This window comes from Paenibacillus favisporus (assembly GCF_040545415.1).
GTDB lineage: Bacteria > Bacillota > Bacilli > Paenibacillales > Paenibacillaceae > Paenibacillus_AQ > Paenibacillus_AQ favisporus.
In genome coordinates this window covers 167739-225409 of the sequence record NZ_JBEPLV010000008.1, presented here as the reverse complement: position 1 = coordinate 225409, position 57671 = coordinate 167739, and the positions used below count along the sequence as shown (strand labels likewise).

The 57671-nt window shown below is 55.4% G+C and carries 52 protein-coding genes, 6 tRNA genes and 2 riboswitches (2 of these 60 cut by a window edge); of the genes, 15 read left to right on the top strand and 43 right to left on the bottom strand.

What is annotated here, in order from left to right:
- Positions 1 to 316, top strand: partial view of a sensor histidine kinase gene (locus ABID47_RS29705; protein WP_354502356.1) — the end only. The gene continues 617 nt to the left of window position 1, outside the view; 316 of the gene's 933 nt are visible here — the last part of the coding sequence; its start codon lies beyond the left edge, outside the window; its stop codon occupies positions 314 to 316.
- A gap of 148 nt (positions 317 to 464) precedes the next feature.
- Here the strand turns inward: ABID47_RS29705 and ABID47_RS29700 are convergent, their stop codons facing one another.
- From ABID47_RS29700 to ABID47_RS29655, 10 genes are all read right to left on the bottom strand, one after another.
- Positions 465 to 3404 (bottom strand): VWA domain-containing protein, encoded by a 2940-nt coding sequence (locus ABID47_RS29700; protein WP_354502354.1) that lies wholly within the window; start codon positions 3402 to 3404, stop codon positions 465 to 467.
- Entirely contained in the window at positions 3388 to 5394 is a 2007-nt protein-coding gene (locus ABID47_RS29695; protein ID WP_354502352.1) for a VWA domain-containing protein, read from the bottom strand. Before ABID47_RS29695 ends, ABID47_RS29700 begins: the two co-directional genes overlap by 17 nt.
- Positions 5395 to 5427: 33 nt before the next feature.
- Positions 5428 to 6363 (bottom strand): DUF58 domain-containing protein, encoded by a 936-nt coding sequence (locus ABID47_RS29690; protein WP_354502351.1) that lies wholly within the window; start codon positions 6361 to 6363, stop codon positions 5428 to 5430.
- Positions 6360 to 7349: an AAA family ATPase gene (locus tag ABID47_RS29685; RefSeq protein WP_354502349.1), complete on the bottom strand. Its 990-nt coding sequence runs from the start codon at positions 7347 to 7349 to the stop codon at positions 6360 to 6362. The genes ABID47_RS29690 and ABID47_RS29685 overlap by 4 nt, the downstream gene beginning before the upstream one ends.
- Positions 7350 to 7372: 23 nt before the next feature.
- The gene (locus ABID47_RS29680; protein WP_354502347.1) at positions 7373 to 9055 is read right to left on the bottom strand and encodes a phage tail tape measure protein; all 1683 of its coding nucleotides are present in this window, start codon (positions 9053 to 9055) and stop codon (positions 7373 to 7375) included.
- Positions 9056 to 9140: 85 nt separating this feature from the next.
- Entirely contained in the window at positions 9141 to 10076 is a 936-nt protein-coding gene (locus ABID47_RS29675) for an ABC transporter permease (protein WP_354502345.1), read from the bottom strand.
- Positions 10073 to 11002, bottom strand: coding sequence for an ABC transporter ATP-binding protein (locus tag ABID47_RS29670; protein ID WP_076173458.1), 930 nt, complete (start codon positions 11000 to 11002; stop codon positions 10073 to 10075). The genes ABID47_RS29675 and ABID47_RS29670 overlap by 4 nt, the downstream gene beginning before the upstream one ends.
- A complete protein-coding gene (locus ABID47_RS29665) occupies positions 10999 to 13371 on the bottom strand; it encodes a DUF7408 domain-containing protein (protein WP_354502343.1) in 2373 nt (790 codons plus the stop codon). The genes ABID47_RS29670 and ABID47_RS29665 overlap by 4 nt, the downstream gene beginning before the upstream one ends.
- 365 nt (positions 13372 to 13736) lie before the next feature.
- Entirely contained in the window at positions 13737 to 14636 is a 900-nt protein-coding gene (gene purU / locus ABID47_RS29660) for a formyltetrahydrofolate deformylase (RefSeq protein ID WP_354502341.1), read from the bottom strand.
- A gap of 69 nt (positions 14637 to 14705) precedes the next feature.
- Complete coding sequence (locus ABID47_RS29655; protein WP_076173461.1) at positions 14706 to 15827, bottom strand: deoxyribonuclease IV; 1122 nt, start codon at positions 15825 to 15827, stop codon at positions 14706 to 14708.
- Positions 15828 to 15950: 123 nt separating this feature from the next.
- Here ABID47_RS29655 and ABID47_RS29650 point away from each other — a divergent pair, with 123 nt between their 5' ends.
- Both ABID47_RS29650 and ABID47_RS29645 read left to right on the top strand, forming a co-directional pair.
- On the top strand, positions 15951 to 16421 hold the full coding sequence (locus tag ABID47_RS29650; protein ID WP_354502339.1) for a DUF2621 family protein: 471 nt from the start codon (positions 15951 to 15953) through the stop codon (positions 16419 to 16421).
- Positions 16422 to 16619: 198 nt separating this feature from the next.
- The gene (locus tag ABID47_RS29645; RefSeq protein ID WP_354502337.1) at positions 16620 to 17525 is read left to right on the top strand and encodes a TIGR01777 family oxidoreductase; all 906 of its coding nucleotides are present in this window, start codon (positions 16620 to 16622) and stop codon (positions 17523 to 17525) included.
- Positions 17526 to 17542: 17 nt separating this feature from the next.
- On the opposite strand, the gene ABID47_RS29640 is transcribed toward ABID47_RS29645, so the two are convergent.
- From ABID47_RS29640 to ABID47_RS29575, 14 genes are all read right to left on the bottom strand, one after another.
- Positions 17543 to 19642, bottom strand: a complete 2100-nt coding sequence (locus ABID47_RS29640) for a DUF6382 domain-containing protein (RefSeq protein ID WP_354502335.1) — start codon at positions 19640 to 19642, stop codon at positions 17543 to 17545.
- Between the two features lie 46 nt (positions 19643 to 19688).
- Positions 19689 to 20195 carry an A24 family peptidase gene (locus ABID47_RS29635; protein WP_258875279.1) on the bottom strand — a complete coding sequence of 169 codons (507 nt, stop codon included), beginning with the start codon at positions 20193 to 20195 and terminating at the stop codon, positions 19689 to 19691.
- Positions 20196 to 20368: 173 nt separating this feature from the next.
- Complete coding sequence (locus tag ABID47_RS29630) at positions 20369 to 21400, bottom strand: pilus assembly protein (RefSeq protein WP_354502333.1); 1032 nt, start codon at positions 21398 to 21400, stop codon at positions 20369 to 20371.
- Entirely contained in the window at positions 21369 to 23540 is a 2172-nt protein-coding gene (locus ABID47_RS29625) for a hypothetical protein (RefSeq protein WP_354502332.1), read from the bottom strand. The genes ABID47_RS29630 and ABID47_RS29625 overlap by 32 nt, the downstream gene beginning before the upstream one ends.
- Positions 23541 to 23625: 85 nt before the next feature.
- The gene (locus tag ABID47_RS29620; RefSeq protein WP_354502330.1) at positions 23626 to 24312 is read right to left on the bottom strand and encodes a TadE family protein; all 687 of its coding nucleotides are present in this window, start codon (positions 24310 to 24312) and stop codon (positions 23626 to 23628) included.
- Positions 24293 to 24481 (bottom strand): Flp1 family type IVb pilin, encoded by a 189-nt coding sequence (locus ABID47_RS29615; protein ID WP_116231932.1) that lies wholly within the window; start codon positions 24479 to 24481, stop codon positions 24293 to 24295. The genes ABID47_RS29620 and ABID47_RS29615 overlap by 20 nt, the downstream gene beginning before the upstream one ends.
- 11 nt (positions 24482 to 24492) lie before the next feature.
- Positions 24493 to 25365: a type II secretion system F family protein gene (locus tag ABID47_RS29610; protein WP_354502328.1), complete on the bottom strand. Its 873-nt coding sequence runs from the start codon at positions 25363 to 25365 to the stop codon at positions 24493 to 24495.
- 13 nt (positions 25366 to 25378) lie between these two features.
- The gene (locus ABID47_RS29605; protein ID WP_354502753.1) at positions 25379 to 26158 is read right to left on the bottom strand and encodes a type II secretion system F family protein; all 780 of its coding nucleotides are present in this window, start codon (positions 26156 to 26158) and stop codon (positions 25379 to 25381) included.
- Between the two features lie 208 nt (positions 26159 to 26366).
- Positions 26367 to 27593: a CpaF family protein gene (locus ABID47_RS29600; protein WP_354502326.1), complete on the bottom strand. Its 1227-nt coding sequence runs from the start codon at positions 27591 to 27593 to the stop codon at positions 26367 to 26369.
- Positions 27586 to 28749 carry a P-loop NTPase family protein gene (locus tag ABID47_RS29595; RefSeq protein ID WP_354502324.1) on the bottom strand — a complete coding sequence of 388 codons (1164 nt, stop codon included), beginning with the start codon at positions 28747 to 28749 and terminating at the stop codon, positions 27586 to 27588. The genes ABID47_RS29600 and ABID47_RS29595 overlap by 8 nt, the downstream gene beginning before the upstream one ends.
- Before the next feature lie 177 nt (positions 28750 to 28926).
- The gene (locus ABID47_RS29590) at positions 28927 to 29349 is read right to left on the bottom strand and encodes a thiol-disulfide oxidoreductase DCC family protein (protein ID WP_244364193.1); all 423 of its coding nucleotides are present in this window, start codon (positions 29347 to 29349) and stop codon (positions 28927 to 28929) included.
- A gap of 125 nt (positions 29350 to 29474) precedes the next feature.
- Positions 29475 to 29753, bottom strand: coding sequence for a hypothetical protein (locus ABID47_RS29585; RefSeq protein ID WP_089549992.1), 279 nt, complete (start codon positions 29751 to 29753; stop codon positions 29475 to 29477).
- A gap of 180 nt (positions 29754 to 29933) precedes the next feature.
- Complete coding sequence (locus tag ABID47_RS29580; protein WP_354502322.1) at positions 29934 to 30179, bottom strand: zinc ribbon domain-containing protein; 246 nt, start codon at positions 30177 to 30179, stop codon at positions 29934 to 29936.
- Between the two features lie 261 nt (positions 30180 to 30440).
- Positions 30441 to 30860, bottom strand: coding sequence for an organic hydroperoxide resistance protein (locus tag ABID47_RS29575; RefSeq protein ID WP_089549991.1), 420 nt, complete (start codon positions 30858 to 30860; stop codon positions 30441 to 30443).
- Positions 30861 to 31101: 241 nt separating this feature from the next.
- On the opposite strand from ABID47_RS29575, the gene ABID47_RS29570 reads away from it, so the two are divergent.
- Complete coding sequence (locus tag ABID47_RS29570) at positions 31102 to 32451, top strand: Nramp family divalent metal transporter (protein WP_354502319.1); 1350 nt, start codon at positions 31102 to 31104, stop codon at positions 32449 to 32451.
- Between the two features lie 66 nt (positions 32452 to 32517).
- On the opposite strand, the gene kdpC is transcribed toward ABID47_RS29570, so the two are convergent.
- The 5 genes from kdpC to ABID47_RS29545 form a co-directional block, all read right to left on the bottom strand.
- On the bottom strand, positions 32518 to 33135 hold the full coding sequence (kdpC, locus tag ABID47_RS29565; RefSeq protein WP_354502317.1) for a potassium-transporting ATPase subunit KdpC: 618 nt from the start codon (positions 33133 to 33135) through the stop codon (positions 32518 to 32520).
- A gap of 57 nt (positions 33136 to 33192) precedes the next feature.
- Positions 33193 to 35217: a potassium-transporting ATPase subunit KdpB gene (gene kdpB / locus ABID47_RS29560; protein WP_354502315.1), complete on the bottom strand. Its 2025-nt coding sequence runs from the start codon at positions 35215 to 35217 to the stop codon at positions 33193 to 33195.
- A gap of 16 nt (positions 35218 to 35233) precedes the next feature.
- Positions 35234 to 36913, bottom strand: coding sequence for a potassium-transporting ATPase subunit KdpA (gene kdpA / locus ABID47_RS29555; protein WP_354502313.1), 1680 nt, complete (start codon positions 36911 to 36913; stop codon positions 35234 to 35236).
- A gap of 69 nt (positions 36914 to 36982) precedes the next feature.
- Positions 36983 to 37060: a K(+)-transporting ATPase subunit F gene (gene kdpF / locus ABID47_RS29550; RefSeq protein WP_354502751.1), complete on the bottom strand. Its 78-nt coding sequence runs from the start codon at positions 37058 to 37060 to the stop codon at positions 36983 to 36985.
- Positions 37061 to 37201: 141 nt separating this feature from the next.
- Positions 37202 to 37591 (bottom strand): hypothetical protein, encoded by a 390-nt coding sequence (locus ABID47_RS29545; RefSeq protein WP_354502311.1) that lies wholly within the window; start codon positions 37589 to 37591, stop codon positions 37202 to 37204.
- A 137-nt stretch (positions 37592 to 37728) separates the two neighbouring features.
- Positions 37729 to 37901, bottom strand: a riboswitch (cyclic di-AMP (ydaO/yuaA leader).
- Between the two features lie 122 nt (positions 37902 to 38023).
- Positions 38024 to 38234: riboswitch (cyclic di-AMP (ydaO/yuaA leader) on the bottom strand.
- Positions 38235 to 38543: 309 nt separating this feature from the next.
- Between ABID47_RS29545 and ABID47_RS29540 the strand changes: the two genes are divergently transcribed.
- A complete protein-coding gene (locus tag ABID47_RS29540; RefSeq protein ID WP_354502309.1) occupies positions 38544 to 39038 on the top strand; it encodes a glutathione peroxidase in 495 nt (164 codons plus the stop codon).
- A gap of 145 nt (positions 39039 to 39183) precedes the next feature.
- Here the strand turns inward: ABID47_RS29540 and ABID47_RS29535 are convergent.
- Positions 39184 to 39266 (bottom strand) — tRNA-Leu (locus ABID47_RS29535).
- Between the two features lie 251 nt (positions 39267 to 39517).
- Here ABID47_RS29535 and ABID47_RS29530 point away from each other — a divergent pair.
- Positions 39518 to 40177 carry an urease accessory protein UreF gene (locus tag ABID47_RS29530; protein WP_354502307.1) on the top strand — a complete coding sequence of 220 codons (660 nt, stop codon included), beginning with the start codon at positions 39518 to 39520 and terminating at the stop codon, positions 40175 to 40177.
- An 89-nt stretch (positions 40178 to 40266) separates the two neighbouring features.
- Here ABID47_RS29530 and ABID47_RS29525 read toward each other — a convergent pair whose 3' ends face one another.
- The gene (locus ABID47_RS29525; protein WP_076173486.1) at positions 40267 to 40623 is read right to left on the bottom strand and encodes a helix-turn-helix domain-containing protein; all 357 of its coding nucleotides are present in this window, start codon (positions 40621 to 40623) and stop codon (positions 40267 to 40269) included.
- A gap of 248 nt (positions 40624 to 40871) precedes the next feature.
- Between ABID47_RS29525 and ABID47_RS29520 the strand changes: the two genes are divergently transcribed.
- The 5 genes from ABID47_RS29520 to ABID47_RS29500 all read left to right on the top strand — a co-directional run bounded on the left by ABID47_RS29520 (position 40872) and on the right by ABID47_RS29500 (position 46627).
- A complete protein-coding gene (locus ABID47_RS29520) occupies positions 40872 to 41489 on the top strand; it encodes a nitrogen regulation protein NR(II) (protein WP_354502306.1) in 618 nt (205 codons plus the stop codon).
- A 202-nt stretch (positions 41490 to 41691) separates the two neighbouring features.
- Entirely contained in the window at positions 41692 to 42075 is a 384-nt protein-coding gene (locus ABID47_RS29515; protein WP_167372902.1) for a MarR family winged helix-turn-helix transcriptional regulator, read from the top strand.
- Between the two features lie 9 nt (positions 42076 to 42084).
- Positions 42085 to 43302 carry an MFS transporter gene (locus ABID47_RS29510; RefSeq protein WP_152400367.1) on the top strand — a complete coding sequence of 406 codons (1218 nt, stop codon included), beginning with the start codon at positions 42085 to 42087 and terminating at the stop codon, positions 43300 to 43302.
- A gap of 303 nt (positions 43303 to 43605) precedes the next feature.
- Positions 43606 to 44445, top strand: a complete 840-nt coding sequence (locus tag ABID47_RS29505) for an AraC family transcriptional regulator (protein ID WP_354502304.1) — start codon at positions 43606 to 43608, stop codon at positions 44443 to 44445.
- A 229-nt stretch (positions 44446 to 44674) separates the two neighbouring features.
- On the top strand, positions 44675 to 46627 hold the full coding sequence (locus tag ABID47_RS29500) for an amidase family protein (RefSeq protein ID WP_354502302.1): 1953 nt from the start codon (positions 44675 to 44677) through the stop codon (positions 46625 to 46627).
- A 153-nt stretch (positions 46628 to 46780) separates the two neighbouring features.
- Here ABID47_RS29500 and ABID47_RS29495 read toward each other — a convergent pair whose 3' ends face one another.
- The 6 genes from ABID47_RS29495 to ABID47_RS29470 form a co-directional block, all read right to left on the bottom strand.
- The gene (locus tag ABID47_RS29495; protein ID WP_354502300.1) at positions 46781 to 47521 is read right to left on the bottom strand and encodes an SDR family oxidoreductase; all 741 of its coding nucleotides are present in this window, start codon (positions 47519 to 47521) and stop codon (positions 46781 to 46783) included.
- Between the two features lie 26 nt (positions 47522 to 47547).
- Positions 47548 to 48213, bottom strand: a complete 666-nt coding sequence (locus ABID47_RS29490) for an SDR family NAD(P)-dependent oxidoreductase (protein WP_354502298.1) — start codon at positions 48211 to 48213, stop codon at positions 47548 to 47550.
- Positions 48214 to 48216: 3 nt separating this feature from the next.
- The gene (locus tag ABID47_RS29485; protein ID WP_354502296.1) at positions 48217 to 48873 is read right to left on the bottom strand and encodes a ThuA domain-containing protein; all 657 of its coding nucleotides are present in this window, start codon (positions 48871 to 48873) and stop codon (positions 48217 to 48219) included.
- 156 nt (positions 48874 to 49029) lie between these two features.
- Positions 49030 to 49115, bottom strand: a tRNA-Leu gene (locus tag ABID47_RS29480).
- Between the two features lie 31 nt (positions 49116 to 49146).
- Positions 49147 to 49222: transfer RNA gene (locus tag ABID47_RS29475), tRNA-Lys, on the bottom strand.
- Positions 49223 to 49418: 196 nt separating this feature from the next.
- Positions 49419 to 49493: transfer RNA gene (locus tag ABID47_RS29470), tRNA-Glu, on the bottom strand.
- Positions 49494 to 49686: 193 nt separating this feature from the next.
- Between ABID47_RS29470 and tlp the strand changes: the two genes are divergently transcribed.
- Positions 49687 to 49896 carry a small acid-soluble spore protein Tlp gene (gene tlp, locus ABID47_RS29465; protein ID WP_076174820.1) on the top strand — a complete coding sequence of 70 codons (210 nt, stop codon included), beginning with the start codon at positions 49687 to 49689 and terminating at the stop codon, positions 49894 to 49896.
- A 314-nt stretch (positions 49897 to 50210) separates the two neighbouring features.
- Here tlp and ABID47_RS29460 read toward each other — a convergent pair.
- The 3 genes from ABID47_RS29460 to ABID47_RS29450 all read right to left on the bottom strand — a co-directional run bounded on the left by ABID47_RS29460 (position 50211) and on the right by ABID47_RS29450 (position 50893).
- Positions 50211 to 50299 (bottom strand) — tRNA-Ser (locus tag ABID47_RS29460).
- Positions 50300 to 50306: 7 nt separating this feature from the next.
- Positions 50307 to 50382: transfer RNA gene (locus ABID47_RS29455), tRNA-Asn, on the bottom strand.
- A gap of 31 nt (positions 50383 to 50413) precedes the next feature.
- Positions 50414 to 50893: a SprT family protein gene (locus tag ABID47_RS29450; RefSeq protein ID WP_084204161.1), complete on the bottom strand. Its 480-nt coding sequence runs from the start codon at positions 50891 to 50893 to the stop codon at positions 50414 to 50416.
- A gap of 139 nt (positions 50894 to 51032) precedes the next feature.
- On the opposite strand from ABID47_RS29450, the gene ABID47_RS29445 reads away from it, so the two are divergent.
- Together ABID47_RS29445 and cmpA are read left to right on the top strand one after the other, a co-directional pair.
- Positions 51033 to 51386: a hydrolase/acyltransferase gene (locus tag ABID47_RS29445; RefSeq protein WP_076174826.1), complete on the top strand. Its 354-nt coding sequence runs from the start codon at positions 51033 to 51035 to the stop codon at positions 51384 to 51386.
- Positions 51387 to 51595: 209 nt separating this feature from the next.
- Positions 51596 to 51724: a cortex morphogenetic protein CmpA gene (gene cmpA / locus ABID47_RS29440; protein WP_089549977.1), complete on the top strand. Its 129-nt coding sequence runs from the start codon at positions 51596 to 51598 to the stop codon at positions 51722 to 51724.
- A gap of 106 nt (positions 51725 to 51830) precedes the next feature.
- On the opposite strand, the gene ABID47_RS29435 is transcribed toward cmpA, so the two are convergent.
- A complete protein-coding gene (locus ABID47_RS29435) occupies positions 51831 to 52319 on the bottom strand; it encodes a DinB family protein (protein ID WP_354502293.1) in 489 nt (162 codons plus the stop codon).
- Positions 52320 to 52469: 150 nt separating this feature from the next.
- On the opposite strand from ABID47_RS29435, the gene ABID47_RS29430 reads away from it, so the two are divergent.
- A complete protein-coding gene (locus ABID47_RS29430; protein WP_354502291.1) occupies positions 52470 to 53033 on the top strand; it encodes a CGNR zinc finger domain-containing protein in 564 nt (187 codons plus the stop codon).
- 192 nt (positions 53034 to 53225) lie between these two features.
- Here ABID47_RS29430 and ABID47_RS29425 read toward each other — a convergent pair whose 3' ends face one another.
- Entirely contained in the window at positions 53226 to 55424 is a 2199-nt protein-coding gene (locus ABID47_RS29425) for a Tex family protein (protein WP_354502749.1), read from the bottom strand.
- A gap of 544 nt (positions 55425 to 55968) precedes the next feature.
- On the bottom strand, positions 55969 to 57671 hold the 3' portion of the coding sequence (locus ABID47_RS29420; RefSeq protein ID WP_212982454.1) for an alpha-galactosidase. The gene runs 487 nt beyond the window's last position; 1703 of the gene's 2190 nt are visible here — the last part of the coding sequence; its start codon lies beyond the right edge, outside the window — the gene reads right to left on this strand; its stop codon occupies positions 55969 to 55971.

The window sequence follows — 57671 nt, the reverse complement described above, 5'->3', positions numbered from 1 at the left end:
GCTCAATACGATCAAACACACGCGCGGCGAAGTCGGCATCGGACTGAAGCGGCAAAATAACGAGGCGGTGCTGGTCATCCGCAATGATGCCCCGCATCTCGCCGGCACCGATCCCTCCCTGCTGTTTGACCGGTTCTACACAGCCGACCAAACGCGCTCCGGTAAAGGGACCGGCCTCGGACTGTCCATCGCCCGCAGCCTGATGGAGAAGATGGGCGGCCGGCTGTCCGCCGAGCTGAGTGGGGACGTGCTGACGATGACATGCCGCTGGGAGCTCACCACAAGCGGGAATTCGCAGGGAGCGTCGGTCACCTGAGAGAAGACGTTATAATTGAAAATTCACAGATTGTAATTGAAAATCCATATGAAAAAGAACCCCTTGGAATGGCATTTACTGGCGGGCCTCAGCCCTCCTGCCTCCCAGGGGTTCTTTGGTTTGAGTAAAATTGGCGTGGATCCGCGCTCTAGCGCGGGTTCCGCTTGCGCGCGGCCAGCAGGCGGTCCATCGCTGCGGACCGCTCTTCCTCCGGCTGCGGCGGGCTTTGCGCCGCAGCTTCCTTGCCCGGCCCGGCCTCCAGCGGCCGGGCTGCAGGCTTCCCGCGCGGCGGCGAAGGCGAAGCCGCCGGGCGGGAAGCCCCCGAAGCCGGACGCTCCGCTCCGGCTTCCTGCGGGCTGCGCCCGCTGGCGCCGGCCGCGCCGCGCTCCGCGCGCGCCTGCGGCGCCGGTGCCGGCGGCCCGGCGTTGCGGCCGCCGTAGAAGGCGGCGGTGCGCTGCTTGCGCGCCGCCAGCCGGCCCAGGCCGGCGTCCGGGGCCTCCGCCCCGCCGGCCGGTGCTTGCCGCCGCCGCAGGATGGCGGCGGCCCGCGCAGCGATGGCGCCCCATGGGAGCGCCAGGCGGCGGACGGCAATGTCCGCCACCCACAGCACCAGGGCCGCCGCCAGCAGCGCATAGCTCCAATCATGGAGCTGGCGGCTCGGCTTGGCTTTGGCGGCAAATACCTGCTCCGGATGATCCATCGACAGCATCCGGCCGCCGGTCAGCTCAGCCAATCGCTGAAGCCCCTGATCCGCATTCCCGTCCGCAATCCGGTATTCCGGAGAGTAAGGGACGACCAGCCCGGTGCCGGGCGCAGCCGGCTTGCCGCTGCCATCGAGCAGCGTCATCAGATACGAACCGGACTGGTCCACCGGCAGCTCTCCGGTATAGCTTCCCGGCGCCTCCTGAACGAGATCCACCTTATGCTCCTGCAGATCATCCCCGGTAATGACCGCCTGCAGTTGATCCGTGCCCGCCGTATCCGATTTGACTTCAAAACGGACCCGGTTCCCCTCGATCTGCGTGCTTACCTCATACGGGGAAGCTGTAAACTGCGGGAAGGTCCACTTTACCATCTGGGTCACGACATTGGAGAAGGCGGGCCAAGCTACCCAGTCCTTCGACCATTTGCCCATCAGGTCGCTCGTCCAGGCGACGGTTCGGCCGGATCCGTACTGCCACCTCGCCAGCAGCGGGTCGGGCTCCGGACTGGTCAGCACCGTCTGCGCCCCCTGCTTCGGCGTGGTGGCGACATAGCCGTAAACTTGCGGCACGCCATTTTCAAACAAAGACGTCCAGTCCCCGCCGTTTTGCAGTGCCGGCACAAACGGCTTGTCCACGATGTAGGACTTGGACATCATCGCGGCTTCGCGGCTGAAAATGGACGGTATCGACGAAGCGTCATCCACAAAGTAGTATCGGCCCTTGGCCTCATCCGCCAGCGACTGCAGCAGATTGACGTCCGCGTCCATTCCGACCGCAACCGTGGACATCGTGATTTTGCCGCCCTTCATTTGCTCGATCAAATCGCTGTATCCGCCGTTTCCGGCCGACTGTCCGTCGGTCATCAGAATGATATGCTTCCGCTGCGCCTTGACCTTCAGCATTTCCTCTACGGCGGTGGCCGCAGCCGGGTAAATATCGGTCCCGCCATCGCTTTGGATGGACTGGATCTGCGAGATAACTTCCTCCTTGCCGTTCGCCAGAGGCTGAGGCGTCACCACCCACCATGGCTGGGAATCAAAGGCGAGCACGCCGACCGTATCCTTGGATCTCAACATCTCCACCGTACGGATCGCCGCTTCCTTGGCGAGCTCCATTTTGTCGCCGCTCATGCTGCCCGAACGGTCAATGACCAGGATCAGACCGAGGGACGGGATCTCCCGCTTGCCCTCCAGCTCCATGGAGACGGGGAGCAGCTTTTCGATCGGCGTCTTGAAATAGCCGCCCATGCCGTAGCTGTCCTCGCCACCGGCCATCATAAACCCGACCCCGTAGGTGCGGACCGCCTGTTCGATCATGGCCATCCGCCGCTCGCCCACCTGGTCACCGGAAACGTTGTTAAAAATAATGGAGTCATACGCTGCATATTTCGCCGGCTCCAGCGGCAGAACACTCGGATCGATCCGCTCGTACTGAACCAGGCCCGATGAGAGGGCCGACGCAAGATTGGCCGCGTTTCCCTTCTCGCCTTCCACGATCAGCACCTTGGGCGGACCCTCCACCCGGGTAAAGGCATATCCCGCATTGTTGGCCGACTGGCGGTCGCCGTCCATGAAAATTTCGGCACGGTAGCGGTGAAGTCCCGTTTTTTTGGCCAACCCCTTCACGGCGTACCGGTTGTCTCCCGGGGTCACGTCCACCGACTCGCGGCCGATCTCGGCGTTGTCTTCATACAGCCGGAGCTCACCCTTGCCTTTATAGGTGCTCCGCACCAGTACTTCAATATAATAGGACTCTGCTTGGTAGAGCTTCTCCGGGACTCTGACTTCCTCCACGGAGACGTCCTGCTGTTCGGACGAAGGCATCTCCAGCACGTCAACCGGGATGCCCTGGTTCTTCAACAGCCGTCCGGCCGACAGCATGCTGCCGACATTCTCCTCCCCGTCGGTGATCAGAACGATCCGGGAATCCGAGCGGCTGTCCAGCATGCTCCCGGAGAGCGTCATGCCGGCTTCCAGATTCGTGTATTCCCGCTTCAGTTCCGCATTTAGCCGAAGGGAGCCCGGGAGCCCACGGGTCTCTTTTTGCTCAACAGCCGCGCCCAGACCTGTGGATACCACCGCGACGGTGTCCTTCGCTTCCTTGCCTTTGGCCGATTGTCCAATAAACGCTTCGGCGCTTTCCGTGTCCGTCATGCTCATCGAGCGGTCAACGACATATACGACCTTCTTTTGGTGCAATACAGTATAAGATTGCAATCCGGACAGCATCAGCACGAGCAGCAGCAGGATCACGGAACGGATGGCAATCGCCCAGGTTTTGCGGCGGCCGGCCAGGCGAAAGTCCGATTTGTACGCATACACCATCAGAAGCGCCAGTGGAAGGAGCAATAGCAGCAGCCAAGGGTAATTAAATTGAACGCCCACGCTGGTACACCCCCCATTCAGTCACGATCATCAGCAGTACGACGGCGGCGGCCAGCCACATCAGCGAGTAGCGGCTTTGACCGATTTTCCCATCCGTTCCCGGATTCCCTGCCTGTTCTCCGGCACCTGCCTCAGCCCTGCCTGTATCGTCTTGGCCCGATTTCAAAACAACCGGCTTAGAGGAGGCAAAGGTCCCCTCAAAAGGATCGGCAGCCGCCTCCACCAGATAGCTGGTGGTGTTCCCCTGACTGTTTCGCTCTTCAAAAGCATACAATCCGGGTACTTGCGGCGCCGTCTGCAGGGAGGATATCGCCCGCTCCCGTTTTTGCACCTCCGGAACCGGCGCTCCCGCACCAGGCACCCCGGTATGCTGCACCTTCCATTCCGCTTGCTCCGCATCCGCTGCGATCGGCACCTCCATGCCCGATCCGGCTGTTACCCTGCCGAGGCCCATACCTTCGCCTTCGTTCAGCCAAGAAACCGCGTTATGGACGAGGATCGGAAATTCCGCCGACAGCGGCAGATCCGTGTCCTGCAGCCGGAACAGAAACGACAGCCGCGGATGTCCCGCTTCCTTGCCTGCATATATTGCCGGCGTACCGCCGATCGTCACCAGCGGCTCGGCCCAGGCCGGCAGCGGTTCCTTGTGCAGCTCGCCAACGTAGAGGCCCTTCAGCGTGATGTACCGGTTCACCGGATGATCGGATACTTTAGGCTCCTGACCGTTCACCTTGACTTCCGGACCGCTGCCGCCGATCGACCACAGCGGGGTCTCTTCAAGCAGCTGCTTCCAGGAACCTTCCTTCGTAAAAGCAGGCGCCTGCCCGTCCACAACGATCAAATCCGGCGGATCCTTGGGAACCTGTGGAACAGACGCAGCGTTCCCTGAATCCGCCGTTTTCACGGAATTGCTGGATGCCGTCTCTTCCGTTGTCATCCGGGTCACCTGCGCTCCGGTCAGCTGCAGCGCCTTTTCCAGAAACAGATTGCCCGGCGTCAGCAGCAGAATGCTCGGCTCCCGGCTGCTTTTCCCAAAAGCGTAAGCTGCGTTGTCGGCGGCATATCCGTCATCGCCATCCAGCTCAATCCGGTACACGTCAGCCGGCGGCAGAGACTGCAGAACCAGCGTGGCGCTATGCCGGGTAAGATCGGCCGATTCGGTACGCAGCAGCTTGTTGTCCCCATAAATGCGTACATCGACCGGCGCATCCCATGTCCCGCTCGAGCCGAGCACGGCCACCGCATCATTACCTTCCTTGCCCTGCTGAATGCCAAACTGCTGGATGCCGGCATTTTTCACCGGACCGTTTCCAACCAGAACTGTGTGTGCAGGAACATCAAACGTGACCTGGTCGCTGGCGCCCTTCCATTCGCCGTCCGTAAAAAGAACAACCTCCGCGTTCTGCTCCTCCCGCGTAAGCGCAGAGGCCAGCGACAGCGTCTCATTATACGCCGCCTGACCGTAGTAAGGCGTGAGACCGTCGATCGCATCCTGAATGCGCTTCGCATCCTTTTCCCGGGAAATGATCACGTCGGGCTCGGATTTCATGCTGAGCAGGGTAACCTCGCTGCCGCGGGCATGCTTCTTCACGTACTGCTTCATCTCGGATTTCATTCGTTCGATCCGCGTCTCCTGCGGGTCCTGGGAAGACTGTTCTGCATTGCCGACTGGCGGCGCCGCTATTGCACCCATGCTCCCCGATGTATCGGCAACGAAGACGATATGCCCCCCGCTATTTCCGGATACCCACAGATAAGGCTGCAGCAGGGCAAAAACGAGCAGCGCGGCGGCAAGCAGCTGCAGCCACAGCAGCAGGCGATTTTGCAGCTTCTGCCACGGGCGGTTGGCTTCGATATTTTTCAGCACCCGGTCCCACAGCAGGTGGCTGGGCACGGTGGTGTCTATAAACTTGCGTTTGAGCAAATACATCAGCAGAATCGCCGGTATGCTGAGCGCAAACCACAGCCCTGCCCATGAACCGATTCCCACAATGCTTCCCCCTTTCTCTGTACACCAAGCTCGTCAGGCGATGACGAGACCTGCCTCCGCCATTACGCCAAACACCGCCTTTTGCAGGCTCATATCTGTCGAAACCCGGATGAAGGTCATGCCGCGATCCGCAGCCAGCTTCATCAGGTATTCCTGATACCGTTCAAGCTCGTCCTGGTAGGCCCGTAACACTTTGCCGGTGAAGGCGATATCCTTCCCGGTGCCCAGCTCGCTGTCGATCAGTCTTAGGTCGCCGCTGTAGGCCGGGTCGATTTCCTCTGGGGCCAGCACCTGAACGAGCACGACCTCCTGCCCCGCCCCTCTTAGGCGGCTCAGCATCAGCCCGAGATCCTCCTCCCGTTCATCCAGCCAAAAGTCTGAGAAGATCCAAGTCATCCCCGGCAGTCTGGGCATCGCTCCTGGTGCGCCGAAGGCGGCCGCCAGGCTTCCTTCTTCTCCGGGGGCAGCGTCCTGAAAAAACCGAAACAGCCGGTGGGCCGCTCCGCGCCCGCGGAGCACGGGCAGGCGGGCGTCGATCTGGCTGCTGAAGCAGCAGGCCTGCAGCCGTTCATAAGAGCACAGCGCAACATATCCGATGCTGGCGGCCAGCTGCTTCGCATACCGCAGCTTGGAGGGAATCGCTTCATTCTCATTCCCCTCCCGTCCCCGGGTCCCGCCTGCAAAATCCATCGATGCCGAGCAGTCCACGTACAGGCTGACCATCAGCTCCTGCTCGTCCATAAACTGCCGGACGAACGGCTTGCCTGTCCGCGCATACACGCCCCAGTCGAACCGGCGGATATCATCCCTGGGAGCGTAAGGCCGGTAATCGGCGAATTCGAGCGAAGAGCCGAGCCGGCTGGAGCGCCGCTTGCCCTGCAGGGTACCGGCCACACGCTTCGCAGAGCCAAGGCTCATCCGCTCCAGCCGGACCATCCAGTCCGGGGGCAGCAGGTATTCCGCGCTCATCCCTGCGCCTCCGCCCGCTCGAGCATCTCGCGGATCAAATGGTCTGTCGTAATGCCCATGGCCTGGCCTTCAAAATTCAAAAATATCCGGTGCCGCAGTGCCGGCACCGCGACGGCATGGATATCACCGGTGGACAGGTGCATCCTGCCTTGGCAGACCGCCCGGACCTTCCCCGCTGAAATGATCGACTGGATACCGCGCGGGCCCGAGCCGAAGCGCACGTACTTCTTGACGCCCTCCGGCGCCGACGCCTCTTCCGGATGGGTCATCATCAGCAGCCTGGCCGCATAATCCAGCACTTCATCGGCGACCAGCACTTCCCTTGCTCCCTGTTGGATTTCCAGCAGCTCAGCGGCACCGGCCTGCTTCCGCACCTCCGGCTGGCGGTTCGTTGTTGTCCGCCGGACAATTTCCTTCAGCTCCTCGCTTCCCGGATATGGCACGAGAATTTTGAGCAGGAACCGGTCCAGCTGGGCTTCCGGCAGCGGATAGGTCCCTTCGTTTTCAAGCGGGTTTTGCGTCGCCAGGACGAAGAACGGTTTCGGCAGAACGTGCGTCTCGCTGCCAACCGTCACCGTTTTCTCCTGCATCGCCTCAAGCAAAGCGCTCTGCGTTTTCGGGGTCGCCCGGTTGATCTCGTCCGCCAGCACGATGCTGCTGAAGAGCGGCCCGCGCTGAAAGGACATCGAAGTCTCCCCCTGACGGCCGAAAGAAATGACCTGCGTGCCCGTAATGTCGCTTGGCATCAAATCCGGCGTAAACTGGATGCGCGAGAACGATAAGTCGAGCGTATCGGCAATCGTGCGGACCAGCATCGTCTTGCCCAGACCGGGAATGCCCTCCAGAAGGGCGTGGCCTCCCGCAAAGATGCACCACAGCATCTGCTCGACGACCTCCTGCTGGCCCACGATCACCTCGGCGATCTGCCCCCGTACCCGGGATATCGTCTCCTTCCAAGCTTCCGGTTGAATTTGCGTATCCAGCATTAACCTTCCTCCTCAATTGTGGATCAGGGATTCGGATTGATTCCCGTAAAATATTCCTCGACCAGACCCTGCATCTGCTGCGGCAGGTCGCTGCGCCCCAGCGACTTTTTGGCCTCGGCCTCATATTCTTTGTACACTTCCTCGTAAGGACGGCTCGCTCCCTCGACTCCCGGAGCGACGCCGCCTTTCTGGACCGTTCCGCCTCCGCCTTGGATCGGACCGGTGTCCGCCTGCACGTTCCCTTTGCCGGCGAATTCGCGCGGCGTCGTGACGAGCTCGCGTCCGCCTTGGCCGAGGCCTGCGCCGGAACCTCCCGGCCCCTGGCCCGAGCCGCCGCGTCCGGATCCGCCTTGACCTGCGCCGGAACCGGATCCGCTTCCGGATCCACTGCCGGATCCCTGGCCGGGACTGTTACCTTGGCTTGCCCCGTCAATCGGCTCCGATGGATCGCCTCCGCCGCTGTCCGAAGGCTCGCCCATCCCGGCCGAATCCGCCAGAGCCAGCTGTTCCGCCGCGCCGCCGGTGGCCCAGGCATCCGATACGGGCATGCCGGCCGCCGTCATCTGCGAAGCCAGGCCGAGCCCCTGCGATGCCAGGCTTGCGGCCAATGCCGAAGCGGCGTCAGATTGGCTGGAAGACGCCTGGCTCGCGGCAATCGCTTTGGCCAGCTCTTCCTCCAGCCCTTTCAGGGCTTCGTCCAGCTTGGAAGGGTCCGTGCCGGCCAGCGCCTGCTCCGCTTTGCTCAGCGCTTCCTGAAGGGCCTTGGTGTCCTGTTTCTTCCCGGCCTCTTCGGCCATCTTCTTCAGAGCCTCCCGGAGCTGCTCCTTCTCTTCCGGCGACAGCTTCCGGATCTGCTGCTTCAGCTGGTCCAGCGCTTTTTTCATCGCAGCCTGATCCTTCTGCTCCAGGCTCTTCCCGATGGAAGACAGCTGGGGCGTCTGCTGCATCTTCCGGCCCAGCTCCGACAGGGTCCGCACCTTTTCTTCCTGCTGTTTGGCCGTCTGCTCCATCGCCTTCATCGTTTTCTCCAGCTGCTCCAGGGCCCGGTCCGGATCCTTGGTCCCGTCCAGTTCCTTTTGCAGCGTCTTGAGGTGGCCGTCCAGCGGTTTTTTCGCCGTCAGATCCAGCTTCTTCGTTTCGAGCTCTTTCACCAGATCTTCCGTTTTCTTCCGCTGCTCCTGAACCCACTGCTTCTGCTCCGCCGCCTGGGCAAGCTTGTCATCCATCGGGCTTGGCAGCAGTGCCAGAGCAAGACATACGGCAAGCCCCCCGCCGCAGCCGGCCCACCACTTCGTCAGCTTCGGCCTTCTCAGCCTTGTCTTCATCTGTGTCGCAAACAAGCGTCCGTATTCGGCCGCCTGAGTCCGCTGCCAGCGAGCCGCCGCCGAATCGTTCCCGGCAAAAGACAATGCGGTCACCATCATGTCGCTTCGCTCCGCGCTGCCGCTGGCGAGATCCATCGCTTCAGCCGCTTCCTTCACACGGATGCGGTGCAGCAGCCCGGCAGCCAGACCGGCGGCCGCTCCTGCTGCCGCAAGCCCGGCAGCCGCCAGCTGGTAGAAAGGAATCGGCCACAGCCTGGCGGCGAGCAGGAAAAGCAGTGCTGCCGTCAGTCCGCAGGACAACCCATATGCCAAATACCTTAGCAGTCTGAAGACCTGCAGACGGGCACGGGCCCGGTGAATCGCCTGCATGATCGGGTCCATGGTTTCCACCTCCTTTTTCATGGATAAAATACTCGGCCAGTGTCCTTATAATCCCGTTCAGCTTTCTTTAAATCCCGTCCCGTCCTTATTTCACAGGTTCCATCGTTGCTCCGCTATCCGTGCCGTCTGTCTCTGCCTGCTTCCTTCTCCGGCGAACCGGGCGAATCAGGCGAATGCTGAGCCAAAGCGACACGATGATGACCACGCTGTACACCACCACAAACTCCTGCCAGAGCTGAATCGGCGCATCCGCATTGAGCGTCGTTCCCTGAACAAGGAAGGCCTGTTTGGAGAAGCTCGGTTCGAATAAGCTGATCAGCGCCGCCGCGGGATTCAGGCCCAGGATATAACCAACCCAGGAGTAATCCGGTTGCAGCACGGATTGTGCATTTTGTCTCTGAACCAAGCTCAGGGCGAACAGATACAGTAGTCCCGTCAGCAAAAAGATGCACAATCCAACGCCATAGGTCACGATCACGGAGATCATCGTCCGCTTCAGCAGCGTGGAGAAAAGAACCCCCAGCGATCCCAGCATCAGCATAATGAACAGATAGAACAGGAACAGGGAGACCAGCTGATTCAGGGAGATGCCGCCATACATAAATACGATGCTGTATACCGGCAGCGTCGCTACCACGATCAAGGCCATAAAGCTGAGCGAGGATACCAGCTTGCTCAAAATGATCGTCGACGAGCTCTGTTGGGTGGTTAGCAGCATGCTGAGCGTCTGCTTTTCCCGTTCGCTGCTGATGACACCCGCCGTCAGCGCCGGTGCCATGAATGCAATCAGCACCAGCTGGGCAAAGCTCAGCACATAGAACATGATCTGGCCCATGCCCGAGTTGAATCGGGTTTGCCCTCCGCCGTTCCCGAGGTACATGCTGACATAAATAAAGCCCAGGGCGATCAGCCCGAGAACCAAAATATACACCATCAGGGAAATCGCCGACCGGGGGGTCCGCATCCGCAGCCGGAATTCCTTATCCAGCACGGGATTGATCCATTTGCGCGTCCAATTCATGTCGCGGGCCCTCCTTTCGTAATTTCGAGGAATACGTCTTCCAGATTGGTCTGCGCTTCGTGAAACGACAGTACGGGGTAACCCCATGTGACGATTCTCTGAAGCAGGGCCCCCTGATCCTCATCCCCGCCGCCGAAATGGACATGGATGCCGGTGTTGTCGGCAAGAACGCCGCTGACGTAAGGTTCGTCCCGCAGCCGTGCCGCAAGTTCTTCTTCCTTGTCCAGCGAACGGATGTGAAGCACTTTTTTGACGCGAAGACGATTCTGGATATCGGCCACCCGGCCTTGGGCGACCATTTGCCCGTGCTCGATGACGCCGATTTCATCGACCATTTCCGCCAGCTCGGGCAGGATGTGCGAGGAGATGATGATCGTTTTGCCCATCAGCTTCAGTTCCTTCAAAATTTCGCGCATTTCAATGCGCGCCCGCGGGTCGAGCCCGGATGCCGGTTCGTCGAGAATGAGCACCTTAGGGTCATGCACCAGACATCTGGCCAGGCACAGCCGCTGCTTCATCCCCCGGGACAGGCTGTCGACGTAAGTGTCCGCTTTGTCGCTCAGGTTGACGAGCTCCAGCAGCTGGGGAATCAATTTGTCCCGCTCCCCGCGCGGGATGTTGTAGCTGGCTCCGTAAAAATGCAGGTACTCCGTCGTTTTCAGCTGGTCATAGACCCCGAAGAAATCCGGCATGTAGCCTATTCTTTTGCGGACCTCCTTGGGGTTTTCGGTCACTTCAAAGCCGTCTACCCGCGCGGTGCCCGAAGTGGGCAGCATAAGCGTGGCCAGGATCGACATCGTCGTCGATTTGCCGGCCCCGTTCGGACCGACGAACCCAAAAACCGTTCCCTGCGGAATGTACATATTAATATCTTTTAACGCTTGAAAGCTCCCATAAGTTTTCGTTAAATGTTCAATCTCGATCACGGCTTCTCCGCTCCCTTCAAGCTGATCTCCGGAAGTTTCAACTGGACATGCTCCTGGGCTGTCAGCATCAGACGAATCCGGCCGCCCGCCAAGTATTGTTGGACGTTCTTTTCAGCCTTCCACTGCTTGGTGGCATCCCAGGTTACCGGGTCCCAAGTCTGTTTGTCATTGTTGAAAATCTGGTACTGCGTTTTCTTCCCGGGGTTGTTCGCACGGAGAGTCAGCACGGCAGAGGCACCCTGCTTCAGTGCAGGCACCGTGTACTCGAAGGTGATGCTGCCTTGGTCCATTTCGGTGGTTCCGCTTGGATCTTCATACCATCCCGGCGACGATATCTGCGTAACCTTCGGCTGAATAAACCCGAAGGGAATGTTGAGGTTTCCGTTCTGCGCCCAGTTGATGGAAACGGGCTGTGCCCACAGGTTCAGCTGATTGCCTTCCAGCTTCTTGCCCTCCATGGTGTAGCTGACCAGCGGATCTTTGCTCCAGGCCATCACGTAGGAGCCTGACTGATACCATGCCGTGTTCGGAACCGTGGTCATCAGAATTTCGCGTTCCCGCGTAAATTCGTCCGCCTGGCCTCCGGTAAGATTGCCAAAGATTTGGTTGGCCATATTGTACGGATTAACGGCGGTCGGTTTACTGGCAGCCGACAGCGGTTTGGTTTCCCCTTTGCCGAAGTCGCCGAGCTCAAACAGGCTTCCGCCTAGCGCCAGCACCGCATGATTCAGATTATAGGAAGTGTTGTTCGTCACCTGCCCTCCGATGTTCCCCTTGGCATCCAGCTGGATCTTCACATCGAACTGGCCGACCTTCCGGTTCTCCCGGCGATTGGACCATACCTTCGCGAGGGACCACTGCGGCATATCACTCAAGGTCAATCGGGTCGACTGATCACCGACCTCCACAAAGCTGTTCGAACGGTTCGAGCTGCTGAAAGCCCCGTTGGTCCGATCAACCGTCAGATAGGTATGTGCCGGAAAATCAATCGTGAACTCCCCGCTCCGGGGCGTAAAGAATGCCGAAGCGCTGACCTCCGAGGCATTGCCCTTTCCGTCCAGCTCCAGCATGTTGATGGTATGGGCAAGCTGTTTGGTTTTATCGGCCGCTCCGATCATGTAGACAGTGCCGCTGGCGATAACCGCGATGAGCGGAATGATCCACCAGGCCCATTCGCGCTTGTCTGCCTTTTTCAGAATCCAGTACAGCACCGGCGCCACAATCACAGCATAAATGATGAGCAGCCAGGCCATGACTGGAAAAGACGGCATTTTCAGCGAAGGAAAATAATCCAGTACGTTGATGAGATTGTACATCTGGTTCTGCATCATGTTGAATTTGTTGTTCGGCTGATTGGACAGTGCCAGGTGATCACGCAGCAGATACGACCACACCGACGGATGACCGCTCCAGGAAGCCAGCGGTTCCATTGACAAATCGTAGGCTGCATACAGCACAGTGCCCTGCTCGACTTGGCGGGAAGCGATGAGCGGCTTGCCGCCAACCTGATACATAACCTCTCCTCCTTCCACCGGGGAAGCGTCGGAGAGCGTAAGCTCACCGCCCAGCTCCAGCGGCTTGCCGCCCAGCTTGGCGAGCTCCGGAAGGGATGATGCCGTGTAAGTGCCCGTATACTGAACCGGGGCAATCTGTTCGAAAGCGGCTGCCGACTTCGGATATGCCGCACCGCCGGCAAGGACCAGCTCGCCGCCGGAACGCACCCACTGCTCTACGGCTGCGGCCTGCCCTTTGGACAAGGTGTCTGAGGCAAAACGGTTCAGCACGATGACGTCAAGGCTGTCCAGCAGCATCGGATCCTCGGGCAAATCCGTGCCTTTCAGCGGCAGAACGTTCAGGTCATACCCGCTGCTCCGCAGCACGTTTAAAAAATTCATCGTGTCGGGGTCCTCCGACAGAACAGCCACATTGGAGGCCGTCACAGGCATGCCCTTCAGATAAGGCGTACCGGAGCTGAAGCTGACCCGCTTGCCCTTTTGGAAAGAATTTTTATAAAAGCGGATTTCATTTGTATCCTTGGTGAAGTTGTCCCCCGGAACGCCCATGATGACGACCTTGGCCGTATCCTTCGGCAGTTCGACGTGCTGGACGTAAGTGGCGGGAGCCAGTCCGGTGTCGATCTGGATAACCAGATCTCCGGAAATATCCTGGCTGCTGGTGAGGGTGAATTTGACGGGATTCCAGCTGCCCATTTTCATTTTGCCGTTGTAGCCGATTTCGGTTTTCAGCGAAATGGAAGGGGCATCCTCCGCATGCGCGGTGCCGCCCCATCCAGGCAGGAGCAGCAGCACCCATATGGTAAGCAGTACTGGAAGTACGATCCGCCTTATGTAACGTCGAAATGATTGCATGATTGTCTCCTCTCTTCTCTCAGGCTTCTTTGGTCATTCTACTATAGGGATGGGGCGAAATTGGTAAAATATTTTCATAATTTTGGATAAATTGTCCGAACTGGGCTAAATCGACAAAAAAATCCCGCTCCATGAGAGCGGGACGGACATACCTACAGCTTGATGCGCACGGCGATCCCCATAGCTCTATGTCATTCATCCTATTGACGAACGCGATGGGGTCAAACCCTGCATCCTCGTCACATCTCCTGAAAACTAGCGAGCCGCTTCTCGTACGCAAAAAGCCTTTATTCATTTTTTCAATGATTCATAGATACTGGCTGCCTGCGCTATAGTTCGCGCCAAGGGTGCCTGTCTATTATGGGTTACCCGTTAAAAACGACCGTCTTGTTCTCATGCACCAGAATGCGGTCCTCGATATGCCATTTCACCGCACGCGCCAGCACGACACGCTCGATCGTCCGGCCGATCCGCTTCAGCTCGCTGACATCGTCGCGGTGGCTGACCCGCTGAACGTCCTGCTCGATGATCGGTCCTCCATCCAGCTCCTCCGTCACGTAGTGCGCGGTCGCCCCGATGATCTTCACCCCGCGCTGATAGGCTTGGGCATACGGTTTGCCGCCGACGAAGGCCGGCAGGAACGAATGGTGGATGTTGATGATCCGGTTGCGGTAATGCTCAATAAAGAACGGTGAAACGATCTGCATATACCGGGCGAGGATGATCACGTCGATGTCACCGCCCACGACTTCAAGCTGGCGCTGCTCCGCTTCCTTCTTCGTATCCGCCGTCACCGGAATGTGATGGTACGGAATGCCGAACGATTCCACATATTCCTTCATATCCGGATGGTTGCTGACCACCATGGCGATTTCGGCATCCAGGTCGCCGGCCTGCCACTGCCACAGCAGCTCGACCAAACAATGGTCTTCCTTGGATACGAAAATGGCCAGCTTCTTCTTACGGCTGACGTTCTGCATTTTCCAATCCATCCGGAAGGTCGATGCCACCTCGCTGAATTGGCTTTCCAGCTCCGGCTGCCTCTTCTCCAGCTCCGGCAGGTCGAATTCAACGCGCATAAAGAACATGCCGCCTTCCGGATCCATCGTATATTGGTCCGACTGGACGATATTCGCGCCGTGTTGATGCAGAAAATGCGATACCGCCGCCACGATTCCCGGTCCGTCCGGACACGAAATCAGCATTCTTGCGCGGTTGGCGTGCGCACTTCCCGTGTTGTTTTCTTTTTTGACATGCAATTCCATGTGTAAATCCATTCCTCTCTCTCGTGTTCTCTCTCTTGAACCGTATGGCCCCTCTGTGATTCTGTCGGCTTACGCCAAAATTCCTTTACCCGCAAACCAGGCGGTCAGGCGCAGATTAATCTGCTCCTCGCTGAGCTCAGGGAACAGTCCCGCTTCCATAATCATGTCGTACAGGCGCTCCATCGGCTCGCGCGGATCGGCTTTCTTCGCCTTGGCGTCGGTTTTCAGCACATTCCACACGTCCAGCACATATTGGCGTGGATCGACTTCCTGTTTGCCAAAGAAGGAATGCAGCTGTTCAACCTGGCCGAGGAACTCAGAGCCGAAGCGTTCGCCGACATTGCCGCGAAGCAGCGCAATCTCCACCTCGTACATCGGCCGCTGCGTCTTCGCATCCTTGCCGATCCACGGCGTTTCCAGAATGAACGGGAGCCCTTGCAGCTTCTCGTGGTGGACAACGCGGTTGATGGCGTCAAAGCCGATCCAGCCGGATCCGATTGGCGTATGACGGTCTTTGGCGGCGCCGCGCGGATTTTTACTGTCATTGATATGAACGACGCCGATCCGGTTCAGACCGATGATCCGGTCGAACTCTTCCAGCACGCCATCAAGGTCGTCCACGATATCATAACCGGCGTCATGAATGTGGCAGGTGTCCATGCAGATCGTCAGGCGTTCGTTGTGCTTCACCTTGTCGATCATGCGGGCGATTTCGTCGAACGTGCGTCCCATCTCCGTGCCTTTGCCGGCCATCGTCTCCAGCGCGATATGAACCTCCGTCTCGTTGGTTCCGTCGAGCACTTCATTCAAGCCGTCGGCGATGCGCTGAATGCCGTATTCGGCATCCATGTCGGTGTAAGCGCCGGGATGCAGCACGATGTTTTTGACCCCGATAGCATGGGTCCGGCGGATTTCCTCCTGCAAAAAGTTTACGGCGAGCTCAAACGTATTCGACTTATAAGAACCGAGGTTAATAATGTAAGGCGCGTGAACGACGATTTCGTCGATACCGCTCTCTTTCATTTGGGCTTTGCCTTCTTCGATATACATCGATTCAATGGGCTTACGCCGCGTATTCTGCGGTGCGCCCGTATATATCATAAACGAACTCGATCCATAGGTGTCCGCTTCTTTGGTTGCAGTTAACAGGCCCTTGTCCGAAAAGGACACGTGAGAACCAATTTTGAGCATGGTTTATCCCCCTTAAACGAATTATCCCTTATTTTATCGTGGATAATGAAATAAATCTATAAATGCGTTATAATTCTAAAGAATGGAATATAACTGCGATAAACGATTTATAGAGGTGACAATATGCATAGTTCACTGGGCACAAAGTTGCTGACTGCAACGGCGCCGTCCAACACGTTTATGAATTCCATATTTGTGTGGGCCATCATTTTGCTTGTGTGCATGGTGATCGGCGGATATTTTATGATCCGCAAATTTCTGAAGGTGCTGCCGAAGAATGACGGCAAGTCCAAGCTGGACTGGCAGAATTACTGGGTCGAAACCAGCCGGCATCTGTGGACGGACGAATCCAAGGCGTTTCTGGACAAGCTGGTGAAGCCGGTACCGGGTCCCTTCCGGGATATCGCCAAGCATTCGATTGCAGCCGAAATCGGAAAAATTGCGGTGGAGAGCGGAGCCAAGGAAGTGACGCAGGATCACTGCATCCAAGGATATATCAAAGCAACGCCAAAACGGGACAATAAATTCCTGGTGGCCTTTCTGAACAAGAACCACATTGACTATACGCCTTACAAGCATCTGATGGACGAATAATCCGCAGCTGGGACCGGGTTTTCAGGACCTTTCCCGAAGATCCGGGAACGGGAAATAGAATAGCGCTTTATAGAAGGAACACCCCCGTGCAGGAGTGCTCACATTGAAGAAATGGGTTCATTTCGACAGTCTGATCTCTGCCGGGGGTTATTTATATACATATCATAAATTGAAATCAACTTCGGAGGAGAGGATCGGATGAGAGTCGCCATTTGCGGAGGTACCGGCTTTATCGGCAGCGCGCTATCGGAGCATTTGCTCAAGAACGGACACGAGGTGATCGTCGTCACCCGCAAGCTTCCGCCCGATCATAAACGCGACCCTAGGCTGGTGTTGTATACGTGGGATGAGATTGCAAGCCATCCCGAATTGATGGAGGGCATGGATGCACTGGTCAACTTGGCCGGTTCTTCATTAAGCCAGCGGTGGACCACCAAGGCAAAGGACAGCATTATCCGCTCTCGCCTCACTACCGTAGCTGCCGTCGCCAAGCTTGTGGAGGAGCTGCACAGCAAGCCAGGAGTCGTCATTCAGGCCTCAGCTATTGCCGTCTACGGCACCTCATGGACCGACACCTTTGACGAAAACAGTCCGAAACAGGTCATGGATTTTCCTTCGGATGTCGTCAGCCGGTGGGAAGACGCTGCCGACAGCATCCAGGGCGTACGGCTCGTCAAGCTGCGCATCGGCGTCGTGCTTGGAAATCAGGGAGGAGCCTTCCCGATCATGCGCCTCCCCTACAGGCTGGGGGTCGGCGGCAAAATCGGCAGCGGCCGGCAGTGGCTGTCCTGGATTCATCTGGAAGACATCGTCCGGCTGATCGAGTTTTGCATGACGCATCCGGAGGCCGAGGGTCCGGTGAACGCCACGGCACCCGAACCGGTTACTAATGATCAATTCGGACAAGCCGTTGGCCGTGCGTATCACCGGCCACATTGGTTTCCGGTACCCGCCGTGATGATGAAGGCCGTTCTTGGCGAACAATCCTTGATCATCTTGGAAGGCCAGCGCATTCTTCCGGCCAAGGCGCTTGAGCTGGGCTTTAAATTCCGGTATCCCCGCCTTCAGGGGGCTTTGAGCGACCTTGCCAACGAGCAGGGATGAACGTTCTACGAGGGATCTCAGGATACCTTGAACGTATAGACTCCGCTGATGATGGTAAAAGTGTCCCCATCCTTCAGCGGATACTCCTTGTAGGGCACCATAGGCTCTCCATGCAGCTTGGTTCCGTTGCGGGAGCCCAGATCCTTGATCAGGTAGCCGCCGTCCTTGCCTCTGGCCAGCTCGACATGCGCGCGTGAGGTGCCTGTGGAGGCTTCTACATACTGGGCAACCTCTTCCGACCTTCCGATCACGAAGTGCGGCAGCTTCAGCTCAATCCGTTCAGAGGGGCGCCCCTGCTCCCCTTCGCGAATCAAATAATAGCCGGGACTGCCGGAGCGATGGCTTTTCCCTCCGGCAGCACCATCCACAGGCGCAGATAGAAGTACAGTCGCATTACTTCGTCCGGTGCCGGACATAGCCTGTCCTTCCTTCAAACGGAAATCGTGCCCGGCGCTTCCATCCGATCCAGCATGCTCGTTGGCCGCATGTTCAACCCCGGCTGCATGGGTAGCCTCAAGGTGGCTCCACAGACGCTGCCGGATGTCCGAATAATGTTCCCGGTCGGCCGGAGTTTCCCGACCATCCCGTTCTTCCCGATCTTCCCGACCATCCCGTCCTTCCTGTCTGATCCCAACTCCGCTTCCAACTCCGCTCCCCAGTCCTAGCCCCTTATTGTTAGAGCCTACCGCCGAGTAGCTTGGCCAATTTGTCTCGCTTGTCCTCTGCCCTTCTCCCCTCAGTTCAATACCTGTTGATGCTGCAAGTAAATCCTGCGAAAACTTCCACTTCCAATCCGGTTCCGCATCATCTGTTCCGTGATCGTCATCATCGCGATCCTTTCGTCTGCTGCCTTTGCCGAACCAGCCGGTCAGCTGGTCCACCTGAAACCGTGGGATTCTCTTTCGTGAAGCCGAATGACGATCATCATCGATTTCACCCGATCCGAAATCCGGGATTTCTCCTTCCAGCGCTTGCTGCGCAGAACGGCCCAGCTTTAGCTTTCCAGACCAGCTAAGCCAAGCCGCCACACCAAGCAGAATCGTCAATAAGATACTGATTAGCAGCGAGCTTGCCGTGGGTTTTGGCATATAAATCATCCGCCATATGACAGCGGCACATAATAGACATCCCAAAGCAATATAAATCCTTCCACCAGACTTTCCGTTTGCTTCCCGCTCATCGTTTGCGTCTAAGACATCGTCACGGTCCGGATTCCGGTTCCACTGGTCAAACGCTTCCTGAAGCCCGCCCACTCCCGGAAAGGAGTCCCTTTCGAGGCCTGGGCGGTCTGCCTGCTGCAATGGCATAGACCGCAGCCGATCCCCTTCAGCTGCCCGGGCATTCGTTCTTGCCTTATGAAACGGTGCCACGCTGCCCGCTGCAGAGTCTTCTGCTCCTCTTATTCCTTTTCCCGGAACACGACTGTCACCTGGCAACCCTTGCCTGTCAGCCTGCTGAAAATGATTTTGATACCCTTCTGACGGCTGGCCGCCTCCCGAATGGTCAGCATATCCATGTCCACCATCCTCCTCGGCGGTTAACAGTTCGAGCAGGAGCTTTTTAAAGCCGGAGACCGAAAAGTCCTCGCCTCCGGTGAATTGAAGCAGTCTTTGAACACCGTTTCCCTTTAGCTCCTGGACCGTGGCCATCAGCCGCGTGACTAATTCCTTCAATCGGATTCGCAGCGGCTTGTCCTGAAACGGCTCCTCCAGTGGAACATAGGTAAAATAAAGCGTTCCCGAGTGCAGGGACCCGTCAACGAAGATGTAATCCTCGTCCAGCACATACTTATCCGGCTGCAGCATGTAAGACTTACTCTCTTCCAGCGTCCCGGCCACCTGGCACAAAAGCCCGTAATAATCCGGCATGCTGAGCCTCTCTCCCCTTAGCATATGGGACAGCATCTTCTTGCCTGTAATGTCATACTGGAGCGTTACCCGGAGATCCATCTCCTTCAGGCGCAGCGGAAGAAATCTGGCAATCCGGGAGGCCGAAATCATAGATAATTCTATATTGTTTAATTCATCGGGACGGTACCCTTCAGCAGGGCCAATGACCATAAAGGTTCCGTCATGTTGAATAAAGTCACGCGTCAGAGACTCCAAACCGGTGTTCACCTCCGAAAACCATCTGTAGGAACTTATCACTTCGTAAACCCGAGAATCACAAATACATGCACGCGCATATAAAGCCAGGCAGCACGGCAAGCATAAACGGAAAATGAAGCTGCTCTTTCCGATTTCCCCTCAAACTGGTCAGACTCCTTAATACAAAAAATCCGGACAGGCTTCCCGCGGCTTGGCGCAGTCGCTTCATTGCGTCCCTCCTCCACAAGGAAATCAACAGCCCGATGATTCCCGCAAAGATGACCGAATAAACCACACACTGAACCGCAAACAGAGCGCCCATCCAGGCACCGATCCCGGCAAACAGCTTCACATCTCCGGCTCCGACCGCGCCCATCCAGTACATGACGAGCAGCACCAGGAATCCGGCAGCCAGCCCTTTCCCTGCAAACGCGAGACCGGACCAGCCGTCCCAAATCCCGTGGAAGGTTATTCCCGCGATAATAGCGCTGAAATTAAGCTTATTCGGGATCTTCATCGTCCGGATGTCGGTCACAAAAGCAGCGGCAATCAGCACTGCACATCCATATATGGCCGGATTCACGGTACAACCGCCTCCTTTCCCCTTCTTTATGTAGTTGAACTAAACTAACTGTTACCGTAATTACGGTAGAGGTATCGGACACATGAGGTTAAGCAGGCCAAAAAGAGGTTTTTCACGACCCAAACGAGGCTAGTACACCAATTGAGGTAAAACCACACCATTTGAGGTATGAGCTATCCCTTTACGACGGTAAACATAACCTCCAGCCGCTGGCCGTCCGAAGTCGTAATGACGAAGGGCCAGGTTCCGGGTGTCGTGTTAGGTCCGACCCACCATTCCCACTCGATGGTTCCGTCCGCGTCCGCCTGCTTTTCCCCCAAGTATTTGGCGGTGCTTTGACCGCTTTTATAAAACACGGATAAATTCGCCGATCCGTTTGGAGCGATCTTGGCGCGCACCTTGGCCTTTTTGCCGACATACGCGGGATCCGGCTTGGATAAAATGCTGATGGATGTGCGTCCATCAACATCCCCTTCACCCTCTCCTGCGCCTTCTTCATCAGTGGCGCCGATCCACAGGCGTTCCTGTGCTTTGGCCTGAATCACGATTTTCCTATTGATAAAAGGGACCTTTATCGGCAGCTCGTAGCTCACTTCAATGCCAAAGTACGGATCCGTCCTGTTCTTGAGGTCAGGGATTTGAATATTGGAAACATGAATTCGCTCGTAGCTTAGAAAATGGCTTTGCATTTGTGGCTTCAATATCGGTTTGACCACCGGATCGAGCACCGCCTCTGCCGTCTGATTTTTTAAATTCTGGAGCGGAGCTTCGGCCCGCCCCACTGCCTCATCCATCCATTCCTTCAGGGGAGACGGAAGAGCCCCCGTATATTGGGAAGCCCAATCGCTTAGCGACAGCTCGGGAACCGACCAGCTCCCGGAGTCACGCTCCTTGGATCCGTCCCCCGTCCCTGCGGATGCTTCCGGCTGGATGGCCAAAGCCACCGGATATATGTGGGAAGATACCAGCTTGACGGTATCCGAAACGGTGCTCTGCAGCGCCGTAGAAATGAGTGTCATCTGAACGATATAAATCAGAAAAATGACGAAGAACAAAAAGAAGGGCAGCACCAGTGAGGCTTCCAGGACGATGCTGCCCAGCTCCCGCTTCCCCCGCTTCGTAAACGCCTTGGCGAGAGCAGAAGCTCTCCCCCAATTCATGCGGTGCAGCCGATCAATAAGCAAAATCCGCTTTTTTCGTAACATAGTAACGGTTTCCTTCCACGTTATCCGGACTGCCTCCGGCATAACCCGCCATTTGGATCACGCCGGGCAGAAACCACAGCCTCATTCCGATCCGGACTTCTCCTGACGCATACGTGGCGCGTTCTGCAGGATTAATTCCCGTATTCAGACGAATCAGCGCCAGCATTCTGGACATTTTCTTCTCATTGTCGCTGTGGATCAGCAGGAACAATCTCAAGTAGTCGCGGTATGTCATTTGAATCTTAACGTAACTGGACAGCTCTACGGATCCTTCCCTGCAGAGCTTCACCATGTCGGCCATGGCCATCTCTACTCCGTACAGCAGCGCTGCAGCTAGAACGAGCAGCGGATTTCCCAGTTTGCTGTTCTTCACGAGCCCCTCCATGGTCCGAACCGCCAGCCGTGCCGCAAAAATTTCGGCATATGCCGCTGACACATTACCCACCGGGTTATGGAAGCCGTACACGATATACTCCAGCTCTTGATGGCTTACGCTCATCTCATCGGCAACCGCATCCCCAAGCCGGCTTCCCGGGCTTGCCGCCGCATCTTTCAGCAATCCAAGATCGAAACGGGTAAAATACAGCGCTGCATATTCGTTCTGGAACAGTTCGTCCTTGATGCCCGACATCATTTCCGCCATGGATCCATACACCGAGTCCGTCTGCTTCATGGCCGATTTGCCCGCATCATAGGGGTCATGATCAAGATCGGTCCCCTTGTACTCGCTGCCTGCGTCTTCCTTATTAAAGATCAAGCTATCGTCGTAATACTGCTGAAGCTCCTGGTATTCCTCATTATGCTGCTTCACTTTCTGGTCCAGCTTATTAATGCTTTCCAAAATGCCTGCTGCTTCGGACAGCTTGGCCTTGCTCAGCTTCTCTTTTTCTTTCCTTTCCTTGTCGGATCCCCGATGCTCCTGCAGCTGTCCTGCCACCCCGTCGAGCTTATTCCCGCTGCCTGACACGGCGTAATCATGGACATAACGGTCAGCGGCGCTTACTCCCCGGATTACCTCATTTTTCATGCGCCCACTGCTTCCCTGAACTCCGGAAGACTCGGCAAGCAAGGATAAAAGGGTGGATAACTGGTTGTTAAAGGCACTATAATCCTGTTTTTGGGTCTTAATTACATCATTCAATTCCTGAAACAGACTATCGGACAGCAGCAGTTGGTCTATGCCGTCCCGGATGCCATGAATCGCCGCTGGATCGCTTCCGGATGCTTCCGGTGCCGCCCCCGGGATTATGGCGCTCCCGACCTGATCGTAGCCTTCGGTCCCGCCGCGGTTTCCGGCTTCTGCAATCACTTCCTTCATCTTATCGTTGCTGCTTCGGGCCTCCTCCCAGTACTCCAGGGCATTCTGGAGTTCCTTTGCATGGCTCTTGGCCGCCGAGGACTGGATGTCCTGCAGGCGGGAAATGACCTTTCCTGAGCTGCGGTTATACTCCCGTATTTCCGGGCTGTACTGTTCCTCTTCGTCTTCGCCACGGTTTGCATCCTGATTGACCTTGTCTACGTAGTCCTCATATTGTGCGGCGATGTCGGCCGCGGTGACCACTTCCGAAGAACCGAGCGATTGGTCCGGAATCGCCCCACCGGCAGGTCTCATGATCAAATCCGGAGCCTCCTTCAGGCTTTGACCGGCCTTTCTCTGGGCCGCCAGCATCTGATCTAGGGCCTCCTCGCGCTTGTCATACAGCTTCTGCAGCTTGCTCAAGACATCCACCGTATCCGAGGCTTCCTTCATGGATTCGGACAGCGGCTTGAACCTGCTGACCAGTTCCAGAGAAAAGTCGATGGGCGCTTTATACTTCATCTCCTCGCTGACTTCCCTATTAAAAATGTCATACTCCCCCAGCATCCGTTCCATCTTGAGCGACGAGGTGTCCAGCTGAAGCGGGAGCAGATCAAACCGATCGCTGCGGTCTCCCTTGTCCATCGTGCTGTTAAGCACGCCTGCCATAATTTGATCGCCGCTCGTGCTGCCGTGTGCAAAAAGTCCATACCTTTCCTGCAGTTCAGGGTCGTACGACGACATGACCGACCGGACCGCCGCACGGACCAACCGCTCGCTCTGCGCCTTCATCGCCGCGATCCGGGCGTAGTCGATAAATAATGCGACAAACGCAAAAATCATGGCCAAAACCCCTATAAGAAAGATGGATACTGATCCACTTTCCGAGCGTCTCTTACCGAACACCCGCCAATCCTCCTCTCGGGTCCTAAGGCTGGCTTCCGGAAGCTTGAAGCTGCTGCAGCACCCCAGCCGCGTTGCCCCGATCCATCCCTTCACCAGCATCATTCTTCTTAAACTTCGAGCCGTAGTATCTCATCAGATGGATGCTGCGGATAAATTCTACCGGATCCACGACCAATGAACTCCCGGAGGTTCGAAGCTCGCTCCCTCCGTCCAGCATGGCATCGAGCGGCCGAAGGGAGATCATTTGGTTCAAGCTGGCAGTTACTTTCCGCTGCAGCAGAGCATTTTTATAGGTCATATCCCCCTGCATGCCCGCCGGAATCGTCGAGCCGGTTTTGCTCAGCTTGATCGCCGTCAGCGCCCCTTGCGTGGAAGATGTACTTGGAACAGGTACCGTCTGTGAGTTTTCAGCTCCAGCCCAGCCAAACAACGCACCAAGCCATTGATCGTCTGTCATTCGCCAATACAGCGAATCATACTGGTCGACCGGCACCGAGCCGTCAAGCGCTTCTTTATGGCTGTTATCCCAGCTGTAGGCCGTGCGCTCCGCGGCTGCGGACGCCGCTTGATGCAGCATGCTCTGCTGATACATATACAGGGACAGAAACAGCAGAATCATCGTCGTGAACAGAACGACCGGCATGACGAGGGAGGCTTCCAGCGTAAAGCTTCCCTCGCATTCTTTTAACCTAGCTCGTAAATTCTTCACTTTTTTTGTTGACGTTAGCCAGAAGTTTGTTGATAAGCTCCATAATTTGCTTCTTAAACAGAAGCGCGATAATGAGGATCACGACGATAATCAGCAGCATTTCGAGCGTTCCGAGCCCCTCCTCGTCCTTCCATAATTTCTTGCCGCTTCGTCTTATCATTGTCAGCATTTATACCCCTCCTACATGTTCATCATCATAAAAGCCGGTGTGCCCACCAGCACAATCACGATCATAAAAATGACCATCATTGGAAAAACGAGCTTTGACGAAGCTTGCTCTCCTCGTGTCCGGGTAATGGCCTTGCGCTTCTCCCATAATCCCCGGGACAAGTCGTTCAGAGCCATGGCAAAGTCGCTGCCCCCTCGCCGCAAATTGAGCAGCACGGCTGTCGTAAACGCGGATACCTCCTGCACGGCACAGCGTTTGCTAAAATTCTCAAACGACTGCTGAAAGGAATACCCGCCTTCCAGATCATCGATCATCCGGATTAGTTCCTTATAAAGCGGATGATCCTTTTGGGCTTCCTTCTGACGTGCGCATCGCGTGATGGCCTTCTGTACCGTCTCGCCGGCTCCGACGAGCAGGACGATCTTGTTCAGCAGCTCGGCCAGCTCGATCGTAATATCCTGGTCCCGCTTATCAACCTTCGTGTGCAGGTCCTTAATGATCGCGGCCGGCAGAAGGATGGCCAGCAGCCCTCCAATAAAAAGCCCCGTGTTCCCCCCGGCGGCAAGCGTCAGCAGGCAGCCCAGCATCAGCATAAGCCAGCTGTAACACAGCATCTCTCCGGCATACAGGAACGTCATCTCCACGCTGTGCCGCTGCCCGTAAATCTTCTGGATCGAGCGCTGAAGCCTGAAGAAGAAGAGCGGAAAACGCGCAGTCAGCTTGTACTGGTCGATGATGTACAGCATGGGCCGCATCACCGCTCTCAGCCGAATCCCTTCCATCGGCAATGTCATCAACCGCTTATACTTGTCGCCGCAGCGCTGGTTCTGCACCACCCAACCTCCCGCCAGCAGAGCCAACATCACGGCAGCCAATAATTTCATGACTTCACCCCGTTCACACCTTGATATTCATCATCTTCATAATCCATAGCAGGCAACCGGCCAGTCCCACCAATGCACCTGTCGAAATCACGATGCCCATCCCGCTGTACAGCGGCTGCATATAGTCTCCGGCCGTAAAATTCATAAACATCAGCATCAGGATAGGCGCAGCCAACAAGGCTCTGGATTCAAATTTTTTCTGGGCGATCATGACCGAGATCTCCTGTTTGATATCGAGCTTCTCGCCGATCACAGTTGAGGTGTGCCGTACAACCTCGACAAGGTCCCCGCCCGTGCGCTTACACGTCGTGAACACATCCGCAAAATTCGTTATATCCTCCATTGCCGCACGCCGGCTGAAGTCATTCAGCGCATCCTCGACCGGTTCGCCGTATTCCATTCTTGCGCAGATAATACCCAGCTCGGTAATCAGGTCATTCTCCGCATCCGGGTCGAGCATCCGCAGGTCCTGAATAGCCTCCCTAAATCCGTTCTCCACCGACTTGCCCGCAGACAGGGAGGAAGACAACGAATACAGCACCTGCTTAAAGTGAAGATTCATCGCGGTCCTCCGGCGCTCCAGAAGATGAGCCCTCCAAAAACGCGGAACGATCCATCCGCCAGATGCCATGATTATAGCTACGAGCCATTGGTGATAGAACAAATAGCCGATTCCGAAGCATAACAAACCCCCAATAGCAATGCATGCCGTACGCTGGAGCCCGTTCAGCTCATAAGTCTGGTAATCCGGAAGCTTCTTCCCTATACCCTCTGGAGGGGGAGATCCGTCCATGCCTTGCCTTCTGAGCGCCCTGCCTGGCTTCTTGGGTGGAGCGGCCTCCCGCCCGTTACCGTTGCTCCCTGTTCCCTGCTGTTCGTGTAACATCGCTTCACCTCCCTGGTAACAGTACCCAACTGGTTTATTAAGGCCTTTAAATTTGATGCTGAATCAAGCAGCCTGCGCCCCCAATCTCTACATATTTGAATTAAAAATGTCCGTTTCACTTCTTTGCGGCGGCGATTCCCGCAGCCTGAAGCTTTGCGACATGAATCAATCCGTTTCCCGTCGGCTCCAGCTCCCCTTCAACCTTTCCTTCCTTCTCCCCCGTCTCCCGAAAACGGAACAGCGGATTAAGGACCACCTCGCCGTTCTCCAGCCCGGCTACCTCGCTGATTTCAGTGACCTTCCGCGTGCGGTCGCGCATCCTGGACAGATGGACAAAAATATCGATCGCCGAGCTGATCTGCTGGCGGACGACAGGCACAGGCAGATCCGCTCCGCTCAGCACCATCGTCTCCAGCCGGCTGATCATATCGCGCGTGTTGTTCGCATGGCCGGTCGATAAGCTTCCATCATGGCCGGTGTTCATCGCCTGCAGCATATCGAGCGCCTCGCTCCCCCGAACCTCGCCGACCACGATCCGATTGGGACGCATCCGAAGGGAGGAGCGGATCAGATCCCGGATGGCGATTTCCCCTCTCCCCTCCGTGTTGGCGTTACGGGTCTCCAGAGCGACCAGATTGGGGACCGTGACAATCTGAAGCTCTGCCGAATCCTCAATCGTGATCACCCGTTCGTCCGACGGGATGAATTGCGACAGGGCATTGAGGAACGTCGTTTTGCCAGAGCCCGTCCCGCCGCTGATAAAGATGTTGTATTTCCCCACCACCAGCTGCTGCAGAAACTCAGCCGCCTCCGGACTCAGTGCTCTCCGGACGATCAAGTCCTGCATCGTCATCGGCGATTCGGGGAACTTCCGGATCGTCATCGTCGGCCCCTTCAGCGCAACCGGCGGCAGGACGATGTTGACCCGCGAGCCGTCCTTCAGCCTGGCGTCCACGATCGGCGAAGACTCGTTGACGACGCGGTTCACGCCGGCAACGATCGACTGGATAATGTCTTCAAGCCTCGACCTCGATTCGAACTTCAGCGGCAGCCGGGACACCACGCCGTCCTGCTCGATAAAAATATCCTCGTGGCTGTTGATCATAATTTCGGTAATCGCGGGATTGTCCACCAAAGGCTGCAAAATGTCGAGCCCGCGGAACGAATCGAAGATCCGCCGGATCAGGCTGCGCTTCTCCTGCGCGGTCAGCTCGCGAAGCTCAGGTCTCCTGAACACCGTCCGCTCGATATACTGCATCAGCTCCCGGTTGCCAAGCGCAGAAGTCACGTCCAGTCCGGACCGGATTTCTTGACGAAGCTCGCGGAACAGCTCTTCATCCATATCCCCTCACTCCTGAACCACTGACAAATGAGTCCCCCAAGAGGGACTTGCACAGCTTGAGGATATCCCGCTGGTAGATCGGCGAGCTGAGCAGCAGCTCTTCGTTGCTGTTATGCTTCCAGGAAGGGATATACGGCAGAACGCCGTCCACCTCCGGAATGCACGCGGGCAGCGGATTGGCCAGCTGCCCGGTGAACCGATTGACCACGTACCGACTCTTTCCGGCAAGCTCGGCGAACAGTTCCGGCTGGCTCCGCTCCATAAACGCAAACCACTGGCCGTTTTTGTACAGATTGGTGATGTCGTCCAGCATCAGCCAGACCAGGTGGCGGCATCCTTCCAGGACAGCGGCCAGGCGTTCGTTCGGCCCGGAATCTGTGTCGGCGATCACCACGTCGTACCGGCCGCTTGCCGCGATGCTCTGCAGCAGCTTCCGTGTATCGGCCTTACCCAATTGAACCAGCTCTTTCAAATTGGTGACGGGTTTGAACCAATCCGCACGAATTCCCGGATGATGGACGGTGTACGGCTCCGGGGATACCATCGTCTGCACATGCTTCTCCTCCTGGGCCGCTTTCAGCTCATACAGCATCCCGGGCAGCCCCTCGGCACTCTCCGCACCGCCCCCCTGTCTGGGAAAAATTCCGCTGCTGTTCACGGTTTCGAGGTTCAAATAAAATACCGACAGGCCGGCCGCCCCCAGCTGTTTGGCCATATTAACGGCGGCGGTCGTCTTCCCGCTCCCGCCCACGACGGAGACGAAGCCGATCGTCACGGCCTCTCCGTCCGCCACTGGCAGTGTACGCCGCTGACCTTCCCTCCGGCATAAGCCGAGGATGGAAGCCATCAGCTCCGGAAGGGGCTGATATTTGGGGAGCACCGGTCCTTGTATGGAGGCTGCCTCCCCATGTCCGAGCAAAATCCAGTTCGGTATATCGCCGTTCTTCCCGGCAAGCCAGGGTTCCAGGAAGGCGGCCTCCCCTACGACGGCGTCGGGCAGCTCCTCGCCGTCCATATACTTCATAAAAGCGTCCAATTTAGTGAATCCGGATATGTGCAGCTTGTCCCCAAACTCGCTGCTGTGAACATAGTGCAGGATACCCTCCAGATACTGCGCCTCCTTGACCGCGAGCGTAATTCGGTATGGTACCATCACGAATGATCCCTCCTCGTTTCAGACAACAAAAAAAGCACCGTCCAACAACCCGCCTGGCGGGTGTTAAACGGTGCTTCCGTTATTGGTAAGTATTTACTTAATTTAGAATTTATCACATCCGGACCGGAAACACAATACACTTTGACATGAAAAAATCGATCCGGTAGTGGTTCATTTTCACAGAAAACGGTTCCTAATCTCTGGCGTGGGCAGCAGGCAGGCTTCCTCCTTGCCAAACCAGCGGTACCGGTTGCGCGCGACCCAGCGATAGATCACGTTCCGGAGCGGCGCAGGCACAGCGATAAAAGCATACAGAAGCGGCCAAGGCTGCTTTAAACGCCGCACAATCCGCAAAGCTGCAGCAGATTCCGTATAATAGCGTCCGTTTTCAATCAGAACGACGGTATTTAGGGTTCCGACTGGCAAACCGCCCTCCCGGAGCAGCTTCTCTCCGATCTCGGACTGAAGTGAGGCAAAATGGAATATTCCTGCCGGATCCCGCTGGAGAATGAACTTGGTCAGCCCCTGGCATAAATGACAGACGCCGTCAATCAGAACAATGGCATTTGGCTTACCTGCGCTTCCTTGCTGCATGGTCATCGGCGAGCCCTCCCTTACCTCCAGTATCTTCCTTATTGCCTCGTAAATCAAGCCACCTTATTACTCCCCGAAAATAGAAAAAAGCACGGGATTCATAATCCCGCACCTGTATCTCCTGGATGATATTAATGGGCAAGCGCCTTATCAATCCATTGGTTCTCAACGATTTGCTGTTCCAGCTCGCCTGTAAAGCTCTCCATGCACTTGCAAATAAAGTCTTTGCGGCATACAGGACAAGGAGTTTTCTGCAATCGGCTGATGTTAGTCATTTTCCATTCCGGAAAACGGTTATAGAACGCACGGCACTCTGTTCCGTCAGCCAGGTTGATAATGAATTCGTACAATCCGCTTTTTTCATTGCTGCTGGCTTCTCTGACGTTCGTAATGATCGGTCTGTAAGACATATGCATCACCCGTTTATTTAGTTTTCTTGCCTCGGACAAATAGTACGTAACAAGTACTTAGACATATTAAATGAATTTTATATATCATGTCAACAAAGAAGGGTATGTAATTCATGTATTTGGCCCCAATATGTCTCTACAGTACCGATCGCTTTTGCTTCCCTTCAATATAAAGGATGCCTAACTCCCAAAGAAAATATCCAGAATCGTACCAAGCTGATCTTTCTTTTTCCCTTCCAAAATATCGGGATTAAACACCTCGACATTCCCGCAATGCTTGCAGGAAACAAATAAATAATGGATATGCTGGATATCAAACATCTTGCTGAGGCCAGCTCCTGTCATGGAAACCTCACGTATGTCGCAGATCCGCCCCTTGCACTTAACGCAAACAAAACGATCCTCAATGATGTCCTTAATGCTCAAGCTGATCTCCCCTTTCCTTTGGTGCCTAACTATTTTACGCCAGGGCGGTGGAAATCGTTCCAGGGATATGGTTATGCCGAAAATGATACGACAAAAAGCCGGAAGCAGCCGCCACCGCGTGGTGAGCCCCCGGCTTTTGTTACGATGATAAAGTTCAGCGGAGCTAAAGCCATTCCATCATCGCACGGAAAACTTCCGCGAAACGCGGCCAGTTTTCTATGAAGGTACGTCGATAGACGTTCGGATACATCCTGGCGTTATTTAAATCACGTTCAGCTCGACATCGATATTCCCCCGCGTGGCTTTGGAATACGGGCAAAATTCATGCGCCTTTTTCGCAAGCTCTTCCGCTTGTTCACGTTCGATCCCGGGCAGCTTGATATCGAGACGGGCCGCAAGGCGGAAACCGCCGTCGCTCTCGTCTTTGCCGATCATGACGTTGGAAGTGACCTCCACATCATTCAGCTTCACGCCGGCCTGACGGGCCACATTGGCCAGTGCGCTTTCGTAGCAGGCACCGTACCCGGCTGCAAACAGCTGCTCGGGATTGGTTCCATTGCCGCCCGCTCCACCTAATTCTTTGGGCATACTGAGTTCATGCTTCAGGACACCATCGGAGGATGCGACCGAACCCTCCCGGCCGCCATGGACCGTTGCCGTTGCCGTATATAGAGCTTTCATCTTCATCGACTCCTTTTCCTGAAATTTGACCCTACCCTCATTAATTAAAGCGATCCTTTCTATTTGAAACGGGATCCTTCGGGTAATGGCTATTCAGAAGAGGTGTGCATCCCATTCTTGTGTGTCCCAAAAATAATTGTACAACCACATAAAAGTTTCCCTAGACAAACAAATTTGTATGAGTACAATGAATAGTAGAACATTTATTACATTACAATAATTTTAATAAGGTGTGATGCATATGAAAGACACCGAAATTATACATCCTTCCAAGTCCAATACGTGGGAGAAACCGAAGGAACGAACTTCGCTGTCTGACGTAAACCAATCTATGAAAGTCCCGGTGAACGCCTCGACTTTTCGCAAATTTCTGGCCTTTGTCGGCCCCGGATATCTGGTGGCTGTAGGCTATATGGATCCCGGAAACTGGGCGACGGACATCGCCGGGGGATCCCGGTTCGGCTATTCCCTGCTGGCCGTGATCCTGCTGTCGAACCTGATGGCCGTCCTGCTCCAGTCGCTGTGCAGCAAGCTCGGCATCGTTACAGGCCACGACCTGGCGCAGGCGTGCCGCAGCCATTACAGCAAGCCGGTCAGCATCGGTCTGTGGGTGCTGTGTGAACTGGCCATCGCAGCCTGTGATCTGGCCGAAGTCATCGGTTCGGCGATCGCCCTGAAGCTGCTGTTCGGGATTCCGATCCTGTACGGCGTGCTGATCACCGTCCTCGACGTCCTGCTCGTGCTGCTGCTGCAGCACAAGGGCTTTCGGGCGATCGAGACGCTCGTCATCGTGCTGATCGTGACGATCGGACTGTGCTTCGGGATCGATCTGTGGCTCTCCAAGCCGGATGCCGCCAGCATCTTCACCGGGTTCATCCCGACAGCCGATCTGGTGACCGATCATCAGAAGCTCTATATCGCCATCGGCATCCTGGGCGCGACCGTTATGCCGCATAACCTGTACCTTCACTCATCGATCGTGCAGACCCGGCAGTACGAAAACACCGACAAGGGCAAGCGGGAAGCCATCAAATTTTCCGCGTGGGATTCGACGATTGCGCTAACGCTTGCCCTGTTCATCAACGCGGCGATCCTGATCGTCTCGGCGGCGACATTCCACAAGGCGGGGATGACTACGGTCGCCGACATCAGCGATGCGTACCATCTGCTGACGCCGCTGCTCGGAACGACGCTCGGAAGCATTTTGTTCGCCGTCGCCCTGCTGGCATCAGGCCAGAACTCGACGCTGACCGGCACCCTCGCCGGACAGATCGTCATGGAGGGCTTCCTGAACCTGCGGCTGCCGTCCTGGCTGCGCCGGCTGATCACCCGGATGATCGCCATCATCCCGGCGGTCATCGTGACGGCCATCTACGGCGAGAGCGGCACCGAGGATCTGCTCATTCTGAGCCAGGTCATCCTGTCCCTCCAGCTGCCGTTTGCGGTGGTTCCGCTGGTCAAGTTTACTAGCGACAAGAAGCTTATGGGCAAATTCGTCAATCCGGTTTGGGTCAAAATATTGGCCTGGGTCGTGGCGGCATTTATCATTGTCCTGAACGTGTACCTTCTGGTTCAGACCATTTTCAGTTAATAGCAACGGACACAATAAAAGCCCCGTATCTCATGGATTCCATGGATACGGAGCTTTTTTTAAATATCAGGACTTGCCGAGCTCGCTCAGGGCCAGGTTCAGCTTCAGCACATTGACCCGCTTCTCGCCGAATACGCCGAGGTCCCGGCCCTCTGTGTTCCGCTCAACGAGGCGGTCCAGCTCATCGGCCGAAACGCCGCGGAGCTTGCTGATCCGCGGTACCTGGGCTTTCGCTGATTCGGGTGTAATATGGGGATCCAGCCCGGAGCCCGAGTTGGTGATCAGGTCCATCGGAAGCTCGCTGACTGGCACGTCAGGGTTGTTCTTTTGCCAATCTGCGATCGAGGCTTGAACCCGCTTCAGCAGCTCGGGATTGGACGGGGCATAGTTGTTCGATCCCGAACCCTCTGCCTTGTAATCAATACTGGAAACCCGCCCCTGGAAGAAGGAAGGGTCCGTAAAGGACTGGCCAATCAGCTCGGAACCCACGACCTTTCCCGTGCTGTCCTTTAGCATGCTGCCGCTCGCCTGGTTTGGAAAGATCAGCTGGGCCAGGCCGGTGCTCACCAGCGGATACGCAATCCCGCATAGGACGATCAGCACCAGACTCGTGCGCAGTGCGACACCCCACAAGGAACCGCTCCACTTTTCTTCGCCGACCGCCGTCGTCACTGTCGTTTTCATATCGTATCATCCCTTTTTCATAATCTATCGCTTATCCATTTCTTTAGTTCATTCTGTCTAAATCCACAAATGAACCACCAGATCAATCAGCTTGATGCCGATAAAAGGCGCAATTACACCGCCAAGGCCAAAGATCAGCAGGTTGCGGCTGAGCAGGTGCGACGAGCTTACAGGCTTGTAGGCCACCCCTTTCATCGCCAGCGGGATGAGCAGCGGGATAATGACTGCATTGAAAATCAAAGCGCTCAAGATCGCCGAGAGCGGCGAGCCGAGCTTCATGACGTTCAGCACGTTCATTTCCGGGATGGCGGCCATGAACATGGCGGGAATGATGGCAAAATACTTGGCCACGTCATTCGCGATGCTGAACGTGGTGAGCGCGCCGCGGGTCATCAGCAGCTGCTTGCCGATGGCCACGACCTCGATGATCTTCGTCGGATCGGAATCGAGGTCGACCATGTTGGCCGCTTCCTTCGCGGCCGCCGTGCCGCTGTTCATCGCGAGCCCGACGTCAGCCTGAGCCAGCGCCGGCGCGTCGTTCGTGCCGTCGCCGGTCATGGCGACCAGCTTGCCCTCGGCCTGCTCGCGGCGGATGACCGCGATTTTGTCCTCCGGCTTGCTCTCGGCGATAAAATCGTCGACGCCCGCCTCCCGGGCGATCGTAGCCGCGGTCAGCGGGTTGTCGCCGGTACACATGATCGTCTTGATCCCCATTTGCCGGAGCTGGTCAAAGCGTTCCTTCATGCCGGGTTTGACCGTATCCTTCAGGTGAATCAACCCGTAAATACGGCTGTCCACAGCGATTGCCAGCGGCGTACCGCCTTCCGACGCGATTTTATCGGATTCCATATCCAGATCCGCCGGAATACTTCCACCTTGGGCCTGCACCCAGCGCTTCACCGCGTCCACCGCCCCTTTACGGACATGCCGCCCATCCACCAGGTCGATGCCGCTCATCCGCGTCTCCGCCTTGAACTCGATAAACTCTCCATCCGCCTCTGGATGTAACTCCATCGACTGCTTCTTCACCAGCTCCAGCACGGAGCGGCCTTCCGGCGTCTCGTCTTTAACCGAGCTGACAGCTGCCCAATAGGCGGTTTCTGTGTAATCCGCGCCCCCCACTGGAATGAACTGGCTCGCCATCCGGTTACCGAAGGTAATCGTGCCCGTTTTATCCAAAATGATTGTGTTGATGTCGCCGGATGCCTCGACGGCTTTCCCCGACATGGCCAGCACGTTGAACTGCGTAACCCGGTCCATGCCCGCGATGCCGATGGCGGACAGCAGCCCGCCGATCGTCGTCGGAATGAGGCATACGAGCAGGGAGATCAGCACCGGGATATCCAGCGAAATGCCGAAATGCTTGGCAATTGGTGCCAACGTGACAACCACTATCAGAAATATCAAAGTCAGTGTTGTAAGCAGCGTGTTAAGCGCAATTTCATTAGGTGTTTTCTGGCGCGCCGCCCCTTCGACCAGGGATATCATCCGGTCCAGGAACGATTCGCCCGGATCGCTTTTAATCATCACCTTGATCTGGTCGCTGACGACGCGGGTTCCCCCGGTGACCGAGCTGAAATCGCCGCCGGCTTCTTTGATCACCGGTGCCGATTCGCCGGTAATCGCTGATTCGTCCACCGATGCAAGGCCTTCCATGACTTCCCCGTCACCCGGGATCATCTCGCCCTGGGAGACGATGACGACATCGCCTTTGCGCAGCTCGGCCGAGCTGACGACCTTGATTTCGCCGCCCACGATTTTGTTCGCCGTCGTGTCTTTTTTGCTCTTCTTGAGCGTATCGGCCTGGGCCTTGCCCCGGCCTTCTGCCAGCGCCTCCGCGAAATTCGCGAACAGGACGGTGAAGAGCAATATCAGAAACACGGTCAGATTAAACCCTATCCGTCCCTCGGTATGAAAATAAGAAGGAAAAAGAACCATCAGCAGCACCACGAAGGTGCCGACCTCCACAACGAACATGACCGGATTTTTCATCATTACGGCCGGGTTCAGTTTCATAAAGCTGTCTTTCAGCGCCTGTTTGGCAATGCCGCCAGACAGCATGCTTTTGCGTTGTCCGCTCATGACTTGCTCCACCTCTTTAGTTAAGTGTTAAAAATTCGGCGACCGGCCCCAAAACGAGAACCGGAAGAAATGTCAGTGCCCCGATCAGCAGCACGGTACCGGTCAAAATGCCGGCGAACAGCTTGTTGTCGGTCCGGAAGGTGCCCTGAGTCTCGGCGACCTTCTGCTTCACCGCCAGCGAACCTGCAACGGCGAGCAGCGCGATAATCGAAATATATCGGCCGAGGAGCATCACCAGACCGGTGCTAACGTTCCAGAATACAGTATTGTCCGCCAATCCCTCGAACCCGGAGCCGTTATTCGCCGCCGAGGAGGTGAACTCATAGAGCGACTGGCTCAAGCTGTGATACGAAGGATTTGAGAAGGCGTCGGTTCCCAGGTGCGTCATAAACGAAATCGCCGTCGGCGCAAGAATAATGAAGGGATGCATCAGAATCGCCACCGCGATCAGCTTCATCTCCCGGGCTTCGATCTTCCGGCCCAGAAATTCCGGCGTCCGGCCGACCATCAGGCCGCAGATAAACACGCCAAGGATCGCATACATGATCATATTGACGAAGCCGACTCCCTTGCCGCCGAACACGACGTTCAACATCATTTCGGCCAAGGGCGCAAGTCCTCCCAGCGGCGTCAGCGTATCATGCATGTTGTTGACCGACCCCGTCGTTGCGGCGGTGGTGACGGTTGTGAACAACGCGGACTGCGCGATACCAAAGCGCACCTCCTTGCCTTCCATGCTGCCGGCCGAGCTGTTGATTCCCAATTGGTTGATCAGCGGGTTGCCGGCTTTTTCCGAGAAATACGTCAGGCACAGGAACGCTACGAACAGCGTCATCATGACGCTGAAAATCATCCAGCCCTGCTTCTTGTTCCGGGCGAACCGTCCGAACGTGTAAGGCAGTGACGCTGAAATCGTCCACATGCTGAGAATTTCGATCACGTTGGTCAGCGGGCTCGGGTTCTCGAACGGATGGGCCGAGTTGACGCCGAAGAAACCTCCCCCGTTCGTTCCGAGGTGTTTGATCGATTCCAGCGAGGCTACAGGACCCAGCGGAATCTGCTGCACGCCGCCTCCCAGCGTTTGCACGGCCCGCATCGGCTCCAGCGTCTGCGGCACCTTGAGTCCGACCAGCACCAGGGTCACGATGAGGGCGAGCGGCACGAACAGGCGGACATGCGCCTTGATAAAATCCTCGAAGAAGTTCCCGAGTCCCTCACCCCTGCGGGTGATGCCGCGCATAAAAGCAATCGCGATAGCCAGGCCCGAGGCGGCCGAGGTGAACATCATCATCGTGATGACGATCATTTGGCCAAAATAAGACATGCCGCTCTCCCCGCTGTAATGCTGGAGGTTCGTGTTCGTCATAAAGCTGATGACTGTGTTGAAGGACAGGCTCGCCTCCATATTGCCGATTCCGCTCGGGTTACCCGGTAGGGCGCCCATCGTTCTGAGCAATATATAGCTGATCGCTACCAGAAAGATATTGGTTGCGATCATGCTGAGCGCGTACTTTTTCCAATTCATGCTGCCCCGCTGCTTCAGCCCGATGATCCGGTATAGAACTCTTTCCACGCCGCCGAAGATCCGGTCCGTCCGGTTCGGTTCATTGGAGAACATATGATATACGTAAGTGCCTACCGGCTTCACGAGCAGCAGGAGCACGAAAATCACGATACAAATTTGCAAAATATCCAAGGCTGGCTTCCCCCTCTTACGAGCATGTTCTGCTTTGGCCCCTTGAGGCTTACAGATTTAAAATACCGGTCAAAATTTTTCCGGATGGATCAAGGCGTAAACCAAATAGATAAAGACAAGCACGGCGAATGCCCCAACGACAATCATTGGTCTTTGCCCCCTTCTTCCACCACTCGGCCGCACCAATGAAGAAATAACAAGAACACGCCATAGGTGGCAGCAAGTGCAAGTATCATATATACATCCATCATCGTTTCCGGTCTCTCCTTTGCGTGGTTATAATCATCTTTATTTCAGTAAAAATCCGACTTCGCCGTTTAAGGTATAAATGATGTGATCGGCACCAAGCCCCCGGTAAATGCCGGGTGAGCTGCCCCTCTGCGTAATGACATATACCGGTTCCGACGTCCAGGGACGGCAGATTTGCAAATAGCGGCAGGTCAGGTTGAGGCTGCTTTCAAACAGAAAGATTTTGCCGACCTCCATTTCGGGCACCACCCAATCCTCCGCGTGATTCGTATTCAGCCGGATGATCCGCTGCACCCCCATTTTTCTCAAGAGGCGTTCCTCCTGAGCACTGTTGGTCAGAACGGCAAAGGGCCTTTTCCAATACATCAGCAGCTTGATAAAATTGCGTCCCGCCTCATTCGGCGCGGTCACAATAACGACGTTGTCCATTTCAAATGCTCCTCCTGTGCGGCAGCAGCGAATACGCAAAAGAAGCCGCAGGGAAAGAAGGACCTTTCCCGCGGCTTCTTGAATGTGGACGAATATGAGTAGGATCGTCCTATATTCAAAATGCGCACGACAAGTGCTGCCTCTCCCGTTACGCTGACGAGGTTAGCTGTCGGATTCGGGCGTGAGAGTCGCCCTACCTCCCGGTACTTACCGTACCAGAAAGATTCACCCCGGCGGCTTCCATTCCAGGCGGCCGCTGTGGTTCCCCCGCTCCCGGCCGTTTCCGGCCGAAATTAAGCGTTATTGATAAGTGTATGTGATTGTGATGAATGCTCACTTTCGTTCCAATTAGCTAAAAAAGGGTAAAAAAAACACAGAGGTCAGCTGATCCCCCTGTGATCCGAAAGTTTATTCGGGTCGCAAGTTTCATCATTCCTCTCTCAAACGACGCTTACGAGGTTAGCTGACGGATTCGAGCGGTGAGAGTCGCTCTACCCGGCCGGATCCATGGCATCCGTAGCCGGGATTCACCCCTGCGGCTGGCAGCAGACCCCCGACTCTCACACCGGTTCGCTGCTCCATGGCACGCGTTTGGTTCCCCCGATTTCCGCGCTTTTTTGCGGAAACTCAGCGATTAGTAATGGAAACTGTATTGAATACGCTCTGAATCATACACCCGCTCCTTCCAAGCTGTAAAGGCAGTCTAAAAATCATGAACCGCGAATTTTGGAACATTCAGGCTCTTATTAGCGCTTACATTTTGGCTTTTTGACTTCTACCTCTTTTATGCTCCCGATTTGGCGCATTTATGGAAAACAGGACATTTGGGGACACTGGCTCGCAGGAATACCCGCATTGACATTAAAGTTCAATCGTTTAAAATTAAATTGCGTGCTTGGTAAATGCTTCGGCTGGATAATGATTCATAGCAGCAAAAAGGAGGAGGATGGCAGTGAGCGTCTATGATTTTCAAGTGAACACGCTGCGTGGTAAAGAGGTATCGTTAAAGGAATATGAAGGTGACGTGCTGCTGATCGTGAACACGGCCAGCAAATGCGGATTTACGCCGCAGTTTCGCGGGCTGCAGGAGCTGTACGACGAGTTCCGCGACCATCATTTTCAAATTCTCGGCTTTCCGAGCAACCAGTTTGCCAATCAGGAGCCGGGTACCAGCGAGGAGATCGGCGAATTCTGCCAGATGAATTACGGGGTCACGTTCCCGATGTTTGAGAAGATCGACGTCAAGGGCAGCAACGCCCATCCGCTGTTTCAATACCTCACACGGGAAGCGCCGGGCGTGCTAGGCTCGAAAGCGGTCAAGTGGAACTTTACCAAGTTCCTGGTCGATTCCAAGGGCAGGGTCATCAAGCGTTATGCTCCCAAAACAACGCCGGACAAAATCGAAAACGACATCCGCAAGCTGCTTGAGTCCCGAAAAAGCGAATAGGCAAGGCAGTCCCTCAATATACGCCACTTGCTTCGATCCGAATTCATTTGCTTTGCGGGGACCCCGAAATATACGAAAATGCAATATAAGCAAAAAAGAAGCTTCCCTGGATTTCTCCAAGGAAGCTTCTTTCTGTGTTCATAGATGCGGTAGAGAGGACTCGAACCTCCACGGGCGTACGCCCACTACCCCCTCAAGATAGCGTGTCTGCCATTCCACCACTACCGCATATCCAAAGTTCATTTAACGAACTTTTTTATTATACACAAAATCATCCGAATTGTAAAGGGAAATGCATTATAACATCACTTATGTAATATTATATAACATTAAAAAACAAAAAAACAGTGATTAAGTGCCCTGACATTGACAAATCACTATATTTATGTAATATTAACTTACAAATAATAGTGATCGAAGATTTCAAACTGCAATTCACGTCATATTTCTTATCATAAAATAATCTGGAGGTGACCGTGTTGAACGACAAAAGCACCAAACTGCTCGATTACGTGCAAACGCTGGATAACGACTTGTCGGTTGGAGGCTTCAGCCATGTGTTTGACCTCCAAACCCGAATTGCAGAAGGGCGTATCCAGAGCCAGGAAGAGCTGGAAGGGTTCATCCTTCATCCGATGATGAATCGCTTGGTCCGCCAAGACGGCGCGGCCATGCTGGCGATTTACGCAGCTGCCGACCAACGGGATATCCGTCAGATCGCCCGGATTGACCGGTACATCCTCGGAAGAATCGCTGCACATGAAAATGATGAAGCGGTGCGCCAACGGGGCAGAAGACTTTTGAAACTGGCCCAGGCCCTGTACCCCTGGCTCAATCTGAAGGTTCTTGACGAACTCGCGCAGAAGGAGCTGTCTCCCGTCTGCCTGGCCACGGCGCATGCCTATGTCAACTATCAGCTCGGATCCAGCCGCGACCACACCGTTTATGGCTATATGCAATCTGCGGTCTGCACATGCATCCAGCTCGCCGCCCGCTCGCTAAGCATTCCGCCTCACGACGCCAAAGCGTTGGCCGGCAAATGGACGGCTGAAATGGAGCGCGCATGGACAGCGGAGAAAGACTCCCTGCCCACAGACCTTGTCAATATCCAGGAGAACGACTCCCATATCGCCTCGTGACCTCTTTAACAACACCACAAAGGCACTCCGCTCTGCTCTGCCGCAGCGAAGTGCCTTTTCTGTTCCCATGTATGTACTTGACCTCCATCTTACTGATCGCGGGACTGGTTCTTCCGGTATTCCACAAACTTGATGTACTCCTTGATAAACTCCTTCTCGTGATCGGATAGCGGCATTTCGTTTAACTGCCTTCCGTTTTCCCACAAATAAGGATCCTGCTGCTCTTTCACCATATACGGCCCCGGTTCCTTGCCCAGAATCAGCCAGTCAAGGCTGACGCCGAAAAAGCTCGAAATTTCGATCAATTTATTGGTGCTCGGGGTGGACTTCCCCCTTTTCCAATCTCCGAAATTCCCCGTGCTGATATTAAGCTGCTCGCAAAACGACTTTTTGGTCATCCCCTTCTGCTTAATCAATGCCTCAATACGTCCGTAAATGGATTGCATAAAAAACCGCCTTCCAGTCATGTCGCAAAAAAAACGACGCATTTAAGTAATTTTATGCTTGCAATATGACGCAAAAACGTGTATAGTATTCTTTATATTAGGAATTTCCATACCTATGGCTCTTATTGTATCATTAGTCCCTTTTCTAATCCAACCGCCCTGCAATCATTCACTTCATATCTGACATTACCTTTCCAACGCGATTCGGGCCCGCTTATGACCAATACCAAGACAGGGAGCGACCGCTTTTGCACACACTCGACATTTCTTATCATGAATTGATCCATGCCATGAGGCAATGTATTGCCGTCGTAGATGCCGGAGGAGTTATCATTTCAGTGAACCACGCCTGGATTCAAAGCGCGTATGACGAAGGCGTCCCCCAATCCTTTAACTGGGTTGGCATTAATTTTATGCAAATCGCCGACGCCCTTTCGGGAGAAGACGAACAAGACTTGGACAGACTCCAGGCGGTTTTGCAGGGTATTTCTACATACTACAGGAACGAATTCCGATCAAGCTGCATCCAGCCCTCCCGCTGGTTTCAAATCGAGGCTTTCCCGCTCCAGAACGGCGTCAGGGAGGAGCCCCGGGGAATGATCGTCTGCCTGTCGGATATCAGCCGAAGCAAGCAGCTCGAGAACGACTTGATGACCGCCTTATCCCAGATCCGCACTCTACGCGGATTGCTGCCCATCTGCGCCGTCTGCAAACGAATTCGCGATGACGATGACTTGTGGAATTCCATCGAGAGTTTTTTGCAAAAGCATGCCCACACCGAATTCACGCACGATATTTGCCCGGACTGCATACGGCGGCTGTATCCCAAGTACTCGTCCATATTGGACACGCCTACTCACCAGTAGCTGCACCACCTCCAGCCTATTCCCCAACCAAACACTTCTTCAAAATCATCGTCAACGCACTGCAGCTTTTTTTCGTTGACGTTCTTTGTTCATATCCATATAATTGTTATGACAATTATATTTTGAAGGAGTGTTTTCCCTGACCCGCTTCTCATCTTCGTCCCAAACGATCGGTTTCCGATACGGAAATATGTCCCGCAGAATGTCTTCTATTTTTGCAGGCCTGCTTAAGCCTTACGGCATCACACCCGAGCAATGGTCCGTACTGTACCAGGTTCACCTTCAGGAAGGCATTAACCAGAAGGAACTCGCGCTTCGCTCCGGCAAAGACCAGCCCTCCATCACCCGCATTCTCGATGTGCTGGACAAGAAAGAATTGATTCAGCGCAAGCCGGATCCGGCTGACCGCCGGGCTTATTTAATCTACGCCACGCCAGCCGTGCAGGAGCTAATGAAAGAAACGATCCCGATGGAGCTGAAGCTCAATGACGAGCTGATCGCCGGCATTACGGACGAGCAATTGGAGTCACTGAACCGCATCATGGATCAAATCAATAAAAATATAGACCGAATTTTAATGGAGTAGGAGTCACCTATGAACGACACCCGAGAGAAACTGTGGACACGTGAGTTTATTATGCTTACGCTGTGCAACCTGCTGTTATTTTTAAATTTGCAAATGATCGTATCCCCTCTGTCCGGCTATGTAAAAGAACACTTCCACGCCAGCGCCTTCATGGTCAGCATGTTTACGACCCTGTTCTCGCTGGCTGCGATCGCGGCGCGCCTGTATTCCGCCAAGGCTTTGGAGAGAGGCATCCGTAATCAAATCTTATATATCGGCCTTGCCTTAGCGCTGCTCGCCACCTTCGGTTACCTGTGGAGCGGCACGATGGCGCTGCTGCTGCTGATGCGGATCGTGTTCGGCGTGGGCTTCGGCATGGGCAGCACGACGCTGCCTACGATGGCATCCGGTATCATACCGGTCCGCAGGCTGGGCGAGGGAATGGGCTATTTCGGACTATCGACAAGCATCGCCCTTTCGCTTGGACCTGTCATCGGGACGGCGCTTCTGGAGAACAAAGGGTTCGATACGCTGGTATATGCTACGCTAATCGTTATTGCCCTGATCTTCCCGCTGGTCATTCCGCTGACCAAAAAGGTAAAGCCGGCCGCCCCTGCCATTCCAAAAGAATTTACGGCGGTTCCCCAGAAGCAGGGCTTTCCAAAAGCGCTCCTTCTGCCCAGCCTGATGAACCTGCTGATGTCCATTACCTATGGCGGACTGCTCAGTTTTATTAATTTGTTCGGAAAAGAGGCCAGCCTCGCGAACGCATCGCTGTTCTTTCTGTTCAATGCGGTCGCCGTTGTGCTGATTCGGCCCATCTCGGGCAAAATCTACGACCGCAAGGGACATATCGCCCTGCTCATTCCGTCGGCGGTGCTGCTCATTGGAGGGCTATGGCTGCTGTCTTATGCCCATACCACCGGATTTTTAGCCCTGGCCGCCCTGTGCTACGGCCTCGGATTCGGCACGGTTCAGCCGACCCTTCAATCCTGGATGCTGCAGCAGGTTCCTCCGCAAAAGCAGGGACTCGCCAACAGTATGTATTTCAACTCGCTGGACCTTGGCATCGCCGTTGGAGCCATGATTTTGGGCCAGATCGCCCAATACTCGACTTACGGGGCAATGTACCGTTACGCATCCTTGTTCCTCGTCCTGTTCATCATGGTATACGCGTTCTATCTTGCCAAACGGGCCAAGAACAACAACATGCCAAACCGCGATACCGGAACGTCCACAACCGTATAAAGCCCCTTGGGCTTGATCGTATCGATTCAACACCTTTCTGCACCTGGCAGAAGGGTGCTTTTTATTTCTTTTACAATTACAGCCATATGCCCCCAGCCCACAGATCACTCTACTCCCTGTAGTTCCCCTGGGTTCCTCTAGAGGCTCTCCCAATGGATTAATGCAAATTACTACATAAATTAATGTCATATTTTATAACTTAAAATGTTAAATATACTTTCAAATCTATCAATCAAGGAGTAAAATAGTCATATTATCTACCATAAGCCATATTCCTATTCCAATTCCGGGGGAGAGATTACGATGAACATGCCGGCCGCATCCACTGCCTTCGAGACGTTTATGCCCGTTCAGCCGGGCTTTGCCAAGCATTTTACCGATTACACAGAGCACTGCGACTTATTACCAGACACTCCGCTGCCTGTTCTGTTCTTCCAATTCTCGGTCCCATATGGCCACTCTGGACGCTGCCCCGTGCTGCCTGGGGGACATGTCGATATGTTGTTCCCGGTCGGAGGCTCCCCTAACGATTCCTTGCTTCTCGGCAGCGTCCTTTGCCGCCGGGAGGTGCCGTTTCGTCCAGGTACGTTATACTTCGGTGTCCGGCTGCTTCCCGTCCCCCTCGCTCCTGCTTTTAAAATTCCGCTAAAAGAATTGGCGGACCGATCCACGCCGCTGGATCGCGCCATATCCATTCCAGCTGCCGCCATGCAGCAAATCCAGCAGGAAGACGCCTCTTTCCATCGCAGAATATCCAGTTTCCACAGTGGCCTCCGTAAGCTGCTTCATTCCGGGCCATGCACTGCCGCTTCTGTACCATCGCACTTTTATCAGGCCATCCGGCTTATTTATCAGTCCTGCGGCAATATCAGCATAACCGAGCTCTCTACTGCCATGGACTGTTCAACACGGAGTTTTCGTTCCCTGTTCGAGTCATACATTGGCCTCTCTCCCAAGCTGTTCTGCCAAATCATCCGGTATCAATCGGCCGTGGGCAGACTGCTGCATCCGTCGCGGGCGGCTTTTAACGACATTATTTCAGAGTATGGCTATTACGACCAGGCCCACTTTATCCACGAGTTCAAAAAATTCAGCAGCGAATGCCCAACCCGCTGGATGGTGCAGCTCCTGCGGAAATCGTAATCTAGTTATTATTGCGTAAACTTTCCTGACACGACTTCCGTTTTATACAATTCATGTTAACTCTTCTTCAATATAATAGACTCCAACGACGGAGTGAAGGCATTCGTTTATCCCCAGTTTCTGCGGGTTCGTCCTCCATCCTGCGAAGTTTCTCCCGCGGAAATTTCAAACGATGCCTTCCTTCCGCCAAAAAGTCAGAATACATAACGCCGTATTGGAGGAGAACGACTTGAAGAGTTTTAAAAGCAATCTATTCACGGTTTTAATCGTTTCCGCTTTATCGCTGACCCCGACGCTGGCCTTTGCCTCACCAGCCGCTTCCGCAGCAGCTCTAAGCGGTGAGACGGCCGATGCGCTGTCCCAGAGCTGGATGCCCAAATCTCTGACCTCCCTTACCGCCAGCAGCAAACCGATTACCGCCGCAGAGTTTGCCGAAGCGATGAAACTCGCTGCAGAAGAAGCCGGGACGACGGTAAACCCATCCGGTTCCAATATTAGCGGTGCATTGACACGCGAAAAGGCCGCCGTACTACTGGATTCCGTCATCCATGTCCCTTACGCCGCTTCCGCAGGCTACCAAGACATTGCCGGAGGCAGTCCTTACAGTAAAGCCATCGCCAATGTCTATACCGCCGGCCTGATGCAAGGCAGCTCCTCCCAAACTTTCGGATACGGCAAGCCGCTGACGCACCGGGAAGCCGCCACGATCATCTACCGCCTGTATCAATATTTGCAGCCGTTCAAACTGACGGAAGCGACCATTGCGGAGATGCAAAAGGCGATGGAAACAGGCCGGCTGACCTCAGAGGAACTTGTCCAGCAGTATTTGGACCGGATCGCGAAGTACGATCATCAGGGCCCGAAGCTGAACAGCATCATCACCTTGAACGATAAAGCGCTGGAAACCGCGAAGCAGCTGGACGCCGAACGCACAGCCAAAGGGGAACGCAGCCCGCTGCACGGGATTCCGGTGATCGTCAAAGACAACTACAACACTTCTGACATGCCGACCTCTTCCGGGAATATCGGCTTAAAGGATGTCATCCCTCCGGAGGATGCCACACAAGTCAAGGAGCTGCGCGATGCCGGGGCAATCATTATCGGCAAAGCTAACCTGCATGAGTTCGCTTTTGGCTATACAACCGTCAGCTCATTGGGTGGGCAGACGCTGAATCCTTATGACCCGACCCGCGTGCCCGGCGGATCCAGCGGCGGAACCGCAGCCGCGGTAGCCGCCAATCTGGCAGCCGTAGGCATGGGTACCGACACCGGCGGATCGATCCGGATTCCTTCCTCGTTCAACAGCCTGGTCGGCATTCGTCCGACGGTCGGCTTGTCGAGCCGCTACGGCATCGCTCCGCTTGCCCTGACGCAGGATACCGGCGGCCCGATCGCCCGTACCGTGGAAGACGCCGCATTCATATTGAACGCGACGGCCGGCTATGACCCGAAGGACATCGCCACCGCGAAGAGCGTCGGTTTCGTGCCGAAGGATTATACGGATTATCTCGATAAGGACGGCCTCAAAGGAGCACGGATCGGCATCGTCCGCGAAGTATTCGGAGACGACGCCCAGGTCAACGCAGTCGCGTCCCAGGCCATCGAAGAGATGAAAGCTGCCGGGGCGACGTTGGTGGACAACGTCAAAATTCCGAACTTCGATCTCATCAACAAATACGGAAGCCTAAGCGCCTGGGAATTCAAGTTCCAATTCAACGACTACCTGAAGTCCCTCGGCGACGCTACGCCTTACAAGTCTTTGGACGAGCTGATCGCTTCGGGCAAATACGACCCGTCGATTGAAAAAGCCCTGATCGACCGCAACAACCGTAAATCGCTGGATGCCCAGGAGTACAAGGACATCGTCCTGTTCCGCACCAAATACGTACAGGAAGCGGTCCTCAAAATGATGGCGGATAACCATCTGGATGCCCTTATCTTCCCGACCTCCTCCAAAACAGCCGTGAAAATCGGCCAGGAGCAGGTGGCGGGCGACGCCTTTAAACTAAGCTCCTTCACCGGCTGGCCGACGGTCACCGTACCGGCCGGCTTCACCAGCGACCATCTGCCGGTCGGCATCGATTTCTTCGGCAGAGCCTTCAGCGAACCGGAGCTGATCAAGCTGGCGTACAGCTTTGAGCAGCACACTCACCACCGCGTGGCACCGCAGACAACGCCTTAAGGACATTTAAGCAAAACGTCCACCGGCGTACCTTCTAATAATCATTTTCAAAAAGCGCACCCCCGGCTGCCTGTCCGGGCGGACACCCCAATTAGGTCCGACCCTTCCAGTGTGCCGTAAGGTGCGCTTTTTCCTTTTTTCCATATCAGCTTCCTACCATGGCCACTCCCTGCCCATCCAGTCCCTCATGACCAGCCGGTCTTCCTCCTGAATCCCTGGTCCTTCATAGCGATCCCGCAGAAAATAGGCCACCGCCATGCGCGCCGCATCATCGGCATCCAGGTCACCTTCGGTATTCAGCTCACCCGACATATAAGATCTGACCCAGCCCGGATGGTACAGGCGAAAAGTAAAGCCTTCGGAACGGAGTTCGTCAAACAGGCATTGAACACCCCGGTTCAGCGCGGTTTTGGACATACAGTACCCGTACCAGTTATCGCGAAAGCTGCGGTTGATGCTCCCCGCTTCCGAGGATACGAAGCACATGCGCTTTCCGGACCCCGCTCTCAGCAGCGGCATAAACGCCTGCGCCATCCGCATGGGCCCCACCGCGTTAACGTTGTAAATTCGCAGCAGTTCCTCCTCGACCTGCTCTTCATGAATCGTTCTGGGGTAACGCGTGGCGATCCCCGCATTATTGATCAGCACATCCACCCGATCAGTCTTGCGCTCAACCTCCCGGCTGGCCGCCTGAACGCTCTCATCGCTGGCAACGTCCAGCGGAATGACATGCAGCCGCTCCGGCTCTTTCTGTCTAAGCTCCGTCAATTCCGGCCAATCCGCCAGATAACTCCCGGCAAAAACGTCCCAGCCCAGCTCCAGCAGCCTTTTTGTGATGCCGAGTCCCAACCCCCGGTCCGCGCCTGTAACAACGGCGATTCTGCTTCTGCTCATCCGTAAGCACCTCCTTTTAAAGCCCGTTATAAAGGAATCTCCTGTCCCCGCCAATCCAGCATAACTACCCGCTCTTCATCCTCCCGGGCCCCTGTAAAATAAGCCACCGCCGTTTCAGCCGAAGCCCCCGTTTCAAGCTCCGATCCAGGCTCAAACAGCCGGAACGTGAACCCCTTCCCGCTCAGATCTCCATGCAGCATGGTGTACGCCATATGCAGCGCAGCTTTGGACATCGCATATCCTGTCCCTGCCCCCGAAAGTCCAAGCCCCAAACTGCCCTGGACATCGGACAGCAGCGCGATTCTTCGCAGCCCGTTATCCATAAGAGGCAGGCACGCCTCGATGACACGAATCGGACCTAGCGTATTCGCCTGGTAATCTTCCAATACGAGATCTGCCGACATTTTGGCTATTCCGGCTGCCTCCCTGCCCTGGCTGGATGCCGTTCCGCAAACGAGCAGATCCACCCGGCTGGTATGCTCCTGAATCCGCCGGACTGCCTGCTGCACCGATTCTCTGGACTTTGTATCCATCGTGAAGATATGTATTTTATCCGTATCAAAGGCGTCCTGAAATTCCTCTTCGGGAGCGGGACTGCACGCCATGACGCGCCATCCCTTTTTGGCGAATTCCTGAACTAGTGCGCATTCCCACGGACGGTGAACTTCCGTAATCAAAACAACCTGGTCCATGATTTATTCTCCTTTCGGCGCTAATGCGGTCCACGTCAATGCTTGCCGCAGCAGCTGCTGGTAGCCCGGATGCAGCCAAACCGCCAAATTGTGGCCGGGTGTCAGCACGCAAACCCTTCCCTCGCCTTCCGTTCGGGTCCATCCGCCCGGCTGCTCCCCATGTACCGACCGGGTCACCATAATTATATTCACGTCACTAAGGTCGGTCATATCCATGAAATAGTGCTCGTCTTGCAACGTGAAGGCTTGGACTCCCCGGGTAATCTCCGTGTCTTGTACAGGCTCGACCGTGACCGGACACTGCTCCGGATGGTGATGAAAGACTCCTTCGACCAGCCCGCGCACGTCCTCTATGTCCCGGTAACCCACCGTACCGGAGTGCAGAACGAGCAGACCGCCACCCCCGCTGACGTAACGCTGCAGCAGACCACCGGTTTGGGCTGTGAGCCACGGTTGCTCTTTTACCGCGGAGACCCGATTGGATTTCGCCAAGATCAGCAAATCATATTCCGTAAGCAACCTTTCCAGCGAGTCCAGCCATTCAGCATCGGTTTCCAAAATGTAGTGAAAATTGAACCCGCCTGTCCGAAGCGGCTCCAAGCCTCCCTTCACTACATCGGCCGGATGCCATTGATCGTCGCATAATACGAGTATGTTCACGATGTTCCCCTCCTTTGACAGCGTTTGCAAAGTATATTACTCTCAGTATTCCAGAAACCCGCTTGCCACGCAACCCGGTTCCATGTCCAATAATGCAGAATACGGATATAACAAAAAAATCCTTGCCCATCGCAAGGATTGTCATTAATCAAATTATGGTGCGGTAGAGAGGACTCGAACCTCCACGGGCGTACGCCCACTACCCCCTCAAGATAGCGTGTCTGCCATTCCACCACTACCGCACGTTTAAAGGGAACTGCTATTTTAAAAAACTGGTGAGCCATGAAGGACTCGAACCTTCGACACCCTGATTAAAAGTCAGGTGCTCTACCAACTGAGCTAATGGCTCTCGATGATCCACAACCTGTGCGCCCATAAGCTATAGATGGTACAGATATTGGAATTCTTATTCTGCTGCAAGCAATGAAAGTGGTGACCCGTATGGGATACTCTCACTTCGTTCGAGACTGCGAAGCTGATCCTAACGATGCAGCGCTTCGACGAACCCATAATTGGATTCTCATCCCTGTTGCAAGCAATGAAAGTGGTGACCCGTATGGGATTCGAACCCATGTTACCTCCGTGAAAGGGAGGTGTCTTAACCCCTTGACCAACGGGCCATATCGTAACATCACTTTCTTGACGACAAGACTGAGTATAGCATAGAACAAAAAAGGTTGGCAAGCCCTTTTTGTAATATTTTTAAAAAAAGTGTCGTTGCCATTCCTCTCCTATTCCCGGGCATAAAATCATCCCTTATTTGGCATCCTATACACGTCAATGACATCAACACACGACAAGGAGACAAAATCAATGGCTAAACCAGACGACCGTTCTGATAACGCGGAAAAGATCAAAACCGCCATTATCAACACGCAGGACAACATTAACGAAACCAACGATTATTTGGCCGAACACGCCGAGGAAATTTCCGGTCAGGAAGTACACAACCTTCAACACAAAAACGCCAAGCGCGAAAGAGCGATTGAAGGCATGCGGGAAGAGTACGAAGACGAAAAATAAAGCTTTGAGGATTTGCCCAAACAGCCCCCTGTCCAATGATGGATGGGGGTTGTTTTGTTGCTCCGACGAACCCTCCCCGAGGGTCCTCATCCCTTTACACCAAAAAGCCCCCAGCCGCAAAGGCGGTGGGAGCTTTCTTACGAAGTATCTCAAAACGGAGAGAGAGGGATACTCTCACTTCGTTCGAGACTGCGATGCCCATCCTCCCGAAGCTTATGCTCCGACGACCCCTCCCTCGAGGGTTCTCATCCCTTTACACCAAAAAGCCCCCAGCCGCAAAGGCGGTGGGAGCTTTCTTACGAAGTATCTCAAAACGGAGAGAGAGGGATTCGAACCCTCGCACCGCTTACGCAGTCTAACCCCTTAGCAGAGGGTCCCCTTATAGCCACTTGGGTATCTCTCCAAGAAACTGGCTCCCCGAACAGGACTCGAACCTGTGACAACTCGATTAACAGTCGAGTGCTCTACCAACTGAGCTATCAGGGAACGTTGTTATATGGTAACACCAAATAATTTATCATGATTTTGTAGCGGAGTCAAGCTTGTTCAAGCGAAGATTTCCAGCGCATTTCCCGCACCGGTAACGGCGGGGATCGACCTTGCGTTTACGCAGATATACCATCCCGCATTGGCGGCAAACCAGCTGGTACCGGTAAGGCTGAACCTTACGCTCGCGCGCCGAAGGCAGCGACTGGCAGTAACGGCTTCCCCCTACCTGCTGCAGCAGCATTTTAAAATCCGGATCCCGGTGCTTGTACCCCCTTCCCGTCAGGTGCAGATGGTAATGGCACAGCTCATGCTTGATGATCTTTTCCACTTCCTCCCGCCCGTTCGCTTCCAGCTGGTGGGGATTGATCTCGATATGATGGCTTTTCATAAAATAGCGCCCGCCCGTTGTGGATAATCTCCGGTTGAACGTGGCCCTATGCCTGAAAGGCAGGCCGAAGCTTTCCTCCGAAATCCGCTCCACCCAAGCTTGCAGCTCTTCATTGCTCATGACGTCCATGAGGTCCTCCTCTGACTGAATTTGACGGTCTTCGGGGCGGTTGTCCCGAAAGAAACATTCTCTTGAATTATAACTTCCCCATACGCTACACTGACAAGTAGAATGTTATGGAGGGAGATTTTTGCGCCTTATGCCGAAGATGAGATATGTAATTTTACAGAAAAATGCCGACCTCTTTTTTGTGGAAATGCCCGCCGATTACGCTTACCAGCTCAGCGCGCTGAACCTGCGCCTCAATAAGGAAATAGACAAATTGACGGCTTCCGTCGTCCCCGAACTGCCGCTCGCCGTGGCGGAATGCGACCAGCTGGATCTGCTGCAGGAACATCTGCAAATTCAGGACGGACTTGCCTACATCAACGCACTGGAGCAGTCCTTTGCTTCGATTGATGAACAGAGCTATCCCCTCATCGCCCTGCTGACCGAAATCCGTGCCCTTCAAGCCCAACTGGAACAGTGGTATGAGGAGGAAGCGGAGGGCTAGGCGGCCGCAGCATTATTACGGAAATAGCCATGAACTGAACCGGGATCACAGCGAAGAGAAACGTGAAGGAATGCATATTGGGATGCGTTTATAAAAATACAATCCCGTCCCCTTGCAGAACCCGGGAAATTCAAATGAGACCTGCACGCTTTGGGCGTTCTCCCCATATGCTGACCGTAGAGACGGAATGCAAGAGGAGGAGATCACCCTTGCCGCAATGGCTCTGTAATCAGCTGAGGAAGGCGTTTCATAAAAAAGACAGACGCCAGATCAAACTGCTCAACGAATGCTGGTTCTTCTACCGAAACGCCCCGGAAGAAAACTCGGACGCCCGATAAATATTTAGAAATGAGCCCGCTCCATGCAAACAGGCCGGTACCGTGTACCCGCCTGTTTTTTGCGTTTGGTTTTGTCGGATTCTATAGTCGATTTGCTCCCTGTTACCTATTCAGAGTTTCTCGAAGCCGGCCAGCTTCCTTTCAGCTTGCGAAGCATAATAATCTGCCCCGTATGATAGGCGTCATGCATCATGAGGCTGTGGATGAGGCTGGCGAGCGGTCTGTTCGGAAACGGCGCGTTCAGCTCGCTGTCGCTCAAACCGGACAGGAAGCTTCGGATCTCGCCATGGACCTTTTTGAGACGATCGACCGTCTTCTGCCAAGCCTCGTCTCCATCTTCGACGTTGCTGAACGTCTCATCGTTGCTGGACGCTTTGAAGTCAGGGTTTTCGCCTCGCATCCGCTGCAGGTGATATTCTTTGTAATAAAGCAGGTGGTTCACGTTCTCCCAGATCGAGTTGACGGCTTCCCCTTCCGGCTTCCATGCCGCTTCCTCAGCGGTCACGCCCTCCAAAGCCGGTACAAGCGGCGGATACCAATCCTCCTGACCAAAGCATTCATCCCATCTTTGCAGCAGCACCTGAATTTGGCTCATGTATAAATCCTCCCTGTCCGGTTTTTTGTAACGAACTAAAATCAATTTATTAGTTACATCCATAAATTAACACAGTCTACTTCTGCCGGTCAAGTAACTAGCAAAATAATTATTTAGTTGTTACAATGAACGTGAAAGGAAGGATAACGTATGCTTTGGGATGATTTTTTGAACAGTGACTGGCATGATTGGCGGGGCAGCGGCAAGTCCGAAGACCGGTTGGACCGGCCCGGATGGCTGCGGGCATGGCTGCAGGAGCAGCAGCTGCCATTACTCGATGAACCAAAACCCCACGAGCTGCAGCAGCTTAAAGAGCTCCGCTCCTTGATTCATGGCATGGTCACCTCCATCGTTCAGGGCGTTTCCCTTGACGCCGAGGCGATCGGCAGGCTAAATGCGGTCATGTCCGCCGGCCCCGTCATTCGGGAGCTGTTCTACCGCGAAGACAGCTTGTCTACTGGGAACAAACCGGTCCGCTGGGACTGGCAGCAGGTCATGTCGGAGATCGCCGCGTCTTTTGCCGAAACGATCGCCAATGGCGAAACGGCAAGAATCCGGATCTGCGACAATCCGGACTGCCTCTGGGTGTATTATGACGATACCCGCAACCGCTCCAAACGCTACTGTGATGACAAAATGTGCGGGAATCTGATGAAGGTCCGACGATTCCGGGCACGGAAAAAAGCCACCCCGCATGACCATAACCACACCTAAACCCGAACACGCCAAAATCCCGAAGACCGGAAACATTTTTTTCCATTCTTCGGGTGGGCTATGGGAAAAGGTCCGGCAGCGATCATGAACCCGCTAAAACCGTCACGCTGGCCGGAACTCCATATATACCGATCTTGTTAGATCCTGATCTGATTCAATTCCGATCTTGTACACTTGAGTCTTACGATCAAGTTATTCTCCCTGATGCGGGTTCCGCATCGTCAGGCCGACACGGCCTTTTTTCAAATCGACGTTGAGCACCCATACCGTCACGTTATCGCCGACAGACACCACGTCCATCGGATGCTTGACGTAGCCGCTGCTGAGCTGCGAAATGTGGACGAGACCGTCGCTTTTGATCCCGATGTCCACGAAAGCCCCGAAGTCGATGACGTTGCGTACGGTGCCCTGCAGTTCCATGCCTGGGGTCAAATCCTCAATCTTCAGCACGTCCGTCCGGAAAATAGGCAGCGGCAGCTCCTCCCGCGGGTCGCGGCCCGGGCGCTGAAGGCTCTCCAGAATGTCGCGCAGCGTAGGCACGCCGACTTCCAGCACCTCCGCCAGCTTCTCCACGTCCTGACGCCCCAGCAGCTCGGACAGCTCAGGCGTTCCCAGCTTCTCCATGCCGACACCGAGCTCGCGGAACAGACGGTCCACCACCTTGTACGATTCCGGGTGGATCGGCGTGCGGTCGAGGGGGTTATCGCCCTCGGAGATGCGCATAAATCCGATGCACTGCTCGTAGGTTTTGGCTCCCAGCCGCGGCACCTTCTGCAGTTCTTTACGGTTCAAAAACTTACCGTTGGAATCGCGGTATTTCACGATGTTTTTGGCGGTCGTCGCGTTGACGCCGGACACATAGGACAGCAGCGACGGTGAAGCGGTATTCACATCAACACCGACATGGTTGACGGCCGATTCGACAACGGTCTTCAGACTCTCGTCCAAATGCTTCTGGGAGACGTCATGCTGGTATTGGCCAACACCGATCGCCTTCGGCTCGATCTTTACAAGCTCAGCCAGCGGGTCCTGCACGCGGCGGGCGATGGACACTGCGCTGCGCTCCGCAACGTCAAGATCCGGGAATTCTTCCTGCGCAAGCTTGGACGCCGAATACACGCTTGCTCCAGCCTCGTTGACGATCAGGTAAGCCAGGTCCGGCACGCCGATGTCGCTGATCACTTCTGCCACGAACTGTTCCGTCTCGCGCGAAGCCGTACCGTTGCCGATCACGATCAGCTGGATGCCGTATTTCTTAATCAGCTCGTTGAACTTCGCGGCGGCTTCTTTCTTTTTGTTGTTCGGCGGCGTTGGGTACGTCACGGCCACCTCCAGCAGCTTGCCGGTATCGTCCACGACGGCGAGCTTGCAGCCTGTCCGATAGGCAGGATCTACCCCGAGAACGCAGCGGCCCTTGACCGGTGGCTGCAGCAGCAGGCTGCGCAGGTTGCCGGAGAAGATCGAAATTGCCTGATTCTCCCCCTTCTCGGTCAGCTCAGCGCGGATTTCTCGTTCGATGGAAGGGGCGATCAGCCGTTTGTAAGCATCTTCAATAACGGCCGTGAGAATCGGCTGCACCGCCGAGCTGCCCTTGATGACCTGACGCGCCATAAAATTGTGGATCGACTCAGGCTGTACCTCGAGGCCGACTTTAAGAATATTTTCGCGTTCTCCGCGGTTAATGGCCAAAATGCGGTGAGGCGGCATCTTTTTCGCCAGCTCCCGGTAGTTGTAATAGTTCTCGTACACGGACTCCTGCTCAGGATCCTTCGCTTCCGAGGTCAGCATCCCATGGTCCATCGTATAACGCCGCACCCAGGCCCGGATGGTCGCATCGTCGGCCAGGTTCTCCGCCAAAATGTCCATTGCGCCGGAAATCGCATCGTCCGCCGTTTCCACGCCCTTTTCCGCATCGACATATTTAGCGGCTTCCTTATGAACATCCCCCTGCTTCGGCTGAGCCATGATCCACTCAGAGAGCGGCTCGAGCCCCTTCTCTTTGGCGACACTGGCACGGGTTTTGCGCTTCTGCCGGTACGGACGGTACAGGTCCTCCACTTCCTGGAGCTTGGCCGCCTTCTCGATCGCCGTCTTGAGCTCCCCGGTCAATTTCCCCTGCTCGTCGATGATCCGGATGACCTCGCGCTTGCGCTCTTCAAGATTCCGCAGATAAGTCACGCGCTCTTCGATTCCGCGCAGCTGGTTCTCGTCCAATTCTCCGGTCATTTCCTTACGGTAACGGGCGATAAACGGAATCGTGTTGCCCTCATCCAGCAGTCCCACCGTCGTCCGAATCTGCTTCAGGGACAGCTGCAGCTCCTTGGCAATCTGCTGCACGATCCGCTCCTTTTCCTGTGCCTTCAGTACTTCACCGTTCTGTTCGATAACCATTTCCTTTTCCGTCAAAAGAAATCCCTCTTTCCCATTCGTACTTGTGTTTCCATGTATTCAAACGTTCTCTCATCATCGTCGTCATTAAAACATTCATTCGTCATCATGTGATTGGTCCACAGACTTGTCCGAGTCGAAAAATCGGCTTGGTCTGGTTTATAAACGCCTGCTCCCGCAAACCACTTGTACCGAAAATTTCATATCAGCGGGGCGGCTTCCTGCGGCGTTATAGGTATCAGCGTCAGCTTGCCTGGCGGCCAGTCCGAATAACGGAAGGACAGCCACTATGGAAAACTGTGAGATCAAACCAAAACTTTAGGCAAATCTACAAAGTTTTCATATCTTATTATCACAAACTTTGAACCATTTTTCCAGCGGTCATGTTTGGCAGGAGAAAGCTTCCACTCAACGGCAGATTTCCCCTGAAAAAGCAAAAAGAACCTTACCCCATAAACAGGGCAAGGTTCATCATACTGCTGCGGCTTCCATCTGTATAGACCTTTACGCAGGCCGGAGGCCGGTTAATTCTGGAAAGGGCCGGAGCTTATACGCGCCGGAAGCGGAAAAACTCGCTGTGATAATCCCCGCGCTCGGCGCCTACCGCGATGCCTGCATACATCAGGGCGTCGCCAGTGTACACCTCGCTTGTGCCCACCAGCGCATAATCTGCGGCCGGATCGAGCCCCTTCAGCTTGAGGCGGTTCAGCGGCGCGTTGGATTCGGCCAGCACCCGGAAATAGAAGACCGCGGCCTCGCTGCCGTCTTCCGCCACGAACATCCAGGCGGTCTCATTGCCTTCAAACGGGCTGAGGAGCCGATACATCTCGCCGGTCTGGACGAGCCCGCGGATTTCCTTATACAGCGCCACCTGCCGCTTGACGACTTCCTTCTCTTCTTCGGTGAACTTCGTCAAGTCGAGCTCGTAGCCAAAGTTGCCTGACATGGCGACGTAGCCGCGCATGTCGAGCGGCGTAGACCGTCCCACCTGGTGGTTCGGAACGGCGGAAATATGCGAGCCCATGGCGCTCACCGGGTAAACGATGCTCGTGCCGTACTGGATGCGCAGGCGGGACACCGCATCGGTGTTATCGCTCGTCCACGTCTGCGGCATGTAATAGAGCAGGCCGGGATCGAAGCGTCCGCCTCCGCCGGAGCAGCTCTCGAACAGGATGTGCGGGAACGCCGACGTGATCCGTTCCATCACTTCGTAAAGGCCGAGCATGTAGCGGTGCGCCGTCTCCCGCTGACGCTCCGGCGGCAGCAGCGCCGAACCGATTTCCGTCATGTTGCGGTTCATGTCCCACTTCACGTACGTAATTGGCGCGCTGCTCAGCACCTCCGTCAGCATCCGTACAATCTCCTCGCGCACATCCTGCCGCGAGAAGTCGAGGATCAGCTGCTGGCGGCCTTCCGTGCGGCGCCGGTCCGGTACGTGCAAGCACCAGTCCGGGTGCTTGCGGTACAGGTCGCTGTCCGGGGAAACCATCTCCGGCTCGAACCACAGGCCAAACTGCATTCCCATGCCCGTCACGCGGTTCACCAGGTCTTCCAGTCCGCCCGGCAGCTTGTTCTTGTCCACCACCCAGTCGCCAAGCGAGGAATTGTCGCTGTCGCGATGGCCGAACCAGCCGTCGTCCAGGACGAACAGCTCGATCCCAAGCTCTTTGCCGGCCTTGGCGATGTCGACGATTTTATCCGCATTGAACTGGAAGTAAGTCGCCTCCCAGTTGTTGACGAGGATCGGGCGCTCCTTGTCCCGGAACTGGCCGCGGGCCAGGCGCTCGCGGTACAGCCGGTGATAGGTCCGCGACATGCCTCCCAGGCCTTCAGAGGAATAGACCATGACGGCCTCCGGCGTCTGGAACGCGGCTCCCGGTTCCAGCAGCCAGGTGAAGTCGAACGGGTTGATCCCGATCGACAGACGGGTCGTCCGGAACTGGTCCACCTCGGCCTGGGCGATAAAGCTTCCGCTGTATACCAGGCTGAAGCCGTAAACCTCGCCGTGGTCTTCATCCGCCCCCGGAGACAGCAGCGCCGCAAACGGGTTCTGCTGGTGGCTGCTGGCCCCACGGCGGCTCTCCACCGCCTGCATGCCATAGGCGACCGGACGGCGAACAACGTCGCGTTCCCGGGTCCATGCGCCGGACAGCTGCAGCCACTCGTAATCGGCGCGCGGGAAGTCCACGCTTGCACTGAGGGCTCTCAGCAGTTCCACCGGCTCGGTGCTGTCGTTCACGATTTTTAACG

What these genes read in the sequence shown, in the direction of transcription:
- ABID47_RS29605 (WP_354502753.1), bottom strand. Translation starts at nt 26,158, where the DNA reads ATGGACGGATCTCCCCCTCCAGAGGGTATAGGGAAGAAGCTTCCGGAT.
- purU (WP_354502341.1), bottom strand. Translation starts at nt 14,636, where the DNA reads ATGGAATTGCATGTCAAAAAAGAAAACAACACGGGAAGTGCGCACGCC.
- ABID47_RS29490 (WP_354502298.1), bottom strand. Translation starts at nt 48,213, where the DNA reads ATGGACCAGGTTGTTTTGATTACGGAAGTTCACCGTCCGTGGGAATGC.
- ABID47_RS29690 (WP_354502351.1), bottom strand. Translation starts at nt 6,363, where the DNA reads ATGAGCGCGGAATACCTGCTGCCCCCGGACTGGATGGTCCGGCTGGAG.
- ABID47_RS29655 (WP_076173461.1), bottom strand. Translation starts at nt 15,827, where the DNA reads ATGCTCAAAATTGGTTCTCACGTGTCCTTTTCGGACAAGGGCCTGTTA.
- ABID47_RS29625 (WP_354502332.1), bottom strand. Translation starts at nt 23,540, where the DNA reads ATGATTTTTGCGTTTGTCGCATTATTTATCGACTACGCCCGGATCGCG.
- tlp (WP_076174820.1), top strand. Translation starts at nt 49,687, where the DNA reads ATGGCTAAACCAGACGACCGTTCTGATAACGCGGAAAAGATCAAAACC.
- ABID47_RS29590 (WP_244364193.1), bottom strand. Translation starts at nt 29,349, where the DNA reads ATGACCATGCAGCAAGGAAGCGCAGGTAAGCCAAATGCCATTGTTCTG.
- ABID47_RS29445 (WP_076174826.1), top strand. Translation starts at nt 51,033, where the DNA reads ATGCCGAAGATGAGATATGTAATTTTACAGAAAAATGCCGACCTCTTT.
- ABID47_RS29630 (WP_354502333.1), bottom strand. Translation starts at nt 21,400, where the DNA reads ATGTTACGAAAAAAGCGGATTTTGCTTATTGATCGGCTGCACCGCATG.
- ABID47_RS29650 (WP_354502339.1), top strand. Translation starts at nt 15,951, where the DNA reads ATGCATAGTTCACTGGGCACAAAGTTGCTGACTGCAACGGCGCCGTCC.
- ABID47_RS29680 (WP_354502347.1), bottom strand. Translation starts at nt 9,055, where the DNA reads ATGGACCCGATCATGCAGGCGATTCACCGGGCCCGTGCCCGTCTGCAG.
- ABID47_RS29430 (WP_354502291.1), top strand. Translation starts at nt 52,470, where the DNA reads ATGCTTTGGGATGATTTTTTGAACAGTGACTGGCATGATTGGCGGGGC.
- kdpB (WP_354502315.1), bottom strand. Translation starts at nt 35,217, where the DNA reads ATGAGCGGACAACGCAAAAGCATGCTGTCTGGCGGCATTGCCAAACAG.
- kdpF (WP_354502751.1), bottom strand. Translation starts at nt 37,060, where the DNA reads ATGATTGTCGTTGGGGCATTCGCCGTGCTTGTCTTTATCTATTTGGTT.
- ABID47_RS29615 (WP_116231932.1), bottom strand. Translation starts at nt 24,481, where the DNA reads ATGCTGACAATGATAAGACGAAGCGGCAAGAAATTATGGAAGGACGAG.
- ABID47_RS29545 (WP_354502311.1), bottom strand. Translation starts at nt 37,591, where the DNA reads ATGGACAACGTCGTTATTGTGACCGCGCCGAATGAGGCGGGACGCAAT.
- ABID47_RS29675 (WP_354502345.1), bottom strand. Translation starts at nt 10,076, where the DNA reads ATGAATTGGACGCGCAAATGGATCAATCCCGTGCTGGATAAGGAATTC.
- ABID47_RS29585 (WP_089549992.1), bottom strand. Translation starts at nt 29,753, where the DNA reads ATGTCTTACAGACCGATCATTACGAACGTCAGAGAAGCCAGCAGCAAT.
- ABID47_RS29685 (WP_354502349.1), bottom strand. Translation starts at nt 7,349, where the DNA reads ATGCTGGATACGCAAATTCAACCGGAAGCTTGGAAGGAGACGATATCC.
- ABID47_RS29495 (WP_354502300.1), bottom strand. Translation starts at nt 47,521, where the DNA reads ATGAGCAGAAGCAGAATCGCCGTTGTTACAGGCGCGGACCGGGGGTTG.
- ABID47_RS29600 (WP_354502326.1), bottom strand. Translation starts at nt 27,593, where the DNA reads ATGGATGAAGAGCTGTTCCGCGAGCTTCGTCAAGAAATCCGGTCCGGA.
- ABID47_RS29575 (WP_089549991.1), bottom strand. Translation starts at nt 30,860, where the DNA reads ATGAAAGCTCTATATACGGCAACGGCAACGGTCCATGGCGGCCGGGAG.
- ABID47_RS29665 (WP_354502343.1), bottom strand. Translation starts at nt 13,371, where the DNA reads ATGCAATCATTTCGACGTTACATAAGGCGGATCGTACTTCCAGTACTG.
- ABID47_RS29505 (WP_354502304.1), top strand. Translation starts at nt 43,606, where the DNA reads ATGAACATGCCGGCCGCATCCACTGCCTTCGAGACGTTTATGCCCGTT.
- ABID47_RS29435 (WP_354502293.1), bottom strand. Translation starts at nt 52,319, where the DNA reads ATGAGCCAAATTCAGGTGCTGCTGCAAAGATGGGATGAATGCTTTGGT.
- ABID47_RS29610 (WP_354502328.1), bottom strand. Translation starts at nt 25,365, where the DNA reads ATGAAATTATTGGCTGCCGTGATGTTGGCTCTGCTGGCGGGAGGTTGG.
- ABID47_RS29525 (WP_076173486.1), bottom strand. Translation starts at nt 40,623, where the DNA reads ATGCAATCCATTTACGGACGTATTGAGGCATTGATTAAGCAGAAGGGG.
- ABID47_RS29425 (WP_354502749.1), bottom strand. Translation starts at nt 55,424, where the DNA reads ATGGTTATCGAACAGAACGGTGAAGTACTGAAGGCACAGGAAAAGGAG.
- ABID47_RS29645 (WP_354502337.1), top strand. Translation starts at nt 16,620, where the DNA reads ATGAGAGTCGCCATTTGCGGAGGTACCGGCTTTATCGGCAGCGCGCTA.
- ABID47_RS29570 (WP_354502319.1), top strand. Translation starts at nt 31,102, where the DNA reads ATGAAAGACACCGAAATTATACATCCTTCCAAGTCCAATACGTGGGAG.
- kdpC (WP_354502317.1), bottom strand. Translation starts at nt 33,135, where the DNA reads ATGAAAACGACAGTGACGACGGCGGTCGGCGAAGAAAAGTGGAGCGGT.
- ABID47_RS29515 (WP_167372902.1), top strand. Translation starts at nt 41,692, where the DNA reads ATGTCTTCTATTTTTGCAGGCCTGCTTAAGCCTTACGGCATCACACCC.
- ABID47_RS29450 (WP_084204161.1), bottom strand. Translation starts at nt 50,893, where the DNA reads ATGAGCAATGAAGAGCTGCAAGCTTGGGTGGAGCGGATTTCGGAGGAA.
- ABID47_RS29510 (WP_152400367.1), top strand. Translation starts at nt 42,085, where the DNA reads ATGAACGACACCCGAGAGAAACTGTGGACACGTGAGTTTATTATGCTT.